The following is a 57,671-nucleotide window of genomic DNA, read 5'->3' on the forward strand; positions in this document are numbered from 1 at the left end:
AGCCATAGAGTTGGCGTTCAGTCAAGTTACATCATCAAATATTTTTAACTGGTTTACACACTGCTGTTATTGTACCTCATCTTTGTGAGAAAGGCTATAGCAAGGCGATCGCCCTTAATGCCAGTTATGTTGACGCTTACTACAATCGGGGGCTGGTGTTGTCGGCATTGGGAGATAAACCGGGGGCGATCGCAGATTATACTCAAGTCATCCGCTTGGATCGAAACTTTGCAGCGGCTTACAACAACCGAGGATTGGCGCTTTCAGACTTGGGCGATCAAAAAGGGGCGATCGATGATTTCAATCAAGCGCTGCAAATCAATCCCGGTCGCGCTAACACTTATTTTAACCGAGGATTGGCGCTGTTTCGCATCAATAACGATCGCTCTGCCTTAGCTGATTACACTCAAGCAATTCAACTCAATCCCAGCTATGCTAAGGCTTATGCTAATCGAGGCATTACGTTGGTGAGAATGGGAGATAGGCCAGGGGCGATCGCCGATTTGCAGCAAGCGGCTCGTTTATTTAGGGCTCAAGGAATGAATGCGGATGCTCAAAAAGCATTAGATGCGATCGGTCAACTGCAAAGGTAGTAAATCCTCTGATATAATATTATCCAGGATACAGAAGAAATTCTATGGTCAAGCCAATCTACTTTTCAACTCATGCCAGAGAGCGCATGGTGCTGCGGGGTGCGATCGAGAATGAGGTGATTATTGCCATTCGCTCGGGAAACTGGCAACCAGCCAAGCAAGGTAAGTTTTCAGCCCGTGCTCAATTTGATTTTAGCAATCAATCTCCGATTAATCAACAGTTTTACGCTTACAAAGCTGTTAAGTCAATTTTTACAGATGCACCGGAAAAAATTGTAGTAGTGACCGTAAACGTCTATTACTTTAACTAATAGGATTCAATCATATGAGAATACGATACGATCGAGAAGTTGATGCTCTCTACATAGAGTTGCTGTCATTAGCACCTGGAACAGCGGAAAATAGAGAACTGACTGAAGACATTATTGCTGATTACAGTCCTGACGGCAAACTGGCTGGATTAGAAATTCTTAATGCTTCGCAAGTTTTGGGAGATCAACTAAAAGAAATCATTGTCGAAGATGCTTCGGTTGGTGTCATTCATCAACTGGCTCTTTTGATGAAGTGAGAACTAGAAAAACCCGATCGCAATTAATCCTGTAGGGGCGGGTTCACCAACAATATTTGAGACAAACAAACAGGTGAAATAAACCCGCCCCATCCCACGAATAGGGGAGGGCGGGTTTATAAATACCCTGGATGTGAATCAGAAATACGGGTGAACCCGCCCCTACAGGATTGTCGTAATTGCGATCGTTGTAATGCTGATTTCCCCTAAAACCTCACCGTCACCAAAATCACCCGCCGAGGCTGATTTTCCGCTTCAATAGTATACTCAACCCGCCCAAAACCTTTCGGCCCCGGTTCAACTAAATCATAGCGAGATGTCACCGTCCCGGCGGCTGTATCGTATTGAGCAAAAACAGCACCCGGATTCCTCCCAGCAGACGCATCGGCATCCCCTCCCCAAGAGCCCCAATCATCCAATCGCGATCGCGTTGGTAAGACAGAAGCGGCGATTTCTGGAGGTGTTAATCTTTGATCGGCTAAGACTCTTTGAGCATTATGAATAGCGCACATTGTCGGCCCAGAAATTTTGGCATCGCTATATTGATCTTCCCACTTTTGGACAAAGCCAAAACCCACATTCGGGCCGACTTTATCCTGTCTTTGCCTACCCCACAGCCGACTGGTATCTGATGCAAAATTAGAACCGCTGCCAGTTATGGCTAATTCGGTTCTTTGGCTGGTAAAATTACGGTTGACAAATTGTTTGTCTGCGGTGCGAATGGCGTTGGCGGCCGCTGGTTCTATTTTATTGCTAACATTACTATTGCCTTGTACGATCGGTGAGAGAACGCCGGGGATGGGTTGTGCTCCACAATGTTTTTGAATTCCGTTGAAAACGCGATCGGCTGATAAGGCACTAATCGGAAATTCTAGGGAATAAGCCTCAGCAGGTTTGGGAAAAAAGATGCCAGATGTGGCGGAAGCAGCAAAAGAAGCGCCACCCCAGATGACGATCCGATTAAATTGACGGCGGCTAATGCTCATAATTTATCTACTCCCTGGAGAGCTGGCGCCCGGCTCTAGATTAAATTTGAAGAACTGAAATGGTCTAGAAGCCCAAGGGTGGTTTATACAATTTTGTGCTGTGGAACAGGAGATATCAATAGATACATTTTTACCATTACTAACATCTACCAGCATTGTATTGATCCTTCCAGCTTTCCCCACTTGAGAAGCTACTTGATTTCCATCTACGTAAACATCTATTTTAGGTGGTGAAACCGACTGCTGATCTTGATCGCTAACTCCATACTCTATTCGGAGAGAAGCGCGACCGCCTGGAAGTTTACAAGTCCAACCAGCCTCGCGTGTACTCATAATACTGGTGTATAGTTGTCTGGCTATGGAAATATCCCTACCATCCCTGTCAAAATTTTGTAGTCTCCCATAATTGTCAACCTTACCCCCTGTAACAAGACATTTCAGCTCGAGTATATGGATCGGGCGCTGGGCCTGGGCCACTTGTGCGCCAACAGTCGCTAGAGTAAAAGACAACACCCCAGCCGAGAACAAACCGCTGAGCCACCGATCGCGCTTCATATAAAATATCCTCTCAACACCTTAATCAATTAATATAAAGGATGAGCTGTGTAGGAAAAATCCTGACTTTAGATAGATGACAACATCAAAAATGTCACGATTGTACGAAATGTCAGGTATAATAAATCGTGTAAACTCCAGCTTTTCCCGAATTTATGGATATTGCAGAAGTCTTGACACTGGCAGATGATCTGATTTTTGCTAAGACGGGAAAGCATTTAGATTACGTGCAAGATGCTATTCTGCGGGGGACATTAGAAGACGCAACTTACACGCAAATTGCTCAAGAACTTTACTCAAGTCCAAGTCATGTTAGAAATGTCGGATCGGACCTTTGGAAAACGCTTTCTAAAGGATTGAAAAAAAATATTACTAAAAACAATTTTAGGGCCGTATTAGAAAATAGTAAAATTTATAATTATCAATCAGCAATCGTTGGCGAAAATGTAACAGTTGGTGAGAATGTAACAGTTAATCATAACTTTAATGTTTGTCCTGAAAAAGCCCGATCGCCCAAAACACCCCAAAACCCCGAACCAACAGCAAAACAGCCCCGCATCGACTTAGGCGACGCACCAGAAATCTCGACATTTTTCGATCGCAAATCCGAACTCACAACCCTCGAAAACTGGATTTTAAGCCGCACCCGCCTCATCACCATCCTAGGCTTATCCGGTATAGGCAAAACCGCCCTGACTCTCGAACTAATCCCACAAATTCAACACGAATTCGACTGCATTATCTGGCGAAGCCTCCGCGACGCGCCACCCCTCGCATCACTCCAAACCGACATAATTAAATTCCTCTCCCAGCAGCAAGAAACTAACCCCCCCAATTCCCCCTTATCAAGGGGGGGCGAAGAGATTCAGCCTGCTTCTCCCAGGCGTGGCGAAGAGATTCAACCTCTTTCTCCCCCCCTTAGCAAGGGGGGGTTGGGGGGGGTAATCCACCATTTACGATCGCAGCGCTGTCTCATCATCCTCGATGATGTCCAAACAATCTTCAGCAGCCAACAACTAGCAGGAAACTACAAACCAGGCTATGAAAACTATGGCGCATTCTTCAAACAAATAGCAGAATCATGCCACAACAGTTGCATAATCTTGATTAGTTGGGAAAAACCCAGAGAAATTGCCGCATTAGAAAGCCACCAGAAAAATTGTCAAACATTGCAACTCAATGGTTTAGGCGAATCAGCGCGAGAAATATTCACAGAAAAAGGCCTATCAGAATCAGAAAAATGGTCAGAATTGATCGACCTTTACCAAGGCAATCCCTTGTGGTTAAATACAGTAGCTGCTGCAATTCAAGACTTATTTAGCGGCAAAGTTTCTGAATTTTTATCCTATGATAGCCTAGTTTTAGGAGACTTAGAATATTTATTGAACAAACATTTTCAGCGCTTGTCAGACTCCGAAAAACAAGTCATGTCCTGGTTGGCAAATCAAAACAAACCAGTCGAAATCTCCAAAAAGCCAGCCCTTCTGGAATTATCCCCTTCAGAATTCCTAAAAGCCGTGGAATCCTTGAGACGGAGGTTGTTAATCGAAAAAGTCCAAAAGGGCGATCGAACGCTGTTTGCAGTCCAACGGGCGATCGCAGAATACTTAAACAGTTGACAGTTGACAGTTGACAGTTGACAGTTGACCATTCGGCTACGCTCAGGGCAGGCAGTTGATAGTTGACAGTTGACAGCAAACAGTTGATAGCGAGGTTATAACTGTAAAACATCCAAACACATCAGCGTTAATCTGCGTTCATCAGCGGTTAAAAAATAAAAAAATCAATAACAACGATCGCCCTTCTACATAAAAGAGCGATCGCCTATTTTTGGGGAATGGCGATCTCTTCAAATCTATATTCAAGCAAACAGCAAATTTTCTACTAAAGTTTTAGGTTCTGGGAGAGATTTACCATCTACCTGATATTCTTCAACTAAAAGCTCTAATACCTCTACTGCATTCTGCAAAGCGGCTTCGTAGGTATCTCCATGAGTGTGGAACTGCTGAGATGGAAAATCAGGTAAGTGAACTAGATAGCAGTTATCTTCATCCGACCATTGAATAACAATTATATAAGGTAATTTCATGATTCAGGTTCCTCTTCTTCAATTGCTTTCAATATTCCAAGTTTTCGATTAACTTCTCTCTCTAAATACAGTTTCGCATCATCGCCATCATTGCCAGCAATGGTAATTGGTTCAGTAGGTAGTAAAGGATGAACCCATCTTGTATGGCTGCCTTTTGCCGAACGATAAGTAAACCCAGCTTTTAGCAGCAGGCTTTTGAGTTCTCGAATCTTTTTGGGCATAAACAGACATTAAAATTGTGGCTAGGCGACGAAAATACTTTAATCATATTCCAGAAAGTAGGGTTTGGACAAACGTACCCTACTACATGAATTTGAAGTAGTTTCAGCGTTAATCCGCGTTCATCAGCGGTTAAAAAATAAAAAATCTAACTTTTAGCAAAACATTAATCCAAAAAGCCCCATTTAGCCCTAAAATGAAAAAGACTGACTAGCCAACAATGCCCTATGTTTGAAGCCCTTGCCGATCGACTCGAATCCACCTGGAAAAAACTGCGCGGACAAAATAAAATCTCCGAGAGCAACATCCAAGACGCCATCAAAGAAGTCCGCCGCGCCCTCCTGGAAGCCGATGTCAACCTCCAAGTCGTCAAAAACTTCGTCGGAGAGGTAACAGCCAAAGCACAAGGCGCAGAAGTCGTTTCAGGCGTCCGTCCCGACCAACAATTCATCAAAATCGTCCACGACGAACTCGTCCGCGTCATGGGGGAAACCAACGTACCCCTCGCCACCGCCGAATCCGGGCCCACAGTCATCCTGATGGCCGGTTTGCAAGGAACCGGGAAAACCACAGCTACCGCCAAACTAGCGCTGCACCTCCGCAAGCAAAATCGTACCGCACTGCTAGTCGCAACTGACATTTATCGACCAGCCGCGATCGACCAATTGCTGACTCTCGGCAAACAAATCGACGTACCAGTATTTGAACTAGGCACCGATACTGACCCCGTAGAAATTGCCCGCCAAGGCATCGAACATGGCAAACAACTAGGCGTCGATACAATCATCGTCGATACAGCAGGCCGCCTGCAAATCGACCAAGACATGATGGCCGAATTGCTTCGCATCAAACAAACAGTACAACCCCACGAAACGCTGTTAGTTGTTGATGCCATGACCGGCCAAGAAGCAGCGAATTTAACCCGCACTTTTCACGACCAAATCGGCATTACCGGCGCCATCTTAACCAAATTAGACGGCGACAGTCGCGGCGGTGCAGCGCTATCAGTGCGACAAATATCCGGCGCGCCAATTAAATTTGTCGGCGTTGGTGAAAAAGTGGAAGCATTGCAACCATTTTATCCCGATCGCATGGCATCGAGAATCCTCGGCATGGGCGATGTCTTGACGCTAGTCGAAAAAGCGCAAGAAGAATTCGACATCGCCGATGCCGAGAAAATGCAAGAGAAAATGCTCACGGCAAAGTTCGACTTTACCGACTTTCTCAAACAAACTAGATTGCTCAAAAACATGGGTTCCCTCGGCGGCATCATGAAAATGATTCCCGGGATGAACAAACTCTCCGACGAACAAATGCGGCAGGGAGAAGTGCAATTAAAACGCACCGAAGCCATGATTAATTCGATGACAACTGAAGAACGTCGCAACCCCGAACTTTTAGCAAGTTCTCCATCCCGCCGCCGTCGCATCGGAAAAGGCGCAGGCTACGCAGAAAACGACGTAACAAAACTCGTTAGCGACTTCCAGAAAATGCGTACCATGATGCAGCAAATGAGTCAAGGTAACTTTACAGGAATGGGAGGATTGCCGGGAATGCCGGGAATGCCAGGAATGCAGGGAATGCAGGGAATGGGCGGCCAGAAGAAAAAGAAAAAAAACAAGCCTAAAAAAGGTTTTGGTCAGTTGTAAAAAATGGTTCGTAGTTAGGACTTCAGTCCTCTCTTTGATGCGGACTGAAGTCCTCACTACAAACCTATGGAAACCGTAGGGTGCGTCGCTATTGATAATTTGCACATCAGCTTGAAAAGCTCATAGCGACGCACCCTACACAATAGTTTTTTTGTTACCAATTTTTACCCAAAAAAGGCTGCAATTGAATATGGTACAAACATTTACTCAACCAGAAACCATATCTCTAGAAGTGCCGAATTCGATCGCCCTGCTTGTAAGTTGCGAGCAATTCGAGGCCCTAGCATTGGCAAATCCCGACTTAAGATTAGAAAGAACCACAGAAGGAGAATTAATAGTGAATCCACCCACCGGCGGAGAATCCAGCGAAAGGAATTTCAACATTACCGGGCAACTTGCTCGCTGGTGCGATGACAACGAGGATTTAGGATCGGGTTTTGACTCTTCGGGAGGATTCATCCTTCCTAACGGTGCTAACCGTTCTCCCGACGCTTCCTGGGTGAGTCGAGAACGCCTCGAAGCCTTGACACCCAAACAGCGAAAAGGCTTCGTTCCCCTATGTCCGGACTTTGTAGTAGAATTGCGATCGGCATCTGACAGTCTCTCCACCCTCCAAACAAAGATGCGAGAATATATTGACAATGGTGCGAGATTGGGCTGGTTAAACAAGCAGAAGTAGAAATATTAATTAATCCAACCGAGTTGTCGGGAGAGGATGTATTGCCAGGATTTGTGTTGAATTTAAGGCGAGTTTGGGGTTAAATTTACGGAGAAGTTGCTATGGTACAAACATTTACTCAACTAGAAACCATATCTCTAGAAGTGCCGAATTCGATCGCCCTAACCGTCACCGGCGACCAATTCGAGGCCTTAGTATTCGCAAATCCCGACTTGAGATTAGAAAGAACCGCACAAGGAGAATTAATAGTGAATCCACCCACAGGAGGCGAATCCAGTAGCCGCAACCTCAGCATCAGCGGGCAACTCGGCAACTGGTGCGAAACACACGAAGATTTAGGAGAAGGCTTTGACTCTTCGGGAGGATTCATCCTTCCTAACGGTGCAACCCGTTCTCCCGATGCTTCTTGGGTGAGTCGAGCTCGCTGGGAAGCACTAACTGCAAAAGAACGAAAAGGCTTCGTTCCCCTATGTCCCGACTTTGTAGTAGAATTGCGATCGGCATCTGACAGTCTCTCCACCCTCCAAACAAAGATGCGAGAATATATTGACAATGGTGCGAGATTGGGCTGGTTACGAGTTATCGGGTGAAGACGTATTGCCGGGATTTGTGTTGAATTTAAGACGAGTTTGGCGTTAAATTTCCTGTACGCCCCCATACCAGAAGATGGCGCCCGAGTTCTGGCCCAGAGAGATATTTGGCTTTGTCAGGCCACGATAGATTTAGCTGTTACCTTACAGCTTTTGATGCGATGATTTTTAATGCCATTGGCCTCAAGTCCTAACTGCGAACCACGGACATCACGAGTTTTACAGAACTTTACGTAGCTTGAGAGCGATCGACCAACAATAAGCTTTAGACTTTTAAACAAATGTCGCTAATTCCAGAAATCCGGACTTTAATCTACCGTAAAAAAACATTATGTTTCCAACTCACCGCCCCCGCCGCCTCCGCAACCATCCCCAACTCCGCCGGATGGTACGCGAAAATATCTTGACAACCAGCGACTTAATTTACCCCCTATTTGCCGTACCAGGGGAAGCTTTTGCCAAAGAAGTCAGATCGATGCCCGGAGTTTACCAGCTATCGGTAGACAAAATCGTAGAAGAAGCAAAAGAAGTTTACGATCTCGGTATTCCCGCGATTATTTTATTCGGCATTCCCGCAGACAAAGATACAGACGCGACAGGTGCTTGGCACGATTGTGGCATCGTCCAAAAAGCGACGGCAGCAGTTAAAGCAGCCGTACCAGATTTAATTGTTATGGTCGATACTTGTCTGTGCGAATATACGAGTCACGGTCACTGTGGCTATTTGGAAGTCGGAGATTTAAGCGGCCGAGTTTTGAACGATCCGACGCTAGAATTGCTGAAAAAAACAGCCGTTGCTCAAGCTCAAGCTGGTGCAGATATTATTGCACCTTCGGGAATGATGGATGGTTTTGTGGGAGCAATTCGCGAAGGATTGGACTCGGCTGGATTTGAAGATCTTCCCATCATGTCCTACGCGGCAAAATATGCCTCAGCTTATTATGGCCCGTTCCGGGATGCGGCGGATTCGGCTCCGCAATTTGGCGATCGGCGCACCTATCAAATGGATCCAGGAAATGGCCGCGAAGCTCTCAAAGAAATTGCTCTGGACATTGCTGAAGGTGCGGATATGCTAATGGTTAAACCAGCTTTAGCGTACATGGACATTATCTGGCGCGTCAAGGAAGCCACTAATTTGCCAGTTGCTGCTTACAACGTTTCTGGAGAATACGCGATGGTGAAAGCCGCCGCCCTCAACGGTTGGATTGATGAAGAAAGAGTGGTGATGGAAACCTTGACAGGATTCAAGCGTGCTGGTACCGATTTGATTTTGACTTATCACGCTAAAGATGCCGCCCGCTGGCTGCAAAACTGAGACATTCGTGATGCCCGAATACCTTTGAACTCGGAATACCGGGCGGTTGAAACCGCGTCTATACAAACAAAACCCGCCTCCGCGGGTTGAAGACAAGGAGGTAAAAATTACGCGATCTTCTTTAGGAATACTGGGCGGTTGAAACCGCGTCTATACACACAAAACCCACCTCCGCGGGTTGAAGACAAGGAGGTACAAATTACGCGATCTTCTTTAGTCCGCGGAGGCGGACTTCACTTGTCTAGAAGCGGTTTCAACCGCCGTCTAATCTTTATACAAAAAAGTATTAATAATTACGGAAATTAGTTGCGTTTTGTGTATAAATAAAAATAGTTTTGTAAATCGGGAATTCAATCATCGATCGTTCCCAAGCAAAATTAACTTTCACTCCTGCAAGACAGTAAAAGTAACACAGTTTAGATAAAACTTACAGGCACATTGAGCATGACATCAACGACTAGGGATTCCAGTCAGATTCAATTTTGCACAAGTCGCGATCGCGTTGACATAGTACAAATCCAAGAACTATTTAAAGCCGCCGCCTTTTGGGCGAGGGCGCGCAAGATAGAAGATTGGGAAATTGCGATCGCCAACAGCGAACCAGTTGTGACAGTTTGGGATGGCCCGCAGGCGATCGGCTTTGCCAGAGCCACCTCAGACGGCATCTATCGAGCCACCATCTGGGATGTCGCCATTCATCCAGATTACCAAGGTGCAGGACTCGGCCGTAAATTAGTGCAAACTGTCTTGAGTCACCCTCGGATGTGCCGAGTAGAGCGAGTTTACCTGATGACAACTTACAAACAAAGCTTCTACGAGCGCATCGGTTTTCAGCATAACGCCAGCACTACAATGGTACTTGAAAATCAGCTTTTAGAAGAGAATATCGAATTAGAAATTAGCAAAGGCGAATTGCTAACTGCTATTTGCTAAACCAGCACAAAAGTCCCACCCAAATCTATAAAATGTAGGTGCGCCGCAGCGCACCTTACTACTTATTAATTATTATCCACAATCAGCCACAAGACAGTCGTTTTCCTACAATTAATTGAGCGATAGTTATCTCAAATCCGTTAGGATCGGAATGATATAAACGGAGGACACGGCAGTGTCGTTTCCCTACCATCGATCGCGGTAGGGACACGGCACTGCCGTGTCCTCTATATTATTTCGGCAAAGCCGGAATGGATATTAATCAGTTACAAAGTCAGTTGCCGAACTTCCTCGATCACAAAGTTGCCAAAGGAATAGAACATTGAGTGCGGTTAAAATTGGACTCTTCCGACTCAGAAGGCACAGCCAAAACTTCCAACTTTCCCTTCATCAAAGTTAAAAGTGTCTGATTCATCAACAACCTCATGCCAGAAGAGACGTGAGAATTATCGCTGCTCTTAGTAGCATCCGACTCCAAATCGTGCTTCAGCAAATCCCAAGATTCGCTCCAAGCACTAACCGAGCGCTGATCGTCCACCCAAATATGAACGCATCCAGATTCCGGCGAAGAATGTGCAGAAACAGAAATACTTCCCTCCTCCATCTGAGCAATAGCAGTATCTATCAAATTGACTAAAACTTGCCTAAACCTCGGCAAATCTGCCAATACATAAATGCCCGGATCGGGTGGCAATATCTCCAGACGAATGCTGCGATTAGCAGCTTGTAAGTAAGTTAAATCATCAATTTCATCAAAAACCTTAGCTAACTGAATCGGCTCAATATCCATCGTGTCAGTGCCGTGTTCAGTTTTAGCAACAGAGATAATTTCATCTATCAATTTCACCAGCTTGAGTGCTGCAACGTGAGCTTGTTCGACAAACTCTCGCTCCTCAGCAGGATCGTCGCACAAATCCGACAGAATTAATTGGAGCGTACCAATCATAGTGCTCAGGGGCGATCGCAACTCGTGAGAAGTTCGAGCCAAAAAGCCCGCCTTAAATAGACTCATCTCCGATGCCATCTGATAAGCCAATTGAGTTTGCTTCAGTTGATCGGAAAGGGCATCAAACTTCTCTAAATCATTTTCTTGAGGAGTTGGAGGCACATAGGGAGCAGGTTCTGGCTGTTGCGAGCTTTTTTGCTGCCTGCGCCAAATCAAACTGCTTCCGAAACCCAGTCCGAGTCCCATACCTAAATATATCAAGTCGCTCCAGCCGATCGGCGCCATATTACTTTGCCTAGGAGTTTAGCTTTTAGCATTCTAGCTCGATCGCGCCTTGTCGCAATATTTCCCAACCGCCACCAGTCCATTTAGCCACAGTCGAAGGCAAACTCGAAGCCGTCGGTGCGGTTGGCGCTGTTGCTAATTCAGTAGCAACTAATGTCAAAACTTCGGGAAACTGTGCCTCAATTTCTGCCACCGACTCTAGAGGCGCTTGGCCTGATAAATTAGCACTGGTAGTTGCCAAAGGGCCTGTCTGCCCTAAAATCTGGAGTGCAAGGGGAAAGTTAGGCACTCGTACTCCGATCGTAGTGCGATCGATCGCATTCATGGCAGTCGGCACCAGCGGCGAAGCCGGCAGCACCAAAGTTAACGCCCCAGGCCAATAGGATTCAGCCACTTGTTGCCACAAATTCAACTCTCCTGGACTCCCCTGCACGTAAGGCCACAAAGCCTCAGCCGATGCAGCCATCAAAATCAGCGGTTTGTCTTGACGGCGCCCTTTAGCTGCAAAAATCAACTCCGCGCGATCGGGCCGCGTCGCCAAAGCGGGTACAGTATCGGTAGGAAAGCTGACAATATAATCTCCTGAAATTGCCCCTTGAATCAAGGAGGCGATCGAAACTTGAGTCATCCGATTTTAGATTGTAGATTTTAGGTTTTAGATTTTAGATTTTGCATAAATCTTTGATTGATAAGTTAACCACAGATGTCAAGCAGATCAACACAGATCGACGCAGATAATTTCAAGATCGGAGAGCGAATAAATCCCATGCAAGTCTATTTTAGAATTGCAGCATATTTTTGGAATCTAAAGACGATAGGCTAAAGCAAAGCGATCGATTCCTGCCAAATCCGCAAATATCTGAACATCGCAATAACTCCCGTGACTTCGTAGCATATCAGCTACCGCCGTTTCTTGTCCCGCCATCATCTCAACCAACCAAACTCCCCCAGATTCTAAATAATCCGGAGCCGTTTCTACCAAATGCCGGATGCAATCTAAGCCATCAAAACCGCCATCTAAGGCCAGGTGAGGTTCGTGCTTCAAAACTTCCGGTTGCAGAGTCAGCACCGTGCTGCTGGGAATGTAAGGCGGATTAGACACCATGCCACTAACTTTAGCCTTGAGAAATTCTAGCGGTTCCCACCACAAACCTTGATAAAAATTAATTCGCGATCCAAAGCCTAAATTTTCAGCATTCAGTCGAGCAACTGCCAAAGCTTCCGAACTGCAATCTACTGCATGAATCGTAGTATTTTTCAACGCACAAGCCAAGCCGATCGCGATCGCCCCGCTACCCGTTCCCAAATCCACCCAATCCGATGTTGGATTCACTGAATGGCTTTTCATAGCATCCACAGCCAAATCGATCAGCAATTCCGTTTCAGGACGAGGAATTAGCACCGCCGGCGTTACTTTCAGCGAAAAATCCCGCCAATGTGCAACTCCCGTTAAATACTGCACCGGCACCCGTTCCTGCAACCGTCGCTGCCAAAGTCGATCGAGTTCTGATACAGACAACTTTAATTGAATTTTTGGCAAATCTTTAAACGACTCCAAACGCAGAGCCAACTTATCCAAACCTGCCAGCTCTTGCAGCAGCCAGTCGAGTTCTACTTGGGGAATCTCAGAGGCGATCGCATCAATCTTAGCTTGATTCACCCACTGCCAAAGCTCTAAACCGGAAACAAACATAAGACTTTTTGGTAATTGGTAATTGGTAATTGGTAATTGGTAATTGGTAATTGGTAATTGGTAATTGGTAATTGGTAATTGGTAATTGGTAATTGGTAATTGGTAACAAAACCTAATTATGTAGGGTTCCATCCACAGCGCACCTTACCGCTACTATAAGTAGCACATGAACCAATTTTTGAGTAAATCTTGTCTGTAACTAATGACTAATGACCAATGAGTACCCTTCGGCTTCGCGAGCGGGCAAGATGACTAATGACCAATTACCAATGACTAATGACTAATGACTGCTAACTAATGACCAATGACTACTGACTACTGACTATTAGCGAGCCGGTCGAGCTGGAGCTGGAGATGCAGCCGGTCGAGCTGGAGCTGGAGATGCAGCCGGTCGAGCTGGGGCTGGAGATGGAGCCGCCTGTGGATTTTGGTTGCCAGTACCAGCCGGTTGGCGCGATCGCAGATATTCTAATGATTCCCGCGACGGAATCAAAATCATTTGGCTCAAAGACGGGTCATTTTCAGTACCCAAAGCTTCCAAAATCCTCTCCAAGTTCACTACCTCAATCTTAATTGTGGCAGTCACGTTCGGCTGCTGTTGCTTAAAACGCTCGACCATTTCCTGCAAGTCCTCCTTATTAAAAAACAGAGGAAGCTCTTCTTTATCGCCCCGTTGAATCGTCAAATAACCATTTTCCGGGCCACCTCTCGCCACAAACAGAGGTACACCGTTTAACTCGCTAACTTGTTGGCCAGTCTGCTGAAGTACAGTTTTCGCCGACTGTACCTGCTGCGCTGCCGGAATAAAAGCAAACAGCACCTGATCCGGCTTGCCTTTATTTTCTTGAGCCAACCGATAAATTTCCCCCAGTGACACGGGTGTCACACGCGCCGACGCCGCCAACTGAGGATTTCCCGTTTTCAGTTGATCGACAAAAGCTTGAGCATCTTTCTGGCTGATGAAAATTCTGGCTACCGAAGCATTACCAGTTTGACCCTGACCTTGCTTGGGAACAGAAGCAATGAAGAACGCACCCTGACCGTCTGTAATCGTAAATACCGGCACCGGGCGTAACTTTTCTACAATTTGTGGCACTGGCAATGCGAGTGCAGACATCTTGGCAATGGGCGAGGGGCCGAGCAGAGTGCAGCCCACAATCCCCAATATTGCGCCTAAACGAACTAATGATTTCATGTTTTTCCACTCCCGAGCGATCCTGAAACACATTAACGCAAAGACTGGCTCCTTGACACGATCGGCAAAAACTACCTCAATCGGTTGGCATTTTCAACAAATGTAAACCTCAGCCGCAGTTTGTGCTTGAATCTATTATTTAAAATTGTGCGATCGGGATGACAGGATTTGAACCTGCGACATCCTGCTCCCAAAGCAGGCGCGCTACCAAGCTGCGCTACATCCCGGTGTATTGGCTATCTCTTAACCATTAACGCAGAAAACCACCTGCTTGTCAAGCTTTTTTTTAATTTTAGCTTTCGATGCAGCTACGTCGAAGTTTTTTTAAGGTTGTGGGGCTTGACAAGCTGCGGGGATACATAAAAGCGTAACTGACCGCAGCCCACAGGCTTGTGAGGTGTTTGACAGCTTGAATATTGGATTTATTCAACAAATCAATGCTGACCTCCACCGGACGAGCTAATCTGGATACCAAAACATACCTTTAATGCCCTCTGGATCGGACATAAAGCCCAAATTTCGGTAAAAATCCACCACCTGAGGGTCAGCAAATAAGGTAATGTTGCTGATGTCTTCACTGCGGAGTTTTTTAATGATGTATTTCATCAGTGCCTTGCCCATGCCTTTACCCTGGTAATCAGGATGAACTACCACATCCCAAAGCGTGGCATTAAAAGCATGGTCTGAAGTCGCTCTGGCGAAACCGACCAGCCGTCGCTGGCTGCCCCGTATCTCCCACATAGAGACGACTAGGAAGCTGTGCACAATAGCTTTTTTGACTTTACGCAGGGGACGGCGGGACCAACCCACTGCATTACAAAGTTCTTCGAGTTCGTAGAGGTCAATGTCCCGATCGCAACTAAAAAAGATGCGAGCGTTGCCGCTGGCGGGTTTGCGAAACATTGGGGAAAGCGGATCGCCTAACCCAAGAGCCACATCTTCCTCAAATTCCGCTGTTTGGGGTACAGAGGCAGACTCAGAACTACTAAATAAGTTTTTCCAAAAACCCATGCAGGCGCGGTTAAGGTAGTAGAAGTTGGACGACGTGAAAGAGAGCCCGATAGATAAACCCACTCCGATCGGCGTGGGATGAACTGCGGGTAGCCTCTTGAGGAACAGTTTACGGTACACTCATCTTACGCCGAAAACAGGGATTTGTCGTCCAACATTGACTCTGTGCTTTTTTGCTTCTCGTCAAGTTTGGTAGAACTGTTCTCCTAGCCTGTGCCAGGACAACCCAGTGTTAAGGTAAAATTTGTTGCCCAACCAGGACAGAGGCATTTTAGGAATTGCTTCTTTTGAGTACCGCCGATCGCGTCGGAACTCATATACTTGGTGGAAAATGCTAATGGAATGGCACAACCGTGACATTCTAGTTAGATATTCCCAGACAGATTTGATTTTTGTTTTTAGTGAGGAGACGGGCGAAATTTAAGTCGAATCGTCAAATCGAAAATCCCATTGCCATAAGGCATGGGAGGACTAACTAAATAACAAATTTGCCGGACATTACGGGACAATCTGATACAATCAAACAAGAGTTGAGGAAAAAACTATTGTCAAGTACGTCCCACTCTCACCATCATTCATCCTTGGAGTCAACGAAAGAAATCTCCGATGTTGGGAACAAAGCCAGTGAAAAATCCAAAAGCTTCTTCCCCTATTGGAACGAATTTTCTCATGAGATGTCCGAATGGTTGTCGTTGCCCACAAAAACCGATTGGCAAGAAGAGGCTTTGACCAATGCCAATGGAACAGCGAGCAAAACTGGTGTAAACTCCTGGTACCGGGTAAAACAAACCTTAGTCCAGAACAAAAAATGCTTGAAGACGTGCTTGCAGTCCTCCACCGATCGAGTAGTAGATTGTACGGACGGCGACAGTATAAAACTCAAATCTCACAAGCTCAGGATTTATCCCAGTCAGGAATTAAATAAAGTCTGGCGTAAATGGCTAGCAGCCTGTCGTTATTGTTTCAACCAAGCAATAGCAATGCAGCGCAAAAAGCCCTTAAGTAAGTTGCAGTTGCGTAACGAAGTTATGCGAGGCGATTTACCAGAATGGGTAAAAGAAACGCCTTGTCATATCAGACAGAATGCTATTTTTGATGCTCACCGAGCATTTAAGGCAAGTTCAGACGCCAAGTTCCGTAGCATCAGAGATTACTCTCAAACCATAAAGTTTAACGATTCAAACTTCAAAAAAGGCACTTGGTATCCTTCCTTAACCAAAGGATTAACCTATCATACTTCTGAGATAATTCCTGAGTGCGATCGAGGTACTCAGTTGGTATACTGCAAGGGTCGTTGGTTTGCAGTGTTTCCTCTGTCAGTTACCGCAGAGCCTACGGACGCAACAGGAATTATTGCATTAGATCCCGGCGTAAGAACATTTATGACCGGGTTTGATGGCAATAAATTCCTTGAGTTTGGAGGTGGTGACATGGGGCGAATAGCTCGTCTCTGTCAACACCTAGATAACCTAATGAGCCGAATGTCTCAAGCTACGAAACAGCGCCGAAAACGAATGAGACAAGCGGCTCACCGTATGAGAATACGCATTCGTAATTTAGTAGACGAATGCCAGAAACAAACCGCTTGCTATTTAACTAGCAACTATAGAGTCATATTTCTTCCGACTTTTGAGTCTTCCCAAATGGTCGCCAAAGCACGAAGAAAGATTCGTTCAAAAACTGCTAGAGCCATGTTGACATGGGCGCATTACAGATTCAAACAAACCATCAAACATCAGGCAAATGTTAGAAATGTCAATGTGATTGATGTCACTGAAGAATACACGTCTAAAACTTGTACCCATTGCGGTCACGTACATCAAAAGCTAGGTGGTTCTAAAGTGTTTACTTGTCCTGAATGTGGCTGTTCAATCCCACGAGATTACAATGGCGCTTTTGGTATATTACTGAAAGCTTTGCGGGATACCGCCTCTATCTCCTATGAGGGTGATAGTGCTCTCGTTACTTTGTCCGGTAATAGCCGGGCAAGTGTCGCGTAAATGTATCAGTCAATACCTAGTATATCTCCCGCACCTTCCCCTCAATTATGGCTTCGGGTTTAAAACCATCTACACTAGAACTTCTCAAGCGCTTTAACCGAGCGTTTCCACAGTTTTACGAGCAATTTGTCAGCAGCGAAATCCAACTGCAAAACCTCAAATTAGCTTACCAACTTTACAAAACTCGGCAAGCCGTCATCGAAATAAGAGCCGAAGGTAACAAAAGTGCCCTGCATTTTGCTTACCGGAACCAGTCTTTCCTACTGAGCGACATTTTCGGTGTGCTGGCTGCCTACGGGCTGACGATTCACAGTCTCAGTCTCTACGGTCAAATTTACCCGCCGATGCTGGTATTTATCAAATTGGTGGTATCTCGCGGTGGCAAGGTACTGGCAGATAAAACAGCCGAAAACGTCTGTAGGGCGGTTCGAGAGGCCTTGGCGGGGCATTTTGAGGTGGAAGAGATGTTGGCTGTGGAATTTAATTTAGACGCGGGTTTGGAGGATGTGGCTACTGAATTTTACGTCGATCCGGTTTTCCACTTGCCGGCTTTGCTGATTGAAGCAGACAACCAGCCTGGACTTTTTTACAAGGTTATGTATGCCATCTGGCAAGAGGATTTGTTGGTGGTGAATGCAAATTTATTGGTTTGGCGGGGGCGAACTCGCTTGATTCTCTACTTGTTGGGCCCCAATGAAAGTTTGATTCCTGAGTATCTGGGGCAGAAAATCGCTGAGGGGGTGCGACAAAGATTGTTGGGCGAGCGGTTTTAGGAATAGCGCCTGACGCTGGTGAAAGCCGGTTTATCACAACAACGTTTCGGAGCTATCAGATCGAGCTTAAGGACGTTCTTAATTCCTGAAACCCTTGATTTTATTACTTCTTTGTGATTTCTACTTCCGACTTCCATTTCTCTTGCGTTCAGAAACTGGGTTTTTGCTCAAAACCTGATATTCATCGAGAGAAAGTTAAACTGAGCCGATCGCCCGGAGTGTAACTGCCGATCCCTCTGTCTTGATTTCGCGATAGGATAAAATTATGGCAACCATCGACATCCTAGGGGTTCGGCACGCTTGCGATTTGACGGCTCCCACTCCAACTTCCCCGGTTCTGGTATTTGTCCACGGCTGGCTGTTAAGCCGCCGCTACTGGCAACCTCTGACCGATCGCTTGGCACCCAGCTATCAGTGCCTGACTTACGATTTGCGAGGGTTTGGCGATTCTCAATCCGACGGCGATGATAGTCGCGAGCGAGGAGAATCGCTAAGTTCCTACACTCCCGCAGCCTACGCTCGCGATTTGGAAATTTTACTCAAAAAACTGGATATTTCTAGTGCTTGGCTGGTGGGACACTCTCTCGGCGGTACGATCGCTCTTTGGGGAGCCAGCCAATTGTGCGATCGTATTAAAGGTGTTCTCTGTATTAATGCAGGCGGCGGCATCTATCTAAAGGAAGAATTCGAGCGATTTCGAGCCGTCGGCACACAGCTAGTAAAAATGCGTCCCCGCTGGCTGCCTCATTTGCCACTAGCAGATTTGGTGTTTGCCCGCGATTCTGTCGATCGCTCGATCGGGCGATCGTGGGGACGGCAGCGCTTGAGAGATTTCGTGGCAGCCCATCCAGATGCAGCTTTGGGGGCTTTGTTGGACTCCACCACAGAAGCCGAGATTCACCTGTTGCCGCAAATAGTGTCCCGACTCAAGCAGCCCGTGTATTTTATTGCCGGCACTAAAGACAAAATTATGGAACCAAAATACGTGCTGCATTTGGCTAGCTTTCACTGGATGTTCCAAGGTTGTGGCGAAAATGTGCTTCAGCTTCCCGATTGCGGCCATTTGGCAATGGTGGAACAGCCAGATGCAGTGGCTAGTTACCTACAAAATATTCTGAAAGAACACACTTAAAGGGCATGGGGCATGGGGCATGGGGCATGGGGCATGGGCCTTCCCAGGGCATGGGGCATGGGGCATTAGAACTTACCAATAACCAATAACCAATAACCAATAACCAATAACCAATAACCAGTAACAACTGACTTCTTCCTTAACCTAAAATCTGTTATGTTTAAGTAGATAAGTCTGTCCGATCGCCCTTTTCGGACAAAGCTTTTCAATGGCTTTCAACTCTAAAATCTTACTCTGCTTAAATATTATTTGTGCGCGTTAACCTCACCGATCGGCAACAACACATCCTTTGGGCAACGGTTCGCCACTACATAGCAACAGCGGAACCCGTTGGCTCAAAAGCTTTGGTTGACGAATACAACCTCAGCGTCAGCCCAGCTACCATTCGCAATGCGATGGGGACTCTTGAAAAAGCTGGACTGCTATATCAGCCCCACACTTCTGCCGGACGAGTCCCCTCTGACTCCGGCTACAGAATTTATGTAGACCAGTTGATTCAGCCGTCTGATACGCTGGCCCGTAAGGTGGAACAGGTACTGGATCAACTCAATTGGTCGGATGGGCGCATGGATGGGGCACTCCGCGGCGCTGCTAAAATTCTGGCAACGATCAGCGGTTATATTGCCATGATTACCATACCGCAAACCAATATGGCTTGCTTGCGACACTTGCAACTGGTGCAGCTAGAGGCGGGTAAGGTGATGCTGATCGTGGTGACGGATGCCTACGAAACTCATTCGGTGTTAGTACAGTTGCCGAAGGGCGCAGAAGGTAATTGGCCGGATGTTGAAATTGTCGATCGCGAATTGCAGATTTTGTCCAATTTTTTGAACAGCAAGTTACGCGGACGATCGCTCTCGGAACTCTCCGCTGTAGACTGGAGCGAGTTAGACCGGGACTTTGAACTGTACGCGGAGTGGATGGAAACCATGCTGGCTGCATTGAGCAGCCGTCAAAGCAATCCAACCTACACGCGGATTCTGATCGGCGGTTTGGCAGAAGCGCTGCGCTTGCCAGAGTTTTCGCAGTTGCAGCAAGTTCAAACCCTGGTGCAACTGCTCGAACAAGAACAGGAACTGCTTTGGCCTTTGATTTTTGAATCGCCTGATTTGGACTCGCCTGGGAAACGGGTAACGGTGCGTATTGGTTCAGAAAATTCGTTAGAACCAATTCGCGGCTGTACTCTGATTTCTTCGACTTACCGCCGGGGATCAATGCCAGTGGGTAGTGTTGGGGTTTTGGGACCGACGCGGATGGTTTACGAAAATGCGATCGCGGTGGTGGAAGCTGCGGCGGATTATTTGTCCGAAGCTATTGGCGGAAATCGAGTGAATTTTCCCGAAGGATAACATATTGTTATATTTACCATAATTTAGATAGCCCCAAGCCTAACTGGCTTGGGGTTTAATTGTGTTTGCCGGATGTAGTGGCAACATTAAAAAAACCATTTTTTTGTCAATAAACATTTGCTTGGGTGCAGCGACCTGTGCAAGGCAAATATGTTTGTAGGGGCGAAGCATGACCGCAGTGAATATAAGATTATAACTAATAACTTATATGCGGTCATGCTTCGCCCTCTTCAAAAACCAGATAAGCATCGTTCAATAGAGATTTTCGCAAACAACCCGGTTGCTGCTTCTACGAGTAACTCGGAAACTGGCAGGAGTTGCGGGCGATCGGGTTTGACACAGCCAGTGAACCCCGATCGCCCATTTACAGGAAGCGCTGGCGGAGCGCCAGTCGCTCGGTTGCTTTCAGCAAGCTAAGCAAGGAGTTTTGTCGGCACTATCCAGTTGGCGATCCCGCGCACTCCAGGATAGTGCCTGCGAGAAATGAATTGAAGACCCGGGATCTGCACTTCTATGGGCCCCCAAGGCAGCAAAATATCAAAATCTTAAGACATTTTAGAGAGTTCGTCAAAAAGATCTAAAAAAGATTAGTCTTGAGAGGAAAGCTATATTTCTTTTGGGAATAGCCCGGGTTAAACAATTGCCCACAAGTTGCAGCAATTTTGGCTTGAATGCCACTCCAGAAAAGATTGAAGCGCTGAGTTAAGATCGAAATTAAATTTAGGGAATTTTCTTTTACCATTCAATGAAATCGACCGATATAACTAAGAATACCTTTGCCATAACAACGCCTCTGTATTATGTCAATGATTTGCCTCACGTTGGCAGCGCTTACACGACTATGGCAGCCGATGCCCTAGCCAGATTTGAGCGGCTGCGGGGCAAATCAGTGTTGTTGGTTACCGGAACCGACGAACACGGGCAGAAAATTCAGCGCACGGCAAGCAGTTTGGGACGATCGCCCCAAGCTCACTGCGATTTAGTAGTTCCCGGGTTTGAGGCGCTGTGGGAGCAACTCGACATCCATTACGATCGCTTTATCCGCACAACTTCGCGACGCCACGAGTACATTGTCAAAGAATTTTTCCAGCGCGTCTGGAACTCCGGCGATATCTACTTGAACCAGCAACAAGGCTGGTACTGCGTCTCCTGCGAAGAATTCAAAGATGAACGCGATTTGCTCCCCGGAAATCGCTGTTCCGTCCACACCAGCAAAGAAGTGGAGTGGCGCGACGAAGAAAATTACTTTTTCCGCCTGTCGCGCTATCAAGACCAACTGCTGGCATTGTACGCAGAACGTCCCGACTTTATCGCGCCGGAAAGTCGGCGTAACGAAGTGCTCAGCTTCGTCAACTCCGGACTCCAAGACTTTTCGATTTCTCGGGTGAATCTGGAATGGGGCCTGCCAATACCAGTTGATCCGGGCCACACCATTTACGTCTGGTTTGACGCTTTGCTGGGATACATCACGGCTCTGCTCGATCCGGACAGCGACCCATTGTTAGAGAATGCTTTATCTAAATGGTGGCCGATTGACCTGCACTTGATCGGCAAAGATATTCTCCGCTTCCACGCAGTTTATTGGCCGGCAATGCTGATGTCCGCGGGTATGTCCGTACCTGGCCGCGTCTTCGCTCACGGTTTTTTGACCAAAGACGGCAAAAAAATGGGAAAAACGGAGGGAAATACTTTAAACCCAGTCGAATTGGTGAATAAATACGGCGCTGATGCAGTTCGTTACTATTTCCTCAAAGAAATTGAATTTGGAGAGGACGGCGATTTTAACGAAACTCGGTTTATCAATATATTGAATGCTGAGCTAGCAAATGATTTGGGAAATTTGCTTAACCGCACCTTAAACATGGCTCGCAAATATTGCGGTGGCTGCGTGCCAAATGTGTCTGGGGAAAGTATTTCCGGCGACAACCTTCTCAAGGGTATGAGCCTGGATTTGGGCGATCGAGTGGCGGGTTTTTACGAAGAGTTAGCTTTTAGCAAGGCTTGCGAAGCTGTGCTTGCATTAGTTCGAGCCGGTAACAAGTTTATTGACGTACAAGCACCTTGGAGTTTGTACAAGCAAGGACAGCTCGAAAGTGTTCAACAAGTGCTATATTCTGTTCTGGAATCTGTTAGACTAGCATCTTACCTTTTATCGCCGATTATTCCCAATATCAGCAGTGCTATCTATCAGCAGCTAGGTTTTTCAATTGACTTTAACGATCGGGTTGCAGTTAACAGTTTAGCGACTTTTGCAGTTCATGCTGCCTGGGGCGCTTTGCCTGCAAACCAAACTCTGGGGGAACCCCAACCAGTGTTTAAGCGGCTGGAACTGCTGGAAACAGTAGCGTCATAGTCGGCAGCCTGCGATCGGGGTGCTATGACAGATTATGAATTAGCACTTAATTTCCTTACCAATCTTTCATAAAATTTGAGGCATAACAATCATGTTGAATAGAATAGAAAGCAACGACCTTTTTACGCCGGAACAGGTTCTGGAAAATCGCGGTCGAGTGGCAATTTTTATTGACGGATCTAATCTTTTTTACGCGGCTTTGCAATTGGGAATTGAGATTGATTACACTAAGCTATTGTGTCGTTTAACTGCGGGATCGCGGCTGTTGCGCTCTTTTTTCTACACGGGTGTCGATCGCACTAACGAAAAACAGCAGGGGTTTTTGCTGTGGATGCGCCGCAACGGCTATCGCGTGATTTCTAAGGATTTGGTACAGTTACCCGACGGTTCTAAGAAGGCGAATTTGGATGTAGAAATCGCTGTGGACATGATGGCGTTGGTCGGTTCCTACGACACGGCTGTTTTGGTGAGCGGCGACGGCGATTTGGCCTATGCTGTGGATGCTGTGAGCTATCGCGGCGTGCGGGTTGAGGTGGTGAGTTTGCGATCGATGACCAGTGACAGTTTGATTAATGTAGCCGATCGCTATATCGATTTGGAAATGATTAAGGACGACATCCAAAAAACTTCGCGTCCTAATTATGCCTACCGCCCGTTGTCGGGTTTGAGCTTGATGGACGAACACGACGACAGATAGGGAATGGGGAATGGGGAATGGGGAATGGGGAATGGGGAATGGGGAATGGGGAATGGGGAATGGGGAATGGGGAATGGGGAATGGGGAATGGGGAATGGATTAGAAGTTAAAAATTTAGCTCAAGTATGACAGATTTTTGATTAGTGTTTTTAATTAGCCAATTACCAATTATCAATGCCCTGTTTGGCCAATTACCAATTATCAATGCCCTGTTTGCCCAATTACCAATTATCAATGCCCTGTTTGGCCAATGCCCTGTTATCGATTACCAATGATTAATCTCAAATCCCAAATTACCAATTTCCAATCCCCAAAATCAATGTCGCTATTGTTAGCAGCAATGATTTTGGGGATTAATGCTTGTGCGGCTCCCCAAGAGACTCAAAAGAACAAATTAGCTGAGGATATCAAAACAGCTCAGCAGTCAAATAGCACTTTAACTTTGAACAAAGTAACCCTAGAACAAGCAAACGAAAAGGGTGAGACGTTCTGGAAAGTAAAATCGAAAAATGCGGTTTACAGCAAAGACCAAAAAATAGTTAACGTTCAGAAACCTGTGGGCAAATTGTTTCAGGACGGCAAAGAAATTTATGATATTCAGGGAGAAACCGGGCAGGTATTTCAGGAAGGAAATCAGGTTTTTCTCAAAGGTAACATAGTCGCTACCGATCTGAAAAACGGCGTGGTATTGCGAGGAAATGAGTTGGAGTGGCGCCCGAAGGAAGATGTTTTAGTTGTCCGCAATAACTTGACTGGACAGAACAAACAGGTGACTGCTTCAGCGAAGGAAGCGCGGGTTTTCAGCAGGGCTAAGAGGATGGAGTTATTCGGATCTGTGGTGGCGAATGTTAAAGATCCAATTTTGCAATTGCGAACCGAACATTTAGTTTGGTTTGTGGAGCAACAAAAGGTACACAGCGACCAACCGACTCAACTTGACAGATATAAAGATAAAAAAGTAACAGACAGCGGTTTTGCCGACAAGGTAGATGTAGACTTAAAAACCAAAATTGCCACGCTAACCCAAAACGCTCAATTGATGCCATCAGACCCGCCGCTGCAAATAGAAAGCAGTTTGATGAGTTGGAATTTTCCGGCTCAATATGTGATATCGCCCGGGCATGTGAAGATTTTTCACCGCGTGGAAAAGGTGACGATGACCGGGGATACTGGGCGGGGAGATTTAGATAAAAAGATTTTTTATTTGACGGGAAATGTGGTAGGAATCGGGGAGAAACGTGAATCTCAATTAAATACCGATCGCGTAACGTGGTATTTAAGTAACCAGACCTTCGACGCCGAAGGAAATGTGGTTTACAAGCAATTAAATCCGGTGTTTAATTTGACTGGGCCGAGGGCGGCGGGAGAGTTAAAAAATCAAACTGTGATTGTCAAAGGTGACGGTGCCGGCGGCCAAGTGGTGACGGAATTTGTGCCGGATGAGAATAAGGGAATTTTGGACAGTAGATAGGATTGTTTTGACAATTAATTATGGGTCATCTGAGGTGGCAGGCGGTAGCTTTGGACTCTAGCCTTTCTGCTTCTCTCGGGGTGCTGGGATCGGTTGGTACGGATATCTCGCACGCTGCACACCTGCAACCGGGCTGCCCATAAGCGAGGATAGACTGTAAATTATAAATGTATCGAATAGTAACGGTCTTATGTACAAGCAACTAATTTCAAAGATCAAACCGCTTTTGAAATCACTATTTGCGATCGGTCTGGTACTGACGCTAGCCCTCGGTAACGCTGACGGAGCTCTGGCTGCTCGCAGCGGAGGACGGATGGGGGGCGGATCTTTTAGAGCTCCGGCGCGCAGTTACTCGTCTCCGACTAGCACTTACGCGCCGTCTGGTGGGTACGGTGGTGGCTATCGCGGCGGTTTTGGTGGCGGTTTCGGTTTCCCATTCTTGCTGCCGTTTTTTGGCTTTGGTGGCGGCTTTGGCGGCCTGTTCTCGATTTTGATTTTTATTTCGATCGCCAATTTCCTCGTGCAAAGCTTCCGCCGCGCAGGGGATTCAACTGACGAACTCGGCAACAGCGCGCCTACTACCACCGTATCTGTGGCCCGCTTGCAAGTTGGTTTGCTAGCAGAAGCCCGCGGTTTGCAAGCCGAACTCGACGCGCTAGCGCGCAAAGCGAATACCGATACAGCGATCGGCCGCGCTCAAGTGCTGCAAGAATCTACTCTGGCGATGCTGCGCCATCCTGAATACTGGGTTTACGCGGGCGCTGACTCTGTGCAAACTCGCTTGGAAGCAGCCGAAGCTAAATTTAACCAGTTTTCTTTGGCAGAACGCAGTAAGTTTACTGAAGAAACGCTCTCGAATTATAACAACCAGCTCCGGCAAGCAGGGAGCAGCAATAACCTGCCAGTTGTGCAGGAAAACGGCGCCCTAGTTGGTTCTGATTTGAATTCAGAGCCCGGTGAATTTATTGTGGTAACGGTGATTGTCGGTACTCAGGGCAAGTTGCAATTGCCAGCAGTGAAAAACTCTGAAGATTTGCGCCAAGCTTTGCGCCAAATTGGGGGAGTATCGAGCGAGCAGTTGCTGGCGGTTGAGGTGCTGTGGACTCCTCAAGCTAACGGCGACACTCTGACTGCTGATGATATGTTGGCTGGCTATCCTGATTTGCGATCGATTTAGCGATACAGCAGATGGGGCGCGGAGCACTGTCTCCCGCGCCCCCTGCCGCACCCATGCTGTGGGGGAGAACCGGGTTGGTTTTAAGACGGAGATGAAGCAGGATTTTTGGGAATGCCGATCGATTTAAAAAAGATTGTTCAACGAATGCTAGTATTGAGAGATTATGATTCAGCCTGGTTCATCTGTGAATATTGGGAATGTCTGCCCTAATAGGATTTTGCCAAGCAGTTAGGCAGGATAAAAAAACTGTATTCAGCGAGGAGTGACTGCTTAGGAAGAAGTTGCGACCGCGCGCCCTCTAAATTTAATATAAATAAGCGATCGGGAGCTAAAGTTATGGCCGACAGCAGTAGAAAAAAAGCGCTTTTTATTTTGAGCCAGTTAAATAATGACGATATCGACTGGATCGTTCAAAAAGGGAAAAAAGAAATTCTCGAACCGGGCGAGATTTTGATCCATGAAGGGAGACAGCACGATGCCCTCTACATTGTTTTGAAGGGGAGTATGAGCGTTTGGATCGAGGCTGAGCAGAGCAAAGAACTCGCTAAAATAGGTAGCGGAGAACTTGTGGGAGAAGTTTCTTTCATTGACGCACGCCCTCCTTTGGCCACGGTGATGGCGATCGAAGAAACTCACTTGTTGGTAATTCCCCGAAGGCAGCTAGTCGTCAAACTTCAACATGATATGGGTTTTGCTTCCAGATTTTATTATGGAATTTCGCTGTGTCTGGCAGACCGGATGCGCGGTACGATCCGACATATAGAATACGGTCGCAATATAGAATTGGAGCAGCAAGAATTAGATCGGGAGGATATTAATCCGAACGTCCTGGAAAATTTGGCGCTAGCTCAAGCAAAGTTTAATTGGTTGAGGGAGAATGTGAGGGCTTGATTAATTGGGTGCATATCACTTTTGAAGACGGCGAAGCATGACCGCACATAAGTTATTAGCGATCATCTCAACAGAAGTCGAAAACAAAATAGAGGCGGGTTTTACCGGAAAGCTCGACAATTCCCGTATCTAGAAAAACCTGCCCCTTAGGATCGCGAATTAAATAATTTACACATATTTGTGGGATGGAGATCCCGCCCATCCCACAAGAACAATAAAAAAATTGTAAGTTATTTAATTCTCATTCCTTAGCTTTGCAGTTACAACCTCGCGCGCCAAAGCGCAACTACCAAGCAGACAACCTAGATCATTCCTGGGCCTTTGCCGCGGGTGTCTTCATCCATTGTCAGTTTTCCTTCCTCACCTTTTTTATCTTTGATTTCTGCGAGAATTTGAGCGCGTTCTGCGGCTTCGGCTTCCTCTTTTGCTCTCAAATCGCCCGGTTCGTTGATGTACATTTCGGGTTCGATCGCGTAATTGTTAACCAGACCTTCCTTGTCTACTGTATAACCATCTGTAGTGTGAATGCTTTCGTCATCGGTTTGGTCGTCGGTTTTGGCGCTTTGCTGCTTCGCTTCAGTGGTTGTGTGCATGAAGTTAGAGCCTTCGCGTTCTTGCCGCGCTGCTGTCTCAGCAGGAGTAATGCCCCTGTCATAATGGGGGGCTTCCATATTAGCTTCGATTTGTTCGTCGGTCGGTGTTGATTTGCTAGTTGTCATGATTTATTCCTGAGTTATCTTTTCAAAAAGGTCTTTGGCTTATGTTTAAATATTAAGCCTAAGCTAACTCATTCACTAACTATCTTTGGTTATAGTTTCCTGAAACTTGCTGTTATCTAAAACACATTTATTGAGTCTTCCTCAAGACTGATAAAGTTCTATTTTAATTAAAAGTTTCACAGTCTGCGAGGCTCTGACATCTATCTAAAGGTTGGGAATTGGGAATTGGGAATTGGGAATTGGGAATTGGGAATTGGGAATTGGGAATTGGGAATTGGGAATTGGGAATTGGGCATGGCAACTAACTAATGACTAATGACTAATGACTAATGACTAATGACTACTGACTACTTTTACGATTCTTTGAAGAAGCGGATGATTTCGCGGACGTGGTTGAGAAATTGTCCGTCATCGGTGAGTTGGGCGATCGCACTTTCGGCATCTCTTGCCAGTTTAGTGTGTTCTGCCTGATTTGTCGATCGCAAATTTTCTAGAGATGCGGCTAAATTAGTTAATTCTCTTCTAGTGGCCCGTTGTTCCCGCTGTTGGAGAGTCGCCCACGAATTAGGATCGTCTGAATTTAATTGATCGGCCAAATTTTTGACTGTAGATTCTAATTCTGCAAAGCGGTTGCGGAGTTCGAGAATATCTTCGCGGGGGTGGAAAAATTCGCTGCGGATGGTTGTCAGCCGCTGGGCTAAATACTGATAACCTCGGATAGCTGGACGCAGTATAGTTAAAAGCAGTGCTGCACCGGAACTGAGATAGCCAACAGCGCTAATGCCGGTGGCGGATAGGGCATAAAGTGCGATCGCGCTAACCAGGTGAAGGGCGATCGCCACCCAGAGCGATCGGCTAGCTAATACAGTAACGTATTTGAGTTGTTCGGAATCGACAGCAATATTTTTTTTAGTAGATTCTGCGCCTTGGGCTAACACTTCCTTAGCTTCAAAATGGATATTCCAAGGAACTGTAACTATCAGCAACAGCCATTCAAAAATAGCAATGGCAATTACCCAATCTATAAAACTGCCGGCGGGGACGTGCAGCCATTGTAAAATAGCAAAAATTAACAGTAACAATAGGCCAGTACCAGCACCGAAACCTGCAAAAGTATAATACATAGCGATTGCCTTTGCGAAATGTTATTTTGATTGTGGGTAAGTTGTTTATGTGTCGAGCAATCAACTGTGACAGTTAAGAAATTGTCAGAGTGTTCCCGGTTCGTTAGTGGTTAGTAACAGTCCAGGGCAAAGGCTGCCCAAAACCGGGTTTTGTCACCAAAATACTTGTTCTGCTTCAACAGGAGAATGTTGTTTTTATTGTGGTAGGTGGTTTAGGTGTGGATAAATATACTGTGACACTTAAAAAATTGTCCCGGTCTAGCCGACTTGTTAGTTATTAGTAATCCTCCCGGATAGAAGGATTGCCATGCGCCTGTTTGATTCCTGAAGAATACACAGGCTATAAGCCATCAACAAGACTCAAATTAAACTTTATTTGTGTGAGTTGTGGGCAAATTATAAATAATTATTTATTGGCGATTAGTTGTCAAAATTAAGTTATATTCTCCCCAGATCGTACCATTTGACATTTGAGATCATTCGACTTCATGAAAGGCTACGCTCAGAGCAAGGCGCGCTCCTACAAGTTGGAGAGTTGAGATGAGGAATGACTGATTGTGTATCGGTTGGCAACTTGCCGACTGTTAGATTATTTTGTTAAGCTGGCATTACTCACAGTGTTACGCAGCGCGAGGAATGCAGCAATCTCAAAACCATCCTTTTGTTCTCTTTTCTTTTCCAGGGCGACTAAATCACCTATAGCTGAGATAAACTGATTGGGAGGTCGATCGCCCGTGAGAGCAAGTTACCAGATTCTTGTAAGCGAGACGGCGATACTCTTACCCTGAGAGAAACGACAGCAAAATAGGTGCCAAAATTCACTCTACCGTCTGCAATTTCCAATAACTGCACGTCTACCACGTAAAATCAAAAGTCAGCAGCAAGGACAAACCGATGGCGAACTCAACTCTTGGCCTAGAAAATCAACTTTACGATTATCTGTTATCTATTTCTTTGCGGGAACCAGATATTCTCGCTTCACTGCGGAAAGAAACTGCTAAGCATCCTATGGGTATGATGCAAATAGCTCCCGAACAAGGGCAGTTTATGGAGATGCTCGTGCAGCTTATGGGAGCGACAAAAACCTTAGAAATTGGAGTTTTTACTGGTTATAGCTCGCTATGTGTAGCTTTAGCACTGCCTTCTAACGGTAAAATTATTGCTTGCGATGTCAGCGAGGAATATACTTCGATCGCGCGACGGTATTGGGAAGCTGCGGGTGTGGCTAACAAAATTTCTTTGCATTTGGGCCCAGCACTAAATACTCTCGACAAACTCATAGCCGAGGGACAAGCCGGAACCTTTGATTTTGCCTTCATCGACGCCGATAAAGAAAATTATGAGGCTTATTTTGAGCGATCGCTCCAACTGGTGCGGAATGGCGGTTTAATTGTAATTGACAACGTTCTGTGGTCTGGACGAGTTGCCGATCCTGAAGTACAAGACACAAGTACCCTCGCCCTTCGTAGTTTCAACGACAAGTTGCGTAACGATCCGAGAATAACACTCAGTGTTGTCCCCATTGGTGACGGGTTGAGTTTGGCCCTGAAACGCCGCTGGGCTACGATGATGGAACCTGAAGAACAGAATTAAATAGTTCAAGTGGCTGGGAACTTCATTAAGACTCCTCGAAACCGGGTGGTTATCTGTATTAAAGGCTGCGATACAGTATTTGCATAAAAAACCCGGTTTCTGCCTACCGGTGCATCCAGGACTATATCAATTACCGATGACAAATTACAATTACTAAAAGTAATAACAAGTATTATTAATTACTTTGAGGTAAAAATGCAGGGATCGAATTTACAAATAAAATTACCGATTCATGAAACTTTTCAGTGTACGGTTCAAGGTGAAGGTTATTGGACGGGGACTTTAGTTGATTTTATCAGATTAGCTGGTTGTCCTGTGCGGTGTGCTTGGTGCGATACAGGCTACGGAAATGGTGGCAAAGGTTTGCCATCGGTGCCACAGTCGATCGCACAATTGCTAGATCAATTGCAGTCTTCGAGGGTTGTCATTAGTGGTGGCGAACCTTTTATTCACCAGAATTTGCCGGAGTTAGTGCGAGCTTTGTTAGCAACTGACAAACAGGTGAATATTGAAACTTCTGGCGCTTACTGGCAGGATATTTCGCCGCTGGCTTGGATTACTCTTTCTCCTAAAGAACACGTCAATCCTCAATATCCGGTGCAAGACCGTTTCTGGACGAGAGCTAATGAAATTAAGTTGGTGGTTAGCAGTGGCGAAGAAGTTGATTTTTACACAAAATATTTGGCTGATAATGTGAATATTCCTGTATATTTGCAGCCGGAGTGGGAAAAGCGCGATCGGGCAATTCCGATGATTTTGGAGTTATTGAAACAGCATCCGAGTTACAGGTTGTCTTTGCAAACTCACAAGTTTATTGGTGTTCAATAAACATCCCAAAATGCTGTAGTTCCTGTCTTGAAAAGTCAAGGGGTAGCGAGCAAATAAGTTGGATCGAAAGGTTTTTGGGATTTTAAAATCCCAAAAGGCAAATGTACCCATTTCCGCATGACTCGCACCAATCACCTGCATTTTCACGCCAGCCACGAGCCAATAATCGCACAGCGAGTCGCTTTCAACAAAGGATTGTGACGCATCGCCACTACATAGGGCATATCTGTGTTGGGCCCAGGTACGGAATTTGCGATCGAAGTGCCGATCGACTAAAATTCATTCAACCTGGGAAAATTTAGCAGATTGGACGCATCAATACCAAAGAAACCGGGTTTTTACCTGAATTGTCGGCTGTAAAACGTCTTTTCGTAAAAAAACCCGGTTTCTGGCCACCCGTGCAATCGCGAACTGTAATCTATCAAATAGTCCACAGTTTACCGTTTAAAGCAGGCAATATGCAGTTACATTGTTAACTAAATGTGTAATAACTGTATTTGATAGGAGTATTTCGAGTGAACGCTGCCGAACAAGCCAGAAATATAGAATTAGCTAGCAAAATTGCTGCGGTTGTTAATTTATTTAAGTCAGATTTTCCGGATGTGAAAGTCGATTTGAAACCTTGGATGAATGACCAGGATACCAGAGAACTTGTCGATCCTGAGTCGATCGATATTGGCTTCCATTTTCCCGGTAGAAGTCGGTTGTTGCAAAGCCGCAGTATCTTAATCCAAATCCGATTTTACCAAGATCCGGTCGAAGGATCTCGGCGGGCGATCGGGGTTGAGGCGGCAGGTTACGATCATACTGGTCAACAGTGGCGCTTTTCTACCGTGGAAAATTGGGGTTTTGTGGGTGAAACTGAGCCCGCTGCGGAATCAGCCGAAAAGCTCAAACACTTTTGCCGCGAGATATTAGGTTTGTTTAATTGCTGAGAATAATTCCCGGTTAATGACTCATCATAAATCAGGTTTGTAGTGAGGACTTTAATCCTTCTTGAACTAAATTCTCCACAGATGGAGAGGACTGAAGTCCAGGTTTGTAGTGAGGACTTTAGTCCTTCTTGAATTAAATTCTCCACAGATGGAGAGGACTGAAGTCCTTACTACGAACCACAGATGGAGAGGACTGAAGTCCTCACTACGAACCACAGATGGAGAGGACTGAAGTCCTCACTACGAACCTGATTTTAAGTCTTGATTATCGCAATTGTCGATCGACCTACAGCCCACTGGATAAGCCGATTTGTAAGTTGTCGATCGCTTGCCAAACAAAGTATAGCGGTTATCGCGCACTTGTTCGTACACGCGATCGCCCATCCACTTCATCCCCGGCATTGCCCGGTAAGCTGCCACAAACACCTCGCCAGCAGGCAATATCCGCCCGATTTCCTCGGCTGCATCGCTACCTTGCCAACGTTTTGTGGGATTATTCTTATCTATCAAAATCATCCCCATTTCGCAATCCTCAGCAGTTATATCAAACTCCTTTAATCCCTCTAAATCTTGCATGGAAATATATTCAAAGTTCTGGCCTCGATCTAGATTTTCAAGTAACTGCACCAAGGTGACACAGAGATTGCAATTGCCGTCGTAAATTACGTTGTAATTCATAAGTCAATAACCTAGAAAACTGGGCGGTTGAAACCGCTTCTATACAAGCAAAACCCGCCTCCGCGGGTTGAAGGCAATGCGGTTAAAATACATTATCTTCTTCAGTCCGCGGAGGCGGACATTGTTTGTATAGACGCGGTTTCAACCGCCGTCTGCATCTATGGAATTATAACTCATAATTTCCAATTTTACCGCTAACTTCTAGCGACAGGAATCTCGATCGCAAATTCCGTACCTTGACCCGGTGCAGAATTGCACTTCAGCCGCCCGCCGTGCTTTTCCACCACAATTTGATAACTGATAGACAGCCCCAAGCCAGTACCTTTCCCCGGTTCTTTCGTAGTAAAAAACGGATCGAACAGCCTTTCATGAACATCTATCGGAATCCCCGGCCCGTTGTCAGCAATCCGAATCACAATATGAGAAGGACGGCGAATAGAATCAGCACAAACAGCAGCCTGTTCATATTTTACCTCAGTACAAATCCGCAGCGTCGGCGAAGGACAAGAAGGAATAGGCGCCTGTTCCCCGTCGCCCCACTGTCCGGTTTCCATTGCCTCTTCCAAAGCATCAATTGCATTGCCAATAATATTCATAAATACCTGATTCAACTGTCCTGCATAACACTGTAAGCGGGGCAAATTGCCGAACTCTTTAACCAGCGTAATTTTCGGATGTCCTGCTGTTTCTTTCAACCTGTGCTGCAAAATCAACAAAGTGCTGTCAATCCCTTCGTGAATGTCCACCTGTTTTTGTTCTGCTTCATCCAATCGCGAGAAATTCTTCAGTGACAGCACAATCTGGCGAATTCGCTCGGCTCCCATTTTCATTGAAGTTAATAGCTTTGGCAAATCTTTGAGCAGAAATTTCAAATCTATATCATCTATTTCTTCTCGAATTGCCTCTGTTGGTTCCGGGTATTCGCGCTGGTAAAGTTGCAGCATTTTTAGCAAGTCTTGAAAGTAATCGTCAGCGTGCATGACGTTGCCGTAAATGAAGCTAACTGGATTGTTTATTTCGTGAGCGACGCCAGCTACTAATTGCCCCAAACTTACCATTTTTTCATTTTGAACCATCATGCTTTGAGTTTTATGCACGTCCCGCAGGGCTTTCGCTAATTCTTCATTTTTAGTCCTCAATTGACTTTCGGAAAGCCGCACAGCTTCTTCTGCTTGTTTGCGATCGGTAATATCTTTGCGAATTGCTACATATTGATGGGGTTCTCCCCGAGAATTTAAGAAAGGTACAATCGTAGTATCCAACCAGAATAATCTGCCGTCTTTAGCTTGATTTTTCATTTCTCCCCGCCAAACATTTCCCTGGCGGATTGTTGACCAAAGCTGCTTGAAAAAATCAGTTGGGTGATAGCCGGAATTTACAAGTTTGTGGGTTTTGCCGTTCAATTCTTCCCGAGAATATTTAAACAGTTCGCAGAATTGCTCGTTGACGTAGGTAATAACGCCGAATTCGTTGGTATTTGAGACAATTGCCGATTGATCTAAGGCAAATTTTTCAAATTCTAATTCTTGGAGAGTTTGGCGCAATTCTGCTTCGGCTTGTTTGCGATCGCTAATATCGGTAATCATCCGCAAAACCCCCGCAAATTCGCCGTCAGCGTCGAACATTGGTGTCGCTGAGACGATCGCCCACAAGTGAGAGCCATCTTTGCGGGTAAACTGAAAATCGTGGCGTTCGCGAATGCCTTGCCGCCTGCGCTGCACATAACTTTCGGCTATTTCCCGAGCCTCGTCATCGATAAACTCAAATAGCGATCGCCCCAGCATTTCCTCCACAGTATACCCCAGCATTTCGGCCATCCGACAGTTCGCAAAAGTCGTGCTGCTGTCGGCGTCAAACATCCAAACGCCCTCCGAAGCAGTTTCGACGATGCAGCGGTAATAACTCTCGCTTTCCCTGACAGATTCAGTAGCTTGTTTGCGATCGGTAATATCAGTTTCCACCGCAATAAAACCTTCAAGTTCCCCGGTTTCTCGATAAATCGGGGCGATCGAAAGCGCCACCCAATAACCCTTTCCATCCTTCCTGTAATTGTAAATTTCCTGATTAAACGGCTCGCCTTTATCCAAAGCCGATCGCAATTGGGCAATAGTTAATGGATCTGTTTGAGGGCCTTGCAGCACATCACCCGGTTTTTTTCCCAGCATTTCTTCTAACACGTAACCGCTAATCCGAGTAAATGCTTCATTCACCCATTCAATGCAGCCTTGAGCATCAGTAATAATCACACCATTTTGCGTTTTTTGAGCCACGATGGCCAAGCGCGACAATTCTGTTTCAGTTTTTTTGCTTTCGGTAATATCTTGAGAAATACCCAGAATGTACTTAGGCGCGCCATCAGCGTCAAACAAAGGAACTTTTTTTGTGTGCAAAATCCGTTTTCCCCGGTGCGGAAGTTGGATAATTTCTTCTGGTATATCAACCTCTTTTCCCGTGGCAAATACTTCTAAATCTTGTGCTTGCAAGTAATTTGCCTGATCTGCTTCCAACAAGTCAGCAGCATTATTTCCCAGCACTTCGTCCCTCGAATAGCCAAACAATTCTTCGCTAGCAGCATTCCAATAAATAAATCTTTGTTCCACGGCATCTTTAATAAAGACGCTAACCGGCAGATTTTGCAGTACCGCATTCAGAAAATCTTGAGTCTTTCGCAGCTTTTCCTCAGCGCGCTTGCGCTCAGTAATATCCAAAATCACTCCGTCGAGATAGACAACCTGACACAGAGAATTTGCGATCGGCGAAACCGACGAAACTACACCCGACAAAAATTCCTCTATTTCCCCTTGTCCCTCTTTTCTTTCTCTAGCCTCATCCCCCTCGCAGCAGACAGCTTGACCTTTTTCGTAAACCCAGCTAATTTCGCCGTCAGCCCGGAGAATGCGGTATTCCAGGATATACGGAGTTCTAGTTGCTACACTTTTTATGAGAGCCTCCTCCATATTTTTGCGGTCTTGAGGATGGATGATGCTCGCAAAAGAACGGACGCGATCGTTGATAAAATCAGATGATGGATAGCCAGATATTTCTTGAACAGCCTCGCTCAAAAACGCCATTGTCCGTATTAATTCGCCGTCGGGCCCCGTCCAGTCGCAGTTGCAGCGGTATACAGCACCGGGAATATTAGCTACTAAATTTTTATATCGTTCTTCGCTGCTTAACAAAGATGAGCTGTCTTCGTTATGGCGATCGCCATTCTTAACTTTAGAAGAATTCGAGGAAATTTGCATGATTTTTTCACTTGTGACTGCGGGGGCAAGTGTTAGAGTAGATGGCTGTATAAAAAGTGAATTTAATTGGCGAAATAATACGCTATCAACTAATATAGTACAAAATTACTTGTCCGAACATTCAAAAAATTTGAGGGTGGATAATAGGCAAAGCTAATCAAGGATATTATGTAGAAGGCAGAAGGCTGTTCGGCAAGGGATTGTATAACCGATGTAACGGATGTAACGGATGGAGCATCTCATTTTTGTAAAAATCATTTCTTTTTACAGTGCGAGCGTCCCCGCTCGCTTGCTTATAGAACCAAGCGAGCGGGGACGCTCGCACTATTAAAAGCAAAACAGAGATGCACCCGTAACGGATGGATGTTCAGGGAAAATTTTTCCAATTCTCCAACTCCCCCAATCCCGCAATCCCCGACTCTCCCGCTCCCCCAATCCTCCACTCTCGTTACAATAAGATAAGTTGCCTTGCTACCGATCGCCCTCAAACAAAAACCATGACTCAACAACAACCCCGGATTTGCATTCTCGGCGGAGGCTTCGGCGGACTCCACACAGCCCTCCGCTTGAGTCAGTTACCCTTCTCCAAAACCGAAAAACCCGAAATAGTCCTAGTTGACCGTCGCGATCGCTTCCTGTTCGTTCCCCTACTGTACGAGCTCCTCACCGGCGAACTCCAAACCTGGGAAATCGCGCCGCCCTTTGCGGAACTCTTGCAAAACACAGGCGTGCGCTTTTGTCAAGGCACTGTCTCCGGCATCGACGTGGAGTCCAAGCAAGTGCAGTTACACGACGGGCCAGAAATTCCGTGCGATCGCCTCGTTTTAGCTTTAGGTGGCGAAACACCCCTAGATATGGTCAAAGGAGCCGTTGAATACGCTTATTCCTTCCGCAGCCTCGACGACGCCTACCGCTTGGAAGAAAGACTGCGGTTTCTCGAAGCTAGCAACCCCGACAAAATTAGGATTGCGATCGTCGGCGCCGGTTATTCGGGAGTAGAATTAGCTTGTAAATTAGCCGATCGACTCGGAGACAAAGGTCGCGTCCGATTAATCGAGCAAGGCGACACGATTTTGCGGACATCACCCGAGTTCAACCGCGAAGCCGCCAACAAAGCATTAGAAAAACGCAAAGTCTGGATCGACTTAGAAACAGCAGTAGAGGCGATCGAATCCGACACCATATCCTTACTCTACAAAGGACAATTAGATGTTCTTCCCGTAGACATAGTATTGTGGACAGTAGGAACCCAAGTTAGTCAAGCAGTGCGATCGCTCCCCCTGAAACAAAACCACCGCGGTCAATTAATAGTTAACTCCCAGATGCAAATCATCGACCATCCAGACATATTTGCCTTGGGAGACTTAGCCGAATGTCACGACGCAACAGGTCAAAAAGTCCCCGGAACAGCCCAAACAGCATTCCAGCAAGCTGACTACACGGCATGGAACATATGGGCATCCCTGAGCGATCGACCATTACTACCTTTCCGGTACCAGCCGCTAGGAGAAATGATGACATTAGGAATAGACGAAGCCACCCTGACAGGTTTAGGAATCAAACTCGACGGACAACTAGCACACATTGCACGCCGCCTAGCCTATCTCTATCGAATGCCAACATTTGACCACCAACTAAAAGTTGGTTTCAACTGGATTAGCAAGCCGATTCAGGAGTTGCTGAAAAAGTAATATAGCGGTTATCAGAAAGATTCGCGGACGTTGTTGGGCTTCAGCCCTCTTGGTTTAAACGGTTATGTAAGCTGTCAGTTATACCTCATCTTTTTGAGATAAGACGTACGAATAGAATTCGCGTCTACACAAACGATGTCCGCCTCCGCGGACTGAAAAAAATAACTTAATGACCTTCGCCCGGTATTATTCTGATTCTTGAACCTGCGGAGGCACGTGAGTGTTTGTGTAGACGCGAATGACCTTCGCCCGGTATTATTCTGATTCTTCAACCTGCGGAGGCAGGTGAGTGTTTGTGTAGACGCGAATGACCTTCGCACGGTATTATTCTGATTCTGGTTCTTCAACCTGCGGAGGCACGTGAGTGTTTGTGTAGACGCGAATGACCTTCGCCCGGTATTATATTACTCGTTTTCAAATTCATTCTAACCAATGACAAAAACTATCTTTTTAGATGCAGCAGGCACACTATTTTACGTTCGCGGTAGCGTCGGCGAAGTCTACGCAAAACTAGCCAAAAACTTCGGAGTAACAGTTAATAGTAAAGACTTAAATACAGCATTTTACCAAAGCTTCGCCTCAGCAAATCCGATGACATTTCCAGGAATCGAAGCAGCAAAAATTCCCCAACTAGAATTTGAGTGGTGGCTAGCAGTTTCGGCAAAAGCTTTTCAAATAGCAGGCGTTTTCAATCAATTTTCAGACTTTCCCAAATTTTTTGCCGAACTCTACGCTCATTTTGCCACCCCCGAACCTTGGTTCGTCTATCCCGACGTATTCCCAGCCTTAAATAAATGGCAGCAACAAGGAATCGAATTAGCAGTAGTCTCGAATTTCGACTCGCGACTTTATCCAGTATTAAAAGCACTCAATTTAGCAGAATATTTCACATCAGTGACAATTTCCACCGAAGTAGGTGCAGCAAAACCCCAGCCGGAAATTTTCACCGCAGCTTTGCAAAAGCACAACTGCACAGCCGAGAATGTCTGGCATATCGGCGACAGCTTCAAAGCCGATTATTGCGGCGCCAAATCCGCAGGCTTAAAAGCAATTTGGTTGAACCGAGAACAGGAAAAAGTAGAATCCGGCACATTGCCTTTAACTGAAACTAAATTAGAACAGTGCAGCAGCCTTGATTATTTAACCTTTTAACCGGATAATGAGCAAGATGTAAAATCATGTCCGGTCAATTACCCGCCATCCAAAAGGTTTGTAGTGAGGACTTTAGTCCTTTTTGATGCGGACTAAAGTCCTCACTACAAACCAATTTTACTACGGTCATTAGTCCCGTTAATTAACAGAACTTGATATCTATTATGCAAATCACCTCGCCATGAAACAAAACTCAATTCAAACTATACTAACAGACACAATGACCGTGTTTTGGGGAGAATGGCTAGATTTGCGAGTCCGAATCCTGCCAATTGCCGCCGCTGGTTTAACATCCCCATTAATTTACATTCTAGCTTTTGGTTTCGGGTTGGGCAGTTCCATGCCTAAACCGGCAATTGGTGGCAATTATCTAGAATTCATGCTGCCGGGAATGGTTGCACTTTCATCGATGACAGTAAGTTTTACAGGCGCAGTATTTTCTATTTGTGGCGAACGCCTTTTTAGTAAAACATTTGAGGAATTGCTACTGCTGCCGGTACACCCCCTAGCTTTGCACGCAGGCAAAATGCTAGCCGGAATACTGCGGGGACTGCTAACTTCGGTTTCCGTGATTTTAGTAGCAGTTGTGTTTACTCAAAAGCTAGTATTTTTGCATCCGCTATTTTTGTTAGTGATAATTCTCAACTCCGCTGTATTTGCGGGCCTGGGAGTGATAGTGGGTTTAAACGTAAAATCTCTCGAATCAGTCGGATTGTACAACAATTTTCTGATAACTCCGATGTCATTTTTGGGCGCGACATTTTTCGACCCCGCGTCGCTACCAGTAGCCCTGAAAGGGATAGTTTATCTGTTACCGCTGACTTATGCCAGTATTGGATTGAGGGCTGCTGCTTACGATATCGCCAAGTTTCCTTGGTACAGCATACCTGTTTTGTTGGTGGCTGCGATCGCCTTTTCTGCGATCGGCGCCCGCCAGTTTTCTACCCAACAAGACTGAAGGAAGTCCGCACTCATTAGTCCGCGTCGGCTGACTTCGCTGAGAGTATCTCAGTTTTGCTTTGTACAAAGTGAGATGCACCCATTTCATTTGTCCACAAGCGGTCTCAACCGCCCAATCATAAAAGGAGTGGCTAACTAGGATTGGTTATTACCGCCTCGATCGCACTTGCAGGCCCTTTTGTGGCGATCGTATCAGTCACTTTAAAGCCAGCAGAGGAAAGCAAATGATAAAATTCATCTTCCCTCCGCATAAAAGTACCGCCTATCACAAACAAAGTTAGGCTACCCATACCAATAAAAGGCGACATTTTGCCTGAAGGCAACATAAAATCAACAATCAGCAGGCGATCGTTAGCTGTCATAGCTTGATAGCAATTTTTAAGAATTGCAATAGCACGCTCATCATCCCAATTCAGGAGGACACGAGAGAGCAAGTAAAGATCCCCACCACGCGGCACCGCTTCAAAAAAGCTGCCTCCAACTACTTCACACCTATCTGCAACTCCAGCCACGTGCAAAACCTGAGGTGCATCCACAATAACATCTTCGCGATCGAACAAAATAGCTTGCATTTGGGGATTTGCATTCAGAATAACAGCCGTTAGAGTTCCAATGCCCCCTCCAACATCCACAAGCGTCTTAAATCCTGAAAAATCATAAGCTTCAAGCACCGGAAGCAGCCACTCCCTTGTTGTCTCCTTCATCCACTCATTGAAATTTATAGCCGCCTCAGAATTCTGCGTCAAATAGCTATAAAAACTCATCTTAAAACTATGTTCAAAAGCCGTTTCTCCCGTCTTTATACTGTACAATAAATTCCCCCATCCCTGATATAGTTCATCACCCATTGCCAGAACCGTACCTCGCAAAGAATCAGAAGTACCAGTCAAGAGATGCTTGCCCAGAGCATTCAAGCAAAACTTATCATTATCTTCCATAGAAAACACACCAACACTTACTAGCATACGCATCAGGTGATAAATACCCTGAGAATTTACCCCAGCAGCTTCCGCAAGTTCATCAGCAGTCTTAGAACCATCACTCAGAATATCTGCAATTTCCAGTTTAGCCGCTACAAAAAGAGCCTGGGATATTTTAAATCCATACATCATTTCTAGTAGCACTGACGATGATTTTTCGCCTTCAGGCTGGGCATTTTCTGTATATAAAACCATGAGTTATCCTGTGAATTACAATCTTCAATTATAAGTTGTTGGTATGTTGTTGGGCTTCAGCCCCAAGAGCACTTTGGTATGTTGTTGGGATGCGAGCCCCAAGAGCGCTGAAGCGCAACTACGTACCCTAAGAGCGCTGAAGCGCAACTACGTACCTTTAACTACCTACCTTAATCATCCCATCCTTTTCCATAATCTCTTACCGGATATTCTGTCCATGCACTTCTTAGCCACTCTCTTCCTTGATACTCTAAATACCAATGTACGCTACTTGCTGACCAATCATAAGGAGATTTTGCCCAGCCATGTTTGACAGGATTGTAATTAATGTAATTAATAGTGGTATAATAATGCCTTTCGGAACGAATAGCGCGATCGCTAAATGAACACCACACTTTACCTGTAACACGATCCTCAAGATTCCATTGTCGAGCCAAGGGGCCGTGAATCGAACGAAATAGCACACTTAATTGTGGCATATTAACATGATGGACTAAGAGATGATAATGATTCGGTAAAACTACCCAAGCATTAATTTCGATACCATCGGAAATAAACTTCTCAAAAATTGAATCTAAAAGTTGGTGACGGCGTTCCTGAGTATTAATCCGAGATTTATGCTCAAAACAACTAACTGTAAGATGATAAAATTCAAAATCTCGCACTGGATGAGGTGGAGAATGAGCAGGATATCCCTTAGCCAACCTTTCATTAACAAGTTGCACCCGTTCTTCTAAAGTTAATTTCCGATATTCATACATAAAGGTAAGTAGTTGCGCTTCAGCGCTCTAAAAGGTACGTAGTTGCGCTTCAGCGCTCCGAAAGGTACGTAGTTGCGCTTCAGCGCTCCAAAAGGTACGTAGTTGCGCTTCAGCGCTCCGAAAGGTACGTAGTTGCGCTTCAGCGCTCCGAAAGGCTCGTAGTTGTGCTTCAGAGCTCTGAAAGAGGGCTAAAGCCCAACAACGTACCTAAAACGTACCTAATCAGTACCTAATCAATATATTCTCTAAGTTGTTGGGCCATAACCTGAACATGAGGAGGGTAATTCATAGTAATATGATTTCCCGGCACCTCTCGAACCTCTATCCCTCCCCCAGCCACCTCAATCCATGGCAATTCAGGATTTTTAGGATTAACTTCATTTTGTTCGCTAGCACGAAAAAAGATAATTCGACCCGGATAAGCTTGAGGGATGTAATTTCGCATAGCTTGACCGTGTACTTTAAACAGATGAAGAAAGTGACGAATCTCAGGCAATCCAAAATCGGGAGGAACTACCCTATTAGCAATCTTTACTTGCTCTAAAAAGTAGAGAAGTTGCTCATCTTGCTCAAGCTGTTGGAGGACATCCAAAGAAAGAGACAGATCGAAACCAACACCTAGTATATAAACCAGAATTGCTGTATCATCTTCTGTCTCTAAAACAGGCATTTGACCGGGGCCAGGAGTATCTATCAGAGTTAGCAATGCTACTTTTTGACCGATCGCATTCAGTTGTTGCGCCATCTCAAAAGCAACTGTGCCACCAAAGGAAGAACCTCCTAGGAAATAGGGCCCTTCAGGTTGGCGAATCTGCAAAGCTTCGATATAGCGAGTTCCCATTTCCTCAACTGTAGTACAGGCATCTGTTTCATCAACCGAAGCAGGTGCTTGTATTCCCACAATAGGCCGCTCTGAACCGAGATAACGTGCCAAATCCCGATAAATGTAAACGTGTCCGCCTACCGGATGCACTAAAAACAAAGGTTGTTTCAAACTCCCCCGCCGAATCTCCACTAATAAGGACTCCGAAGCTGACTGGGATTGCTGATTATCGCTCGCAGACAACCCGGAATCATCTTTAATTAATTCAGCCAAAGCTGCAATAGTTGATGATTGTAACAGGCTGTGGGGAGACAAGTTTTTTTGCAGTTTTTCGTTTAACTTAGTTATTAGTTGAACTGCTAATAATGAATCCCCCCCTAAATCAAAAAAATCATCATCAATTCCCACTTGTTCAATCCCTAGAAATTCTTGCCATATCGTAGCAATAGTTTGCTCAATTTCATCTCTAGGAACACTATAAGTATTTTGTAGATTCGGCCGAGAATGGAGTTGTGCTGAATCTACATTTGGGGAATTGTCATCGGACAAAGATCCAATTTTAATCGGTTGCTCGATTCCTGGTGGTTCAATCCAGTAACGTTGGCGCTCAAAGGGATAGGTTGGCAATGGGAGACGATAACGCTGCTCATCAGCATAAAATTGAGACCAATCTATTTGTACTCCTCCTAGCCAAAGCTGACCCAATGTAGTAAGTAAGAAAGCTACATCTGATTTTTGGTCTTGCGGATGGCGCAATGAAGAAAGTATAATCTGTTCAGAAGGCTTATTGTGATGTTGTTTTGCTAGCGTGTTCAATGTCCGTCCGGGACCCACTTCTAGCAATATTTGATTGGGCTGGTTTAATAGCTGTTGTAAACCCTCTGCAAACCTTACTGTTTGACGCAGGTGTTGACCATAATAACCGGGGCTTGTCGCCTCCCCCGCTGTAATCCAATTCCCAGTAACATTGGATATGTAGGGAATTTTTGGTGATTTGAGCTTGACTTTTTTCACCTGTTCGGTAAATGGCTCTAAAATTGGCTCCATCATTTGTGAATGAAAGGCATGGGAGGTGTGCAACCTGCGACCCTCTATACCTTTTTCTTTTAGTTTTTGTTCCAATTCATCTACGGCATCGATGGCACCTGAAATCACGCTTAGAGATGCTCCATTGATCGCAGCTAGATCCAGCTTATTGCCGAGTAAGGGTTTGACTTGCTGTTCTGTAAGTGGCACTGCAAGCATGGAACCAGCAGGCAGTTGTTGCATCAATTTACCTCGTGCAGCTACCAAGGATAAGCCCTCTTCCAAGGAGAACACGCCAGCCAAACAAGCTGCTACATATTCGCCAATGCTATGACCAATCATTGCTTGAGGATGCACTCCCCAAGACATCCACAATTTAGCTAAAGCATATTCGATCGCAAATAGTGCAGGTTGTGCGATCGCAGTCTGTGTTAGTTGGTTGGTAGCTGCTTCTGCTTCTGCTGCGCTTGGATAAAGTACGTGGCGCAAGTCAATGCCCAAGTAAGGTTTCAGAATTTCCGAACATAGATCGATCTGTTCGCGAAATGTTGGTTCAACTTGGTAAACCTCCAAGCTCATATTGATGTACTGCGAACCCTGTCCTGAAAACATAAATACGACAGGTGGATTTTTGGACTCTGGGAAGTTGGTAAAAACTCGTTTTGGATCGAGATTCTCAAGGGCTGTAAAACCATCTTGACTGTCATTGCAAACCACTATGCGTCGATGATTAAAAGCCTTTCGACCGACTTGCAGCGTGTAAGCCACATCAGCCAAATTTACCTCGGTATTTTGTTGCAAATACTTGCTTAAGTTGGCAGTAGCACTATTAAGTGCAGAGCTACTTTTTGCCGACAAAACTAATAGTTGCGATGGGCGAGATTCTCCTGATGCTTCTGCAATAGGCGCTTCTTCAAGAACTACATGAGCATTAGTTCCACCAATGCCAAAAGAACTAACTCCAGCACGACGGGGTGATTTACCTGCTTTCCATTCGGAAAGTTGGGTATTGACATAAAAAGGACTGTTGGCAAAATCAATCTTAGGATTTGGCTGTTCAAAATGCAAGCTAGGGGGTATTAGCTGGTGTTTGAGAGCCTGGACAGTTTTGATTAAGCCAGCAACACCAGCCGCAGTATCTAAATGTCCGATATTGGTTTTGGCCGAACCGATCGCACAAAAGCCTTTTTTCTTAGTATCCACAGAGAAAGCTTGCGTCAGCGCAGCGATTTCGATCGGATCGCCGAGGGGTGTTCCAGTTCCGTGAGCTTCTATATAGCTGACGGTTTCAGGGGGAATCTCGGCTATTGCTAAGGCATCTGCGATCGCCTGTGCCTGACCGTCTATACTAGGAGCTGTGTAGCCAACTTTCACAGCACCATCGTTATTAATAGCGCAACCTTTGATTACCGCATGAATATAATCTCCATCTGCGATCGCCTCCTCTAATCTTTTCAAAACCACAATTCCCACACCGCTACCGCTAACAGTTCCCTGTGCATTAGCATCAAAAGCCCTACAGTGCCCGTCTGGAGAAAGAATCATGCCCTCTTTATAAAAATAGCCTGTCTTTTGATTGACGCCTATAGAAACGCCACCAGCCAAAGCCATATCGCATTGGTAATTTAGCAAACTTTGGCAAGCCATGCCGATCGCAACTAATGAAGTTGAACAGGCTGTTTGGACAGTAACACTCGGCCCCTTCAAGTTTAATTTATAAGAAACGCGAGTTGACAGAAAATCTTTCTCATTGGCGATCGTAAGTTGGAAATCTCCCACAGATTCTCTAAGCTGACGATTCGGATAAAGGTTATTCAAAAAATAAGTATTGAAACTCCCTGCGCCTGCGTAAACCCCAATCGCACCTTCGTAAGTTTCCGAGTTGTAGCCCGCATTTTCTAGAGCCTGCCAAGCCGATTCCAAGAAAAAGCGGTGTTGTGGATCTGTGATTTCAGCTTCTCTAGGATTCAACCCAAAGAATGAAGCATCAAACAACTCAATATCTGCTAGTACCGCTCTGGCTTTTACATAGCGAGGATCGCGCACGACTGACTCGTCAATCCCGAAAGATTCTAGTTCTTGTTCGGAGAAGAAAGAAATAGATTCAACACCATCACGCAGGTTTTGCCAAAACTCATCAACATTTTTCGCGCCAGGAAAGCGACCCGCCATGCCGACGATCGCGATACCTTCTAGAGAAGATTGGGTGGTTTTTTCAGAGTTATCCATTTTGATTCTTTCCTGGTAACAATACTTTGGACAATTGATTAGGTACGTTGTTGGGCTTTAGCCCTCTTAGGTACGTTGTTGGGCTTTAGCCCTCTTAGGTATGTTGTTGGGCTTTAGCCCTCTTTGAGGATGGTATGTTGTTGGGCTTTAGCCCTCTTTCGGGATGGTATGTTGTTGGGCTTGAGCCTCCTTCCGGAGCGCTGAAGCGCAACAACGTACCTAAGAGCGCAACTACGTACCTCATTTGGAAAATTTAGAGTTATCGATTTTTATTCTTTCCCTTTAGCGCTTGTTTTTGCTTTTGGCTGTTCATGGCATCTTTTTGTTTTTTAATCCGCTCTTGACTTGACCCAACAGAGGATTGTTCTTCAGGCTCCTCACTTAAATATTTAGCCAAAGATCTGATGGTTGGATATTTAAACATTTCAACGATTGACACATCTCTGTCCACCACTTCGCGCAGTTGGCTGTGAGCCTGAGCCATCAATAATGAATGACCCCCTAAATCGAAGAAATTATCATCTACACCTACTTTTTCCAAGTGTAATAGCTGTTGCCAAACAGTAGCGATATTTTGTTCTATCTCAGTTTGAGGAGCCACATAAGTTGCTGACAACTCTGGGTTAATAGCCTCAGGTTCAGGCAGTGCCTTACGGTCTACTTTGCCATTGGGTGTAAGTGGGAAATTAGGCAAAAATACAAAGCTGGAAGGCACCATATAGTCGGGCAGTTTTTGCTTCAAAAAGTTTCGCCAACTGCCGAAATCTGTGTGTTCTAGTCCGAGGTTGGAAATAATATAAGCGACTAAGCGCTGGTTGCCGGAGACATCGGAGCGGCTGATAACTAGAGACTCCTGCACATCTGGGTGTTGGCTTAATACCGCCTCAATTTCTCCTAATTCGATGCGGAAGCCCCGAATTTTTACTTGGTGATCGATGCGGCCTAGAAATTCGATATTGCCATCGGGTAAGTAGCGAGCTAAGTCGCCTGTTTTATAGAGGCGAGAACCCGGTTCGTTGCTAAAGGGGTTGGGAATAAAGCGTTCCGCAGTTAGTTCAGGTCGGTTGAGGTAGCCCCGCGCTAAACCAGCACCGCCAATATAGATTTCTCCGGGAATGCCGATCGGCATAAGCTGCAAATGGGCATCCAACAGATAAACTTGCGTATTGGCGATCGGGCGACCGATGGACGGCGGCTCTTGACTATCGGTACATTCGGCGATCGTTGCACAAACGGTGGATTCGGTCGGCCCATAAGCGTTAAAGAATCGACGACCCGGTGCCCACTTAGCCACAACATCGACGGAAACAGTTTCTCCCCCAACAATAATTGTTTGCAATGTAGAAAGCTCTTCAAAAGGAACAACTCCCAAGACTGCTACTGGTAATTCAATGTGGGTAATAGCTCGATCGCGCAATACCTCAATCAAATCAGAACCTGCCAAAAGAGCATTATTGATTGCGATACAGAGAGTTGCTCCCGAACACAAGGCAATAACCCAATCGGAAGTTGCAACATCAAAGCTCAAGGAAGCAAATTGGAGAACTCTGCTGTTCGGTTGTACGTCGAATATCTGAATCTGTGCTATAGCCAGGTTGCATAGTCCTCGATGCCCGACAAGTACGCCTTTTGGCTTCCCTGTAGACCCGGAAGTGTAAATCACATAAGCCAGGTTCTCAGAGGTTAAGCTGCATTCAGGATTTTCCTCACTCTGTCGCTCAATAATTTCCCAATCTGTGTCCAGACAGACAACTCGCGCTTGGTGTTTGGGAAGAGATTCAACTAACCGCCTCTGAGTCAGCAGCACTGGTACTTGGGCATCTTCTAACATCAAGGCCAAACGCTCTGGCGGATAAGCTGGATCTAGTGGTACATAAGCCCCGCCAGCTTTGAGAATACCCAGCAGTCCCACTACCATCTCCAAGGAACGCTCTACACAAATTCCCACCATTACTTCAGCGGTGACACCTAATTTGCCCAGATAATGCGCTAACTGGTTTGCTCGTTGGTTCAGCTCTTTATAGGTAAGTTGTTGGTCTTCAAATACTAGGGCAATAGCATCTGGCGATCGCTCTACCTGCTCTTCAAACAACTGGTGTATGCACGCATTTTGAGGGTAATCGGTTGCGGTATTATTCCACGCTACTAACTGCTGCCGTTCCCACTCAGTTAAAAGGGGTAATTCTGAGATTTTTTGCTCTGGATTAGAGACGATTCCTTCCAGCAGGGTTTGGAAATGTCCAACCATCCGATCGATCGTGTCAGCATTAAACAAATCTATGCTGTACTCAAAACGACCGACTATGCCCTCGGATGTCTCCTGTAATTCCAGGGTTAAATCAAACTTTGCCGTTTCGGTATCAATATCTAACTGGCTCCAATTCAGAATCGAATTAACGCCTGACATTGGGGGTTGGAGAACAAAAGCAACTTGGAACAGCGGGTTTTGACCCAAATTTCGCTCCGGTTGCAGTGCTTCTACCAACTTCTCAAAAGGCACATCTTGGCAAGCAAATGCTTCCAAAGTCACTTCCCGCATCCTTTCGAGCAACTGCCGGAAAGTAGGGTTGTCCTTGAAATCGGTACGCAGTACCAAAGTGTTGACGAAGCACCCAATTAGCTGCTGAATCTCGGGCTGGTTGCGTCCTGCGGTGACAGTGCCTACAACAATATCGGTCTGCCCCGTGTAGCGATAGAGCAAGGTTTTGAACGCTGCCAGCAGTGTCATGTAGAGGGTAACGCCTTCTTTCTGACTCAATTTCGCGATCGCCTCGCTCAAAGTTTGAGGTAGCGCTAGACATTGCCTTGCACCCCGAAAAGTTTGGATTGGCGATCGCGATCGATCTGTGGGCAGTTGCAGCGTTGACAGATTCGCTAGTTGCTGTTTCCAGTATCTCAGTTGGTTTTCCAGCACCTCTGGCTGTAGCCATTGCCGTTGCCAATAGGCAAAGTCCGCAAACTGAACCGGCAGTTCTGGCAGGGGCGATCGCCCGCCCAAAGAAAAGGCGCTGTAGAGTGTCGCCAGTTCCTTCATAAACAAGCTGTACAAAGAAACACCATCGATCGCGATGTGGTGTATGGTCAGGAACAACCTGTAATCAGCCTCGCCCAACCGCATGAGAGTACCCCGCAGCAGTGGCCCTTGGGTAAGGTCAAAAGGCTGCTGCGCTTCCAAAGTTCCCAGCCGCAATGCTTCAGACTCCCGTTCTGCCTCTGGCAATTCCCCAATATTCACCACTGGCAGGATGAAATTAAAGGCATCTTGAATCACCATCACTGGCTGCCCATCCACGACAGCAAAGGTCGTTCGCAAAATTTCGTGACGCTTGATGATTTCGTTGATGCTGCGCTCCAGAGCAGCAATGTTGACGGAACCAGGTAGGCGAATGGTAATCGGTTCGTTATAAAAAGGTAGATCGGGAGCCAGTTGACATAAAAACCACAGTTGTTGCTGGCTGAAGGATAGAGGTAAGTCCCGATGCCGCGAAATCGGTTGAATCGAGGAAGGCTGGGGTGTTGGAGATTTTTGACTGGCGATTTCCAGATTGCGAGCCAGATCGGCGACTGTGGCAGACTCAAACAAGGTACGCAAAGGTAACTCTACCTGGAAAGTGTCTCGGATTCGAGTTGCAATCTGCGTGACTACCAGAGAGTGACCTCCCAATTCTAAGAAATTGTCGCGAATACCCACTCGCTCTAGTCCCAGAACTTCGGCCCAGATTCCTGCCACCACATCTTCCACAGGAGTTTGAGGTGCCACATAATCTTGTCCTAGTTCGGGAATTTTAATGGCAGGCGCTAGTAGCTTCTGACGGTCTATTTTGCCGTTGGGCGTGAGCGGCATGGTTTTCAGGAACACAAAGCTGGAAGGCACCATATAGTCTGGCAACTTATCTTTCAGGAAGTTACGCAACTTGCCCGCTGTCGTGCGTTGCAAAAATTTTAAGAAGCCTTGAGTTTCTAGGAGGTAGTCCATACTCTGCTGAATCACAGCTTTTTCACTCGCTGTGAGAGATAACTCAATTCCTGCCTGATTTCCTTGACACCAAGCGACAGTTCCCTCAAAACATCGCTCTTCGGTATCTCCCGGTAGCACGAGGCGCAAGTGCAGGCGTTTACCTTTTGACCAATTATCTGGCACTCCGATCGCGCCAATCCCACTGATCGATATGTCTTCTGTTTCTAACTTAACTGAGCGATCGCCATCAAATTCTGCTAAACACTCGCTTTTAAAGGGTATTCGTTCTGCGGTGACCTTGGAAACAACATAAGCGGCGATCGAGCGCTTCTGTCCGGGGACATCTTCTTGTGCTGCTACCACTGCTACCTGCACGTCGGGGTGTTGTCCCAGCACCGCTTCAATCTCGCCTAGTTCAATGCGGAAACCGCGAATTTTCACTTGGTGGTCGATGCGGCCTATAAACTCGATATTGCCATCCGGCAGATAGCTACCCAAATCGCCAGTACAGTAAAGCCGATCGCCTGTATGGGGATGAGTGATGAAGCGTTTGCTAGTCTTTTCCTCATCTCGCCAATAGCATCGGGCTAGACCAATTCCCCCAATATAAAGCTCTCCGACTACTCCCTCTTGACATGGTTCCATCGCTTCGTCGAGCACATAAAAATGCTGGTTGGTCATTGACCCACCGTAAGGGATACTTTTCCAGGTGGGGTCTATTGTTTCGATGGGATATAAAATCGACCAGATAGAAGCCTCCGTTGCACCTCCTAAGCCGATGACAGCAGGGATTAAAGATTCGTCTAGCTGAGAGCTTGAATCAAGGCACTGGCCGGGCTGGACGCCCGCCCTACTCAACTGAGGTTCAATATCTAAATCTAAACTTTCCGACACCCACCTAGAAACTAAATTTTTGATTTGATCTGGCAAAGTCAAAGGTATCCAATCGCCGCTGAGAAGGACTAATCGCAGAGACGAAGATAAATCTTTGCTATGAACAGCGGCATAATCTACCAGCATCTGCATCAATGCCGGTGCAGAGTTCCAGATAGTGACTTGTGCTTGCACTATCAAATCGACCCAGTGAGCGGGATCTGGCGTTGCTGATACTTGAGGGATTACAACAGTTCCTCCTGCTGCCAGCAAGCCGAAAATATCATATACCGATAGGTCAAAGCTCAGGGAAGATAGAGCTAAGACCCGATCGCCCGCTCCCACTTCAAAGCGTTGGTTGATATCGAGTAGAGTGTTGACAGCACCCCCATGCTCGATCGCTACTCCCTTCGGTTGACCAGTTGAGCCGGATGTGTAAATCACATAAGCTAAATTATCCGATGTCACCCCACTGTCTGGATTTTCCTCTCTGGAGCGATCGACAGTTTCTAAATTCCCATCCAAACAGATGACACGCGCTTGATGCGAGGGAAGAGACTCGACTAAATGCTGTTGTGTAAGCAACACTGGCGTTTGGGAATGTTCCAACATAAATGCCAGTCTATTTGCCGGATAATGCGGATCTAGCGGTACATAAGCTCCCCCTGCTTTCAGAATACCTAATAGACCTACAACCATCTCCAGCGATCGCTCCACACAGGCTGCCACCAATACCTCTGGCCCAACACCCACAGTCTTCAGATAATGTGCCAACTGGTTAGCTTGAGAGTTTAAGTCCTGATAAGTTAGCTGCTTCCCTTCAAAAATTACGGCAATGGCATCAGGCGATCGCTCTACTTGGAACTCAAATAGTTCGTGAATGCACCTATCCGGGAAATTATCTAACATTTTATTTTTCCTTATATCGAGGTATACAGAGTTTTTTTTTCTTTGTTTTCGTAACTATTGCTGAGTTAAGCTGATCCAGCCAAAAGGCTTAAATTATTAACAAAAATGCCGTCATACATAAGGGGTTAAACCCCTTTATACAAGCCCATAAACCTAGTCACTGGCATCGTTATATTTTAGTTGCTATTCCTAAACTCACCTATTATATTTCTATAAGGTTCACTTAGCGCTAATGTCCGAAAATTAGGTACGTTGTTGCGCTTGAGCGCTCTAGTTGATACATGAGAGCGCTCAAGCGCAACAACGTACCTTTCTTTAATGTGAAACTTGCATCCATGACTGATGTAGCAAAACCCTTGAAAAAGGGTATTGCCAATAATCGAAAGACGAAAATATAGAATAATTTTTAACTATCAAATTTTCAGAAAAATTATACCTGCTACCTTCTCCTTATTAAATTTTCTGCTGAATAGGAATCTCAATCACGAAATCCGCTCCCTTACCTCGTGCTGAAATACAAGTTAAGCTCCCCTGATGTTTTTCCACCACAATTTGATAGCTAATAGCTAACCCCAAACCAGTACCCGATCCCACAGGTTTCGTAGTAAAGAAAGGATCGAAAATTTTTCGACATACTTCCTCAGTCATCCCCGCTCCATTGTCCGCAATAGATATCTCCACTTTATTACGGTTTACGACTCTGGTGCGAATGCAAATTTTTCCTTTATTATGCGTCACAAATTCTTTTTTCTGTGCAGCTACTGTGGGACAAACCGCAAATGACTCTTCAATCGCATCAATCGCATTGTTGAGTATATTCATAAATACTTGGTTCAAAAAGCCGGGGTAACACTCTACCCTAGGCAATTTTCCATACTCTTTAACAATTTCAATACCTAATTTTGAGGTGCTGGCTTGTAGCTGATTTTGTAACAGCAGCAGAGTGCTATCGATCCCTTCATGGATATCTACTGGTTTCATTTGAGCCTCATCCAAGCGCGAGAAATTCCGTAGCGACAAGATAATCTGGCGAATGCGCTCTGCCCCTACCTGCATCGAATCAATCAATCTAGGAAAATCTGAAATTATGAATTCGATATCAATATCTTCTGCATAGTTTTGAATCTCAGGAGTTGCATTAGGCAATTGCTGCTGGTAAAGATTCAGCAACCCCAGCAAGTGATCGACATAGTCACTAGAGTGGGTAAGATTGCCATAGATAAAGTTAATCGGGTTATTAATTTCGTGAGCTATACCACCAACCAATTGCCCCAGACTTGACATTTTTTCAGTCTGAATTAGTTGAGTCTGTGTCGCTTGCAATTCCTGTAAAGCAAGTTCAAGCTCAACTGCTTGTTCTCTCAAAAGTCTATTTTTTTCTTGTAACTCCAGCGTCCTTGCTTCGACTTTCTGTTCCAGCCTTTGGTTGTAATCGTCTAATTGCTCGTTGGCTGTTTTCAATTTTTGAGTTGCGGCTTCCAATTTACCATAGAGCATCGCATTTTTAAGGGAGATAGCTATCTGTGAAGAAAGTATCTTCAACAATTCCAGCCTCTCCGTTGTAAAGGCACCTACTGTCAGATTATTTTCTAAATAAATAATTCCAATTAGTTTGCCTTGATTAATAAGAGGCATAGACAAGATTGACTTCGGCTTGGTTTTGATGATGTAAGGATCGTTGATAAATATTCCTGAAACTGCTGCATCATTTAATGCGATATTTTCTTTGGCAATGCGAACATAATTAATCATAGAAATAGGAAGATTGTCACTTGTTTCAAATGGTGAGTCTGAATACAATACAACCGCATCACTATCCACAACACCTGTAGCTTCTATCAAAAGCTTTCCATCTTTTTCTAGAATCAGGCAGCTACTTGTAGCTCCGGCATTTTCCATCACAATTTTAAGTAACTTATTCAGCAACTTATCCAGCACTATTTCCTCAGCCAAGGCTAGAGATGCTTTGTTGACAGTAGACAAATCCAATACCGCCGAATTTCCTCCTGCGACCGATGTTGTTGTCCTATTAATCTCTAGGCCTATGGATTCTCGCTTTAGAATCTCGGAAAATACCAAAGGATATCTAGACTCTAAATCTTTAACTTTGGCATTGGCTCCCCAACGAATATATCCATAGTAAGCCTGTGTCAGATAAATTTGAGCAAACTTGTCTCTGCCCAGGGATAAATAAAACTCTGCCGCTAGTTCTGAAGCTAGTGCTTCTTCCTGAATGTATCCTTGTTCTTTAGCTCCCGTTATAGCTCGGTCATAATAGTCCATTGATTCTACAATTTGCCCTTGAATCCTTGCTTTTTCGGCCTCCACAAGTTCGTACTTATGCTGGAAGTTAAAGGGGGCATGGAATGCCCATTTCTGCATTTGTTGTTGATTAGCTTCTACCAAGCTCATATATTGTTGTTGTTCGGCCTGAGAAACTTGAGGATAAACAGCGAGTAGAGCAAGGGAATAATAGAAGTTATGAGGAGCAGAAACTACCATACCCATGACGTTACCTGCGTGTTCTGCGCCTAAACTGGCGCTGGCAATAGCATTCTTAGGTTCTTTAAATAGATAAGAAAGAATTGTTTTGGCAAGATAGGAAACATATAGCAAAGTTCGATTGTTACTTTCAATAAAAACAGGCAGCATTTGTGTTTCATTAAAACTTTCGCCAATCAACTGACATTTTTCTCCACTTCTATCTTCAAGATTTAGCGTCATTTGGTGGAATATTTTGATGTAGTAGATTGAATAGTCTTGTTTTAGCTTGATTGCCAAATCAAGATATTGTCTTTGCTTATGATCTACAATGTCTAATCGCTCCCCCGTCAAAAATATGCTCGCGCAATAAACAGTAATACAATAACCAGCATATTCTATATCTCCAGTTTCCAGTCCACTTTGTAGCCCAGATAGTAAGGGTAACAACGCTTCTTTACTATGCGCTTTCCAATGTATAACCAAACCATAAAATATTTGATGTACTTTACATATAAGCGAGTTCGCATTAAATTTATCCAACAACTTTAAAGCCAAGTTGCCTGCATGATATCCGGCATCTATATCCCCGATTGCCGAACACAGTATTACACTATAAGAGACATACGCAACAGCACTAAGAGGGGAGTTGCCGTGTTCCAGGCAGATTTTAACCAAGCTCACTATAAGCAGGGGCAAAATTTCGGGATTAGCAGCGACAGCAGGAGAAACAAGGGATGTCATTATCCTTAAAGCTGCTATTTTGTAGGGGTCTGTCATTTCTGGGATATTTTCTAAGTCGCTGAGCTTTGGTAACTCAAAAACAAAACCCCCGTCGCCCACTTCATTTGACAAGGAAACACCCAGCATATCCAATACTTGCAGACCCGTATCAATGGCTTTTAACATCTGATTTTGAGCCATATAAAACTGGATTTGGAGCTCGTATACCTTCACTCTTTCGAGCAGAGTGTTTGCTTTTTGCAAAACAACTTCAGCCAGGGTTGCTGACCTTTCGTAATTGGTATTAAGATATTCCGCTTCTACGGCTTCTACATAGAGTGATAGTGTCAGATTGTAGTTGGTCTGCCAACTGTTTTCTGCTAAGAGTTTTAACCCTACTCTTAGTTGTGTGACAGCAGCTTCATAAGCTGACGCTGCTTTGGCTTTCCGACCAGCTATTAAATTTAAGTGAGCCAGGTTATATTTTTCTTCTTGCTCGGTAAGGAATTCCACTCCGACATTTAGCTGGTTAACAATATCAAAGATATTGTCTTCTAGGATGTCTGGATTCATATTCTGTAACAAGAGTTGACCAATTTTCAGGTGCGTAGCTTTTTGCTGCTCAGTAGGAATCAGAGAATATGCTGCTTGCTGCACTCGGTCATGCAAAAATCTGTAGGAAACTTTGTAATTATTAATTTCTAATTGGGTTCCTTGAGTATTGGCTACTACCAAGGACTCATTACTCTGGCACAGTAACGGTATTTTGCAAGCACTTTCTCCCAAAGGCAAAATTAGACCAGTCTGAAGCCCCTCCCATAAAGCAGATGCCGTTTCTGATATAGATTTTTCATTGACTATTGCCAAAACATCCAAATCAAATCGATTCCCAATACAAGCTGCTAACTTTAAAACTTTCTGGGTATCTGAAGGTAGTTTTTCAATGTTTCTGGCGATGAGTTCTACGACATTATAATCGGCGATTCCTACAGTTTGAATCTGTCCCATGTCCCACTGCCATCTGCCAATGCTGAAGTCGAATGTCAACAGCTTTTCTGCGTAAAGGGTAGTGAGTAGCTGAGTTAAGAAAAAGGGATTTCCTTGAGTTTTATTGAAAACTAGCTCAGCTAGTAATTGCCATCTTTGTGTTTCATATCCATCGTTTCCTACAAGTAAACTTTCTTCCTCAAGTTGTTCTTGTTGATCGAACAAGCAAGTCAGAGGAGATGCTGCTGATAAGAAGCTTTCACCCAAAGTATCAGCAACTAATTGACTGACGGTATTAAATGTCAACGGTTGAAGGATGATATTATTGACGATCGATCCAGATGAATAAATACTATCTAAGGTCTGCATTAACGGATGAGCTGGGCTGACTTCGTTATTTCGATATGCTCCAATCACGAATAAATATTTGCTATCTCGGTCAGTTAGCAGCACATGAATCAATTTCAAAGAAGCAGAATCTGCCCACTGCAAATCATCTAAAAATAATACTAGGGGATGTGCTTTTTGGGTAAAAATATGAATGAATTGTTGAAAAACATGATTGAAACGGTTTTGTGATTCGCTTGCCCCTAGTTGAGTAACTTCGGGTTGCTCGCCAACAATTAATTGTAATTCGGGAATAACGTCAATTATGACTCTAGTATTTTGACCTAAATTATTTAAAATCTCCTGTTTCCAAAAATTTATTTTTTCAGAACTTTCTGTTAACAATTGTCGAATTAGTTCTTCAAAAGCTTGAATCAAGGCTCCATAGGGAATATTGCGTTTAAATTGATCGAACTTACCAGCGATAAAATAACCCCTTGCTCTGACAATGGGTTTGTGGATTTCATAAACTAAACATGATTTACCTATTCCTGAGTAACCGGAAACTAGCATCATCTCGGCTGTTCCAGCACTAACTCTATCAAAAGCATCCATTAGATTGGCTACTTGCGTTTCTCGTCCGTACAGTTTTTGGGGGATCAGAAAATGACCTGATTTATCACACTTGCCCGGAATAAAGTTACAATTTTTTCCACTTTGCTGCAATTGATTTAGACATTGTTCTAGATCGGCCTTGAGGCCATAACCACTTTGATATCTATCTTCAGCAGTCTTGGCTATTAATTTCATCACAATGTCAGAAATTGCTTTGAGAATCTCGCCATTTTGAATTTGAGATTTGGAGTGATTGCTGCTAATTTCTACTTGCCTATTTTGCTCTTTTGCACATATAATCTTCCAGGGCGATACAGGCTGTTTAGCGATATGGCAGTGAACTAATTCCATTGGATCTGTAGCTTTAAATGGCACTTCACCGCACATCATTTCATAGAATGTGATACCTAAAGAGTAGAAGTCTGTGCGGTAGTCAATTGAGCGATTCATCCGCCCAGTTTGCTCTGGTGACATATAGGCAATTGTGCCTTCTAGTAAATTGGGATGGCTGAGTGTTTGGGTCGATCTAGACAATCGCGTAGCAATACTAAAGTCAGTAATTTTTACTTGGAGGGTGGCAGGATGGATGATGATATTTGTTGGTTTAATATCTTTATGAATAATTTGGTTGTCATGCAGTTTACCCAGAGTATCTGCTAACTGAATAGCGATTGATAAAAAATCTTTTAGTTTAAGCTTGTGAATGCTCA

Annotated in this window: 42 protein-coding genes, 1 tRNA gene and 3 pseudogenes (1 of these 46 running past the window's edge); 27 read left to right on the forward strand and 19 right to left on the reverse strand. The window is 45.3% G+C overall.

Going from position 1 to position 57,671, the window contains the following annotated elements:
• Window positions 1-107: 107 nt before the first annotated feature.
• From JGK11_RS12050 to JGK11_RS12060, 3 genes are read left to right on the forward strand one after another with little or no spacing between them, the layout of a single operon-like run.
• The gene (locus JGK11_RS12050) at window positions 108-593 is read left to right on the forward strand and encodes a tetratricopeptide repeat protein (RefSeq protein WP_293211850.1); all 486 of its coding nucleotides are present in this window, start codon (window positions 108-110) and stop codon (window positions 591-593) included.
• Window positions 594-637: 44 nt separating this feature from the next.
• Window positions 638-904, forward strand: coding sequence for a DUF4258 domain-containing protein (locus tag JGK11_RS12055; RefSeq protein ID WP_293211813.1), 267 nt, complete (start codon window positions 638-640; stop codon window positions 902-904).
• Between the two features lie 14 nt (window positions 905-918).
• Complete coding sequence (locus tag JGK11_RS12060; RefSeq protein WP_293211815.1) at window positions 919-1,161, forward strand: DUF2283 domain-containing protein; 243 nt, start codon at window positions 919-921, stop codon at window positions 1,159-1,161.
• A gap of 206 nt (window positions 1,162-1,367) precedes the next feature.
• On the opposite strand, the gene JGK11_RS12065 is transcribed toward JGK11_RS12060, so the two are convergent.
• On the reverse strand, window positions 1,368-2,147 hold the full coding sequence (locus JGK11_RS12065) for a Tat pathway signal protein (protein ID WP_293211817.1): 780 nt from the start codon (window positions 2,145-2,147) through the stop codon (window positions 1,368-1,370).
• 3 nt (window positions 2,148-2,150) lie between these two features.
• Window positions 2,151-2,480, reverse strand: a complete 330-nt coding sequence (locus JGK11_RS12070) for a hypothetical protein (protein ID WP_293211819.1) — start codon at window positions 2,478-2,480, stop codon at window positions 2,151-2,153.
• Between the two features lie 377 nt (window positions 2,481-2,857).
• Between JGK11_RS12070 and JGK11_RS12075 the strand changes: the two genes are divergently transcribed.
• Entirely contained in the window at window positions 2,858-4,321 is a 1,464-nt protein-coding gene (locus JGK11_RS12075; RefSeq protein WP_293211820.1) for an ATP-binding protein, read from the forward strand.
• A 242-nt stretch (window positions 4,322-4,563) separates the two neighbouring features.
• On the opposite strand, the gene JGK11_RS12080 is transcribed toward JGK11_RS12075, so the two are convergent.
• Window positions 4,564-4,791 (reverse strand): type II toxin-antitoxin system HicB family antitoxin, encoded by a 228-nt coding sequence (locus JGK11_RS12080; RefSeq protein WP_293181735.1) that lies wholly within the window; start codon window positions 4,789-4,791, stop codon window positions 4,564-4,566.
• Window positions 4,788-5,012 carry a type II toxin-antitoxin system HicA family toxin gene (locus tag JGK11_RS12085; protein ID WP_293181737.1) on the reverse strand — a complete coding sequence of 75 codons (225 nt, stop codon included), beginning with the start codon at window positions 5,010-5,012 and terminating at the stop codon, window positions 4,788-4,790. Before JGK11_RS12085 ends, JGK11_RS12080 begins: the two co-directional genes overlap by 4 nt.
• Before the next feature lie 225 nt (window positions 5,013-5,237).
• Here JGK11_RS12085 and ffh point away from each other — a divergent pair, with 225 nt between their 5' ends.
• The 5 genes and pseudogenes from ffh (at window position 5,238) to JGK11_RS12110 (ending at window position 10,176) form a co-directional block, all read left to right on the forward strand.
• The gene (gene ffh, locus JGK11_RS12090; RefSeq protein WP_293181739.1) at window positions 5,238-6,659 is read left to right on the forward strand and encodes a signal recognition particle protein; all 1,422 of its coding nucleotides are present in this window, start codon (window positions 5,238-5,240) and stop codon (window positions 6,657-6,659) included.
• 190 nt (window positions 6,660-6,849) lie between these two features.
• Window positions 6,850-7,421 (forward strand): annotated as a pseudogene (locus JGK11_RS12095) (Uma2 family endonuclease).
• An 18-nt stretch (window positions 7,422-7,439) separates the two neighbouring features.
• Window positions 7,440-7,977: pseudogene (locus JGK11_RS12100) on the forward strand (Uma2 family endonuclease).
• 282 nt (window positions 7,978-8,259) lie between these two features.
• Window positions 8,260-9,243, forward strand: a complete 984-nt coding sequence (gene hemB, locus JGK11_RS12105; RefSeq protein WP_293181743.1) for a porphobilinogen synthase — start codon at window positions 8,260-8,262, stop codon at window positions 9,241-9,243.
• A 444-nt stretch (window positions 9,244-9,687) separates the two neighbouring features.
• Complete coding sequence (locus JGK11_RS12110; RefSeq protein WP_293181745.1) at window positions 9,688-10,176, forward strand: GNAT family N-acetyltransferase; 489 nt, start codon at window positions 9,688-9,690, stop codon at window positions 10,174-10,176.
• A gap of 295 nt (window positions 10,177-10,471) precedes the next feature.
• Here the strand turns inward: JGK11_RS12110 and JGK11_RS12115 are convergent, their stop codons facing one another.
• The 6 genes from JGK11_RS12115 to JGK11_RS12140 form a co-directional block, all read right to left on the reverse strand.
• Window positions 10,472-11,407, reverse strand: a complete 936-nt coding sequence (locus tag JGK11_RS12115) for a HAMP domain-containing sensor histidine kinase (protein WP_293181746.1) — start codon at window positions 11,405-11,407, stop codon at window positions 10,472-10,474.
• Window positions 11,408-11,432: 25 nt separating this feature from the next.
• A complete protein-coding gene (locus JGK11_RS12120) occupies window positions 11,433-12,035 on the reverse strand; it encodes an L-threonylcarbamoyladenylate synthase (protein ID WP_293190880.1) in 603 nt (200 codons plus the stop codon).
• 177 nt (window positions 12,036-12,212) lie between these two features.
• On the reverse strand, window positions 12,213-13,100 hold the full coding sequence (gene prmC, locus JGK11_RS12125; RefSeq protein WP_293211852.1) for a peptide chain release factor N(5)-glutamine methyltransferase: 888 nt from the start codon (window positions 13,098-13,100) through the stop codon (window positions 12,213-12,215).
• Window positions 13,101-13,425: 325 nt separating this feature from the next.
• Window positions 13,426-14,295 (reverse strand): Tic22 family protein, encoded by an 870-nt coding sequence (locus JGK11_RS12130; protein WP_293179973.1) that lies wholly within the window; start codon window positions 14,293-14,295, stop codon window positions 13,426-13,428.
• A 153-nt stretch (window positions 14,296-14,448) separates the two neighbouring features.
• Window positions 14,449-14,522: transfer RNA gene (locus tag JGK11_RS12135), tRNA-Pro, on the reverse strand.
• A 232-nt stretch (window positions 14,523-14,754) separates the two neighbouring features.
• Window positions 14,755-15,306 (reverse strand): GNAT family N-acetyltransferase, encoded by a 552-nt coding sequence (locus tag JGK11_RS12140; protein ID WP_293152075.1) that lies wholly within the window; start codon window positions 15,304-15,306, stop codon window positions 14,755-14,757.
• A 244-nt stretch (window positions 15,307-15,550) separates the two neighbouring features.
• Between JGK11_RS12140 and JGK11_RS12145 the strand changes: the two genes are divergently transcribed.
• The 12 genes and pseudogenes from JGK11_RS12145 to JGK11_RS12200 all read left to right on the forward strand — a co-directional run bounded on the left by JGK11_RS12145 (window position 15,551) and on the right by JGK11_RS12200 (window position 27,149).
• Complete coding sequence (locus tag JGK11_RS12145; RefSeq protein WP_293211822.1) at window positions 15,551-15,730, forward strand: hypothetical protein; 180 nt, start codon at window positions 15,551-15,553, stop codon at window positions 15,728-15,730.
• Window positions 15,731-15,850: 120 nt separating this feature from the next.
• Window positions 15,851-16,231, forward strand: a pseudogene (locus JGK11_RS12150) (hypothetical protein).
• Window positions 16,131-17,306: a transposase gene (locus tag JGK11_RS12155; RefSeq protein ID WP_293190945.1), complete on the forward strand. Its 1,176-nt coding sequence runs from the start codon at window positions 16,131-16,133 to the stop codon at window positions 17,304-17,306. The pseudogene JGK11_RS12150 and the gene JGK11_RS12155 overlap by 101 nt, the downstream one beginning before the upstream one ends.
• Before the next feature lie 47 nt (window positions 17,307-17,353).
• Window positions 17,354-18,079, forward strand: coding sequence for a hypothetical protein (locus JGK11_RS12160; RefSeq protein ID WP_006631881.1), 726 nt, complete (start codon window positions 17,354-17,356; stop codon window positions 18,077-18,079).
• 265 nt (window positions 18,080-18,344) lie between these two features.
• Window positions 18,345-19,211 carry an alpha/beta hydrolase gene (locus JGK11_RS12165; protein ID WP_293179967.1) on the forward strand — a complete coding sequence of 289 codons (867 nt, stop codon included), beginning with the start codon at window positions 18,345-18,347 and terminating at the stop codon, window positions 19,209-19,211.
• Between the two features lie 251 nt (window positions 19,212-19,462).
• Complete coding sequence (gene hrcA / locus JGK11_RS12170; protein WP_293179964.1) at window positions 19,463-20,560, forward strand: heat-inducible transcriptional repressor HrcA; 1,098 nt, start codon at window positions 19,463-19,465, stop codon at window positions 20,558-20,560.
• Window positions 20,561-21,305: 745 nt separating this feature from the next.
• Window positions 21,306-22,913 (forward strand): methionine--tRNA ligase, encoded by a 1,608-nt coding sequence (gene metG, locus JGK11_RS12175; protein ID WP_293204345.1) that lies wholly within the window; start codon window positions 21,306-21,308, stop codon window positions 22,911-22,913.
• Window positions 22,914-23,004: 91 nt separating this feature from the next.
• A complete protein-coding gene (locus JGK11_RS12180) occupies window positions 23,005-23,610 on the forward strand; it encodes an NYN domain-containing protein (protein WP_096831201.1) in 606 nt (201 codons plus the stop codon).
• 3 nt (window positions 23,611-23,613) lie between these two features.
• A complete protein-coding gene (locus JGK11_RS12185) occupies window positions 23,614-23,739 on the forward strand; it encodes a hypothetical protein (RefSeq protein WP_293211824.1) in 126 nt (41 codons plus the stop codon).
• A 142-nt stretch (window positions 23,740-23,881) separates the two neighbouring features.
• On the forward strand, window positions 23,882-25,081 hold the full coding sequence (lptC, locus tag JGK11_RS12190) for an LPS export ABC transporter periplasmic protein LptC (protein WP_293211826.1): 1,200 nt from the start codon (window positions 23,882-23,884) through the stop codon (window positions 25,079-25,081).
• A 190-nt stretch (window positions 25,082-25,271) separates the two neighbouring features.
• Entirely contained in the window at window positions 25,272-26,258 is a 987-nt protein-coding gene (locus JGK11_RS12195; RefSeq protein ID WP_293179955.1) for a DUF1517 domain-containing protein, read from the forward strand.
• 336 nt (window positions 26,259-26,594) lie between these two features.
• Window positions 26,595-27,149: a cyclic nucleotide-binding domain-containing protein gene (locus tag JGK11_RS12200; RefSeq protein ID WP_293179952.1), complete on the forward strand. Its 555-nt coding sequence runs from the start codon at window positions 26,595-26,597 to the stop codon at window positions 27,147-27,149.
• A gap of 302 nt (window positions 27,150-27,451) precedes the next feature.
• Here the strand turns inward: JGK11_RS12200 and JGK11_RS12205 are convergent, their stop codons facing one another.
• Together JGK11_RS12205 and JGK11_RS12210 are read right to left on the reverse strand one after the other, a co-directional pair.
• Entirely contained in the window at window positions 27,452-27,868 is a 417-nt protein-coding gene (locus tag JGK11_RS12205) for a hypothetical protein (protein ID WP_293152017.1), read from the reverse strand.
• A gap of 353 nt (window positions 27,869-28,221) precedes the next feature.
• Entirely contained in the window at window positions 28,222-28,992 is a 771-nt protein-coding gene (locus JGK11_RS12210) for a hypothetical protein (protein WP_293179946.1), read from the reverse strand.
• An 894-nt stretch (window positions 28,993-29,886) separates the two neighbouring features.
• Here JGK11_RS12210 and JGK11_RS12215 point away from each other — a divergent pair.
• The 3 genes from JGK11_RS12215 to JGK11_RS12225 all read left to right on the forward strand — a co-directional run bounded on the left by JGK11_RS12215 (window position 29,887) and on the right by JGK11_RS12225 (window position 32,348).
• A complete protein-coding gene (locus JGK11_RS12215; protein WP_293204347.1) occupies window positions 29,887-30,585 on the forward strand; it encodes a class I SAM-dependent methyltransferase in 699 nt (232 codons plus the stop codon).
• A 195-nt stretch (window positions 30,586-30,780) separates the two neighbouring features.
• Window positions 30,781-31,413: a 7-carboxy-7-deazaguanine synthase QueE gene (locus tag JGK11_RS12220; RefSeq protein ID WP_293179937.1), complete on the forward strand. Its 633-nt coding sequence runs from the start codon at window positions 30,781-30,783 to the stop codon at window positions 31,411-31,413.
• A 515-nt stretch (window positions 31,414-31,928) separates the two neighbouring features.
• Window positions 31,929-32,348, forward strand: a complete 420-nt coding sequence (locus JGK11_RS12225) for a hypothetical protein (RefSeq protein WP_293190896.1) — start codon at window positions 31,929-31,931, stop codon at window positions 32,346-32,348.
• Window positions 32,349-32,588: 240 nt separating this feature from the next.
• Here JGK11_RS12225 and JGK11_RS12230 read toward each other — a convergent pair whose 3' ends face one another.
• Complete coding sequence (locus JGK11_RS12230) at window positions 32,589-33,026, reverse strand: DCC1-like thiol-disulfide oxidoreductase family protein (protein WP_293211828.1); 438 nt, start codon at window positions 33,024-33,026, stop codon at window positions 32,589-32,591.
• A gap of 194 nt (window positions 33,027-33,220) precedes the next feature.
• Complete coding sequence (locus tag JGK11_RS12235) at window positions 33,221-36,271, reverse strand: PAS domain S-box protein (protein ID WP_293211830.1); 3,051 nt, start codon at window positions 36,269-36,271, stop codon at window positions 33,221-33,223.
• 497 nt (window positions 36,272-36,768) lie between these two features.
• On the opposite strand from JGK11_RS12235, the gene JGK11_RS12240 reads away from it, so the two are divergent.
• From JGK11_RS12240 to JGK11_RS12250, 3 genes are all read left to right on the forward strand, one after another.
• Complete coding sequence (locus JGK11_RS12240; protein WP_293211832.1) at window positions 36,769-37,962, forward strand: NAD(P)/FAD-dependent oxidoreductase; 1,194 nt, start codon at window positions 36,769-36,771, stop codon at window positions 37,960-37,962.
• A 432-nt stretch (window positions 37,963-38,394) separates the two neighbouring features.
• Window positions 38,395-39,114, forward strand: a complete 720-nt coding sequence (locus tag JGK11_RS12245) for an HAD-IA family hydrolase (RefSeq protein WP_293179922.1) — start codon at window positions 38,395-38,397, stop codon at window positions 39,112-39,114.
• Between the two features lie 181 nt (window positions 39,115-39,295).
• Complete coding sequence (locus tag JGK11_RS12250) at window positions 39,296-40,072, forward strand: ABC transporter permease (protein WP_293190902.1); 777 nt, start codon at window positions 39,296-39,298, stop codon at window positions 40,070-40,072.
• A 133-nt stretch (window positions 40,073-40,205) separates the two neighbouring features.
• Here the strand turns inward: JGK11_RS12250 and JGK11_RS12255 are convergent, their stop codons facing one another.
• The 5 genes from JGK11_RS12255 to JGK11_RS12275 form a co-directional block, all read right to left on the reverse strand.
• Entirely contained in the window at window positions 40,206-41,249 is a 1,044-nt protein-coding gene (locus JGK11_RS12255) for a methyltransferase (protein ID WP_293211835.1), read from the reverse strand.
• A gap of 170 nt (window positions 41,250-41,419) precedes the next feature.
• On the reverse strand, window positions 41,420-42,010 hold the full coding sequence (locus JGK11_RS12260; RefSeq protein ID WP_293179913.1) for a transposase: 591 nt from the start codon (window positions 42,008-42,010) through the stop codon (window positions 41,420-41,422).
• A gap of 229 nt (window positions 42,011-42,239) precedes the next feature.
• A complete protein-coding gene (locus tag JGK11_RS12265) occupies window positions 42,240-46,088 on the reverse strand; it encodes a beta-ketoacyl synthase N-terminal-like domain-containing protein (RefSeq protein WP_293211837.1) in 3,849 nt (1,282 codons plus the stop codon).
• 259 nt (window positions 46,089-46,347) lie between these two features.
• Entirely contained in the window at window positions 46,348-51,828 is a 5,481-nt protein-coding gene (locus JGK11_RS12270; protein WP_293211840.1) for a non-ribosomal peptide synthetase, read from the reverse strand.
• Between the two features lie 453 nt (window positions 51,829-52,281).
• Window positions 52,282-57,671 carry the 3' portion of an ATP-binding sensor histidine kinase gene (locus tag JGK11_RS12275; protein ID WP_293211842.1) on the reverse strand. 283 nt of this gene lie beyond the right edge of the window, so 5,390 of the gene's 5,673 nt are visible here — the last part of the coding sequence; the start codon falls outside the window, past its right edge; its stop codon occupies window positions 52,282-52,284.

The organism is Microcoleus sp. PH2017_34_RAT_O_A, from assembly GCF_020737885.1.
Taxonomy (GTDB): domain Bacteria; phylum Cyanobacteriota; class Cyanobacteriia; order Cyanobacteriales; family Microcoleaceae; genus Microcoleus.

Coding starts and splice junctions, on each gene's coding strand:
- JGK11_RS12055 (WP_293211813.1), top strand. CDS start 638: ATGGTCAAGCCAATCTACTTTTCAACTCATGCCAGAGAGCGCATGGTG.
- JGK11_RS12060 (WP_293211815.1), top strand. CDS start 919: ATGAGAATACGATACGATCGAGAAGTTGATGCTCTCTACATAGAGTTG.
- JGK11_RS12065 (WP_293211817.1), bottom strand. CDS start 2,147: ATGAGCATTAGCCGCCGTCAATTTAATCGGATCGTCATCTGGGGTGGC.
- JGK11_RS12070 (WP_293211819.1), bottom strand. CDS start 2,480: ATGAGTACACGCGAGGCTGGTTGGACTTGTAAACTTCCAGGCGGTCGC.
- JGK11_RS12075 (WP_293211820.1), top strand. CDS start 2,858: ATGGATATTGCAGAAGTCTTGACACTGGCAGATGATCTGATTTTTGCT.
- JGK11_RS12080 (WP_293181735.1), bottom strand. CDS start 4,791: ATGAAATTACCTTATATAATTGTTATTCAATGGTCGGATGAAGATAAC.
- JGK11_RS12085 (WP_293181737.1), bottom strand. CDS start 5,012: ATGCCCAAAAAGATTCGAGAACTCAAAAGCCTGCTGCTAAAAGCTGGG.
- ffh (WP_293181739.1), top strand. CDS start 5,238: ATGTTTGAAGCCCTTGCCGATCGACTCGAATCCACCTGGAAAAAACTG.
- hemB (WP_293181743.1), top strand. CDS start 8,260: ATGTTTCCAACTCACCGCCCCCGCCGCCTCCGCAACCATCCCCAACTC.
- JGK11_RS12110 (WP_293181745.1), top strand. CDS start 9,688: ATGACATCAACGACTAGGGATTCCAGTCAGATTCAATTTTGCACAAGT.
- JGK11_RS12115 (WP_293181746.1), bottom strand. CDS start 11,407: ATGGCGCCGATCGGCTGGAGCGACTTGATATATTTAGGTATGGGACTC.
- JGK11_RS12120 (WP_293190880.1), bottom strand. CDS start 12,035: ATGACTCAAGTTTCGATCGCCTCCTTGATTCAAGGGGCAATTTCAGGA.
- prmC (WP_293211852.1), bottom strand. CDS start 13,100: ATGTTTGTTTCCGGTTTAGAGCTTTGGCAGTGGGTGAATCAAGCTAAG.
- JGK11_RS12130 (WP_293179973.1), bottom strand. CDS start 14,295: ATGAAATCATTAGTTCGTTTAGGCGCAATATTGGGGATTGTGGGCTGC.
- JGK11_RS12140 (WP_293152075.1), bottom strand. CDS start 15,306: ATGGGTTTTTGGAAAAACTTATTTAGTAGTTCTGAGTCTGCCTCTGTA.
- JGK11_RS12160 (WP_006631881.1), top strand. CDS start 17,354: ATGGCTTCGGGTTTAAAACCATCTACACTAGAACTTCTCAAGCGCTTT.
- JGK11_RS12165 (WP_293179967.1), top strand. CDS start 18,345: ATGGCAACCATCGACATCCTAGGGGTTCGGCACGCTTGCGATTTGACG.
- metG (WP_293204345.1), top strand. CDS start 21,306: ATGAAATCGACCGATATAACTAAGAATACCTTTGCCATAACAACGCCT.
- JGK11_RS12180 (WP_096831201.1), top strand. CDS start 23,005: ATGTTGAATAGAATAGAAAGCAACGACCTTTTTACGCCGGAACAGGTT.
- JGK11_RS12185 (WP_293211824.1), top strand. CDS start 23,614: ATGGGGAATGGGGAATGGGGAATGGGGAATGGGGAATGGGGAATGGGG.
- lptC (WP_293211826.1), top strand. CDS start 23,882: ATGATTAATCTCAAATCCCAAATTACCAATTTCCAATCCCCAAAATCA.
- JGK11_RS12195 (WP_293179955.1), top strand. CDS start 25,272: ATGTACAAGCAACTAATTTCAAAGATCAAACCGCTTTTGAAATCACTA.
- JGK11_RS12200 (WP_293179952.1), top strand. CDS start 26,595: ATGGCCGACAGCAGTAGAAAAAAAGCGCTTTTTATTTTGAGCCAGTTA.
- JGK11_RS12205 (WP_293152017.1), bottom strand. CDS start 27,868: ATGACAACTAGCAAATCAACACCGACCGACGAACAAATCGAAGCTAAT.
- JGK11_RS12210 (WP_293179946.1), bottom strand. CDS start 28,992: ATGTATTATACTTTTGCAGGTTTCGGTGCTGGTACTGGCCTATTGTTA.
- JGK11_RS12215 (WP_293204347.1), top strand. CDS start 29,887: ATGGCGAACTCAACTCTTGGCCTAGAAAATCAACTTTACGATTATCTG.
- JGK11_RS12220 (WP_293179937.1), top strand. CDS start 30,781: ATGCAGGGATCGAATTTACAAATAAAATTACCGATTCATGAAACTTTT.
- JGK11_RS12230 (WP_293211828.1), bottom strand. CDS start 33,026: ATGAATTACAACGTAATTTACGACGGCAATTGCAATCTCTGTGTCACC.
- JGK11_RS12235 (WP_293211830.1), bottom strand. CDS start 36,271: ATGCAAATTTCCTCGAATTCTTCTAAAGTTAAGAATGGCGATCGCCAT.
- JGK11_RS12240 (WP_293211832.1), top strand. CDS start 36,769: ATGACTCAACAACAACCCCGGATTTGCATTCTCGGCGGAGGCTTCGGC.
- JGK11_RS12245 (WP_293179922.1), top strand. CDS start 38,395: ATGACAAAAACTATCTTTTTAGATGCAGCAGGCACACTATTTTACGTT.
- JGK11_RS12250 (WP_293190902.1), top strand. CDS start 39,296: ATGAAACAAAACTCAATTCAAACTATACTAACAGACACAATGACCGTG.
- JGK11_RS12255 (WP_293211835.1), bottom strand. CDS start 41,249: ATGGTTTTATATACAGAAAATGCCCAGCCTGAAGGCGAAAAATCATCG.
- JGK11_RS12260 (WP_293179913.1), bottom strand. CDS start 42,010: ATGTATGAATATCGGAAATTAACTTTAGAAGAACGGGTGCAACTTGTT.
- JGK11_RS12265 (WP_293211837.1), bottom strand. CDS start 46,088: ATGGATAACTCTGAAAAAACCACCCAATCTTCTCTAGAAGGTATCGCG.
- JGK11_RS12270 (WP_293211840.1), bottom strand. CDS start 51,828: ATGTTAGATAATTTCCCGGATAGGTGCATTCACGAACTATTTGAGTTC.